Here is a 48,698-nt window from a genome sequence, read left to right on the forward strand (position 1 = left end):
GCGGGGAGTGTCGTGGTGCTGGTCGAGGAGGCGGGGGCGGATGACGTCTTCGGCGGGGTGATCGCGCGGCGGCAGGCGCATCTGGTGGGGGTCTTCGTACGGCCCGAGCACCGGGGTACTGGGGTGCTCGGGGCGCTCTTCGAGGCCGCGGTGGGGTGGGCCTGGTCGTTGGCGGAGCTGGACCGGGTGCGGCTTTACGTACACGAGGACAACGGGCGCGCTCAGGCCGCGTACCGGAAGCTCGGCTTCGTGCGGACCGGAGAGGTGATCCCGATGAAGGGGGATCCTTCGGCGAAGGAGTGGGAGATGGAGCTTCGGAGGCCGGGGTAGCCACGGTCCGGTGGCCTGGTTCCGGGTCCCAGCCTGCATGCCACGTCTCAGGCCACCGCTGTCAGGGGGCGGGTGGCGTGGTGCGCCGGTGGTGTGAGGGTGTGCGCGCAGTCCCGCAGGAGCAGGGGGATCGTGAGGTGGGCGGGGCTCGGTTCGTGGGCGAGGTTGTGGTCGATGAGTGTGTCGAAGAGGCGCTCCACGGCTGAGGGGGCGAGGCCGGTGACGGCGCAGGCCTGCGGGATGTCGTGGGTGGTCGCCGGATGGAGGGCGAGGGCGCGGGCGGGCTTCTCCACGTCGGGGGGCAGTTGGGCGTGCGAGAGGGCCAGGACGGACATCAGGTCGCGGTCCGCCGTGCGCAGGAACGCGGTGCGGCCCGTGCTCGTGCGCAGGCGCGCCGTCGCGTCCGGCACGGTCCACGAAGGGCGGTCGCGCAGCCGGGTCGCCGCGATGCGCAGGGCCAGCGGGTGGTGGCCGCACAGGGCGACCGTCTGTGTCAGGGGCGAGCCCGTGTGGGCGTCGCCCGCGACGCGGCGGAACAGGGTTTCCGCGTCCGCGGGGGCCAGCGCCCCCAGCGGCAGTGAGCGGGCGCCGTCCGGGGCGGTCAGTTTGCGGCGGGTGGTGATCACGGTGAGGCTGTCGCCCGTGCCGGGCAGGAGCGGGGCCACCTGGGCCGCGTCGGCCGCGTTGTCGAGGACCAGCAGGGCGCGGCGGCCCGTGAGACGGGAGCGCCAGACCGCGCTGCGTTCGGCCAGGCCCCTCGGGATGGCCTCGGGCGCCGCACCGTCGGAGCGCAGGAGGACGCCCAGCGCCTCCTCGGGGGCGAGCGGTGCGCGGTCCGGGCTGAAGCCGTGCAGGTCGATGTAGTACTGGCCGTCCGGGTGGTCTGTGGTGCGGCGGTGGGCGAAGTGGACGGCGAGGGCCGTCTTGCCGATGCCGCCCATGCCGTCGATCGTGACCGTACGGGGAGAGCCGGGGTTCTGGTCGTCGACGGCACTGTCCAGCAGGGCGAGTTCGGCGGTGCGGCCGGTGAAGTCGGGCAGGTCGCGCGGGAGGTAGTTGCCACTGCCGGGGCTGACGGTGGAGGGTCGGCTGGGTGTGGTCCCCGCGGGCCGGTCCGGTGTGGTCCCCGCGCGCTGCACCCGCGGGGCGTCCGCGAGGATCTCGGTGTGCAGGCGTCGCAGGCGGGGGCCGGGGTCCAGGCCCAGTTCGTCGGCGAGCAGGCGGCGGCCCTCTTCGTAGACCGCGAGCGCGTCGGCCTGGCGGCCGCTGCGGTACAGGGCAAGCATCAGGCTGCCGCGCAGCGCGTCACGCAGCGGGTGCCTGGCGGACAGCGCGGACAGTTCGGCCACCAGGGAACCGGCCTCGCCCGCCGCGAGGCGCAGCTCCATCAACTCCTCGACCGCGGTGAGCCGTTGCTCGTCCAGGCCCGCCGCCGCTGCGGTCACCGCCGGGCAGTCGATGCCCGCGAAGGCGTCGCCGCGCCACAGATCCAGCGCCGACTGCAGCAGCCGCATCGCCTCGGCGTCGCGGCCCTCGCGCCGGGCGGCGCGGGCGGCGCGGGCCCACTCGGTGAAGCGGTGCGCGTCCACCGCGTCGGGCGGTACGTCCAGGCGGTAGCCGACGTCCACGGTGACCAGGCCGCCACCCTCGGAGGCGGCCAGGGCGGCGCGCAGATCACGGATCGCGTTGTGCACCTGATGGCGGGCGGAGGCGGGCGGGTCCTGCCACAACTCGTCCACCAGCGTGTCCATAGCCACCGCGCGATGGGCGTTCAGCAGCAGCAGGGCCAGCAGCCGTCGGCGGCGCATTCCTCTGAGCCGGACCGGCATCCCTGACTCGCTTACCTCCACCGGCCCCAGAACCAGGAACTCCATGTGCCTCACCCCCGAAGTCGCGCATCGTGCGGCGTACCAGCGATGCCGCGATGCTGGTGACGCTAGGCGCGGGCGCGGTGCGTATTCAATGCGAGTACTTCTGACGGGACATGCCGTACCTCCAAAGACACACGCCCGAACTGCGAATTCCCGCCTTAGGTTTACGGCATGCACCAGGCCCTCTCCGCGCGTACCGTCCGGCTCTGTCTGCGCGAAGCGCGCCCGCTCGTGCAGGTCATGTTCGTGCTGCGGTTCGTCACGGGCGCGCTGCTGACGGCTTCCGCCGCACACCACCGGCCCGACACCGCGCACCTGCTGGTCGGCGCGGTCGCCTGGTGGGCGGTGACGGTAAGCGTTTATGTCTTCAACGGGGTGAGCGACCTGCCCGAGGACCGGGCCAACAGGTCCCGAAGGCCGCTCGCCAGCGGGCAGTTGACCGAGTCGGCGGCCCGATGGGCCGTGGCGGTGACCGCCGTGGCCGGGCTGCTGCTCGGCTGCGCCGCGGGGTGGCAAGTGGCCGAGTCCACCGCCGTCTTCCTCGCCCTGGGATACGCCTACTCCGCGCCGTCGATCGCCGCGAAGTGCCGCTCCTGGTCCGCCTCCGCGGTCACCTGCGCCGCCGCGGGGACGACCTATCTCGCCGGGGTCGCGGCCTCCGGCAGTGCGCTCACCGCCGAGGCCGCCGTCTTCGCCCTGGTGCTCTCGCTCGGCGTGGGGCTGATAGCCGCCGTCGCCAAGGACCTGGGCAGCACACGGGGCGACTCCCTCGCGGGGCGGCGCACCCTGGCCGTCGTCCGCGGCGAGCGTGGCGCCCGGCGGTTCTGTGCCGTGGCCGGAGGGGGACTGGCCCTGGTGCTCACGGCTGGTGCTGTGTGGGTGCGTCAGCTGCCGCTGGAGGCGGCCGCGGCCGTCTTCGTGGTGGGCGCTCTGTGCGTGGCCGGGCGCTGTCTGCCGGTACGGGGGGAGCCGGACAGGCCCCGGGCCCCGTACCGGACCTGGATGGTCACCCAGTACGCCGTCCATCTGGCCGCGCTGGGCGGGCTCGTATGGGCGTGAACGCTCTTTGGCCCCCGATTTTGCCCCCGCTTTGCTGCTGCTTTGCCCCCACTGTCTGTTATGGCCCCTCTTGCTAGCTCTCATTGGCATATTTGACGCTCGTTGTTATGATCACGCCGGGTGGGTGAGTGTGGGGAATCACGCCGACCCGGCCCTGATCTCTCCCCACGTGGGGAGAGCGCGCTGTGGGACTTTCCGCCGATTCGGCAACCGACCGGTCCCGTCTGATCGAAGCCGCTGTCACCCGCTATGCCGACGGCCTGCGCGAGGCCGGTAATCCGCTCGTGCTCCGTCCGGAGCTGTGGGTCTCCTGCGAGAAACAGGCCCGGCAGATCCTCGGAGAGTGCTTCGACACCCTGTACGGCACGCAGGTGCAGGTCGCCGCGGAGGCCGAACTGGCCTCGATGGCGCTGGGCGTGCAGCGCTCCTCCGAGAAGGTCCCGCCGATCGACTCGGTGCACGCGGCCCGGGTGCTGTTCGACGTGGCGGTCCAGGCGATGACCGAGGCCGCCGCGCGTCTTCCCTCCGACGTCGCGCTGGCGCAGTGTCTGACCGCCGTACGGATGCTGCACAAGGCGATCTTCACGCGGGTCAGCGCCGCCGCCATCGGCTACGAGTCGGCGACCCTGCGCGATGTGGGGGAGGCCAGCACCGCCCGCCGTCACCAGATCGCCCGGGATCTGCACGACCACATCGGCAGCAGCATCAGCCTGGCGCTGCGCTGCCTCGACCTCCACGCCATGGAGCAGGCCAACGGGGTCGCCTCGACGCGCGACCGGCTCGGTGACGCGCGGCAGGCGCTGCTCGACGTGTTCGGCTTCACCCGCTCCATGGTCAGCGGACTGCGCGTCAACGAGCTGCACGACGGCCTGAAGGAGGAGATCGACGCCTACAGCGCCGCCGCATCCGACCGGCCCGCGGAGGTCCGCTCCCGTATCGACGGCGACGAGTCGTGGCTGCCGGAACGGGCCCGCCAGGAGTTGTTCCTCGTCGTACGAGAAGGGCTGCGCAACGCGTTCACGCACGCGCGGGCGAACCACATCGACATCCTCGTGAGCATCTTCCCCGACGCCGCGCACGCCACGGTTGCCGACGACGGGGTCGGGCTGACGCGCCACCGCGACGGTGAGGGCACCGGCCTGACCGCCATGCGGCAGCGGGTCTCCGCCCTCGGCGGGACCCTGGAGCTGATCAGCGAGACCGGCCAGGGGACGCGGGTCCAGGTGCGGATACCGCTCGAGGGGACCGAGGCGGGCGGGCGATGAGCGCGGGAGCGGACGCCGACGGCGACATCCGGGTGCTGGCCGTGGACGATCACCGGCTGCTGCGCGAGGCACTGTGCGAGCTCCTGGAGCTGTACGAGGGGCTGACCGTGGTCGCCCAGGCCGACGATGGGCCCAGCGGGGTGCGGATGGCGGGCCTGCACCGGCCGGACGTGGTGCTGCTCGACGTGGAGATGCCGGGGCCGGGTCCGCTCGCCAACCTGCGGGGGGTCCGCCAGGCGGCGCCCGAGGCCCGCGTCATCGTGCTGACGATGCACGACGACCGCCGGCTCATCGACTCGCTGCTGTCCGCGGGCGCGGTGGGCTATCTGCACAAAGAGGCCGACCGGGAGGTCCTCGTCGCCGCGATCCGCAGCGCCATGGCGGGCGGCACGACGATGTTCCTACCGCGTACGTCGAGCAGCTCCCGGCCGGAGCGGGAGCCCGACTCCGCCGACGCCCTCACCCTCCGCGAGCGGGAGCTGATGGAGCAGGTCGCCCAAGGCCTGAGCAACCGCCAGATCGGCAGCCGCCTCGGAATCACCGAAGGTACGGTCAAGCGCCATCTGCGGAACATCTTCGACAAGCTCGGCGCCACGTCCCGGCTCGACGCCGTCAACCGGGTGCGGCCGCAGCGCCGTTACTGAGCCCCCGCCGCGCGGGCGGCCCGCTCGCGGCGGTCGGCGATCAGCAGGGCGAACGCCGGGACGAGAGTGAGCGCGTAGACGGCGAGCAGCCAGCCGAAGGAGTCGGCGAACGCGGCCGGTACGAGCCCGTGGCGGGCCTGTGCGGCCCGGTCGAGGACGACCGTGACCACGGCGAGGGCGAAGGTGCCGCCGATCCGTTGGATCAGGTTGAGCTGCGTCGAGGCGTCCGGAATGGAGCGGGGCTCGATCGACTCGAAGGCCCGGGTCATGGCCGGCACGATGGTCAGGCCCGTACCCAGGCCACGGACGGCGAGTCCCGCGCAGAGCAGCGGATACGGCGTGGTGGACGACAGCGTCGTCAGTGGCACGGTCGCCAGCATGGTGAGCACGATCCCGATGACGACGGTGGTGCCACCGCCGATCTTCTTCATGATCGGGCGGCAGGCGAGGCCCGCGACGACGACGCCGGTGCCGCCGGCCGACATCAGCAGGCCCGTGACGACGGCGCTCTCGCCACGGGCCGACTCGAAGTACAGCGGGATCAGCATCATCGGGGAGAAGAGGACGAAGCCGAGGCAGAAGATGTTGGTCGCGGCCGTGCGGTAGACGCGGTGCGTGAACAGGCGCAGGTCCGACAGCGGTGCGGCGGTGCGGAGCTGGTGCCGTACGAACACCACGCCGCTCACCACGGCCAGCACCAGCGGCACCAGGAACGCGGGGTGCGCGGACAGGCCCGTATCGGCGAAGGCGTGCACGGCGAGTACGACGCAGACCGTGCAGGCGGCGGCGGTGACCAGGCCCAGGACGTCGAGGGGGCGGCCACCGGCAGGCCCGGCCGGGGCGTCCGCGCGGACGTGGCGGACGGCGACCAGGAGGAGCACGGCGCACAGCGGGATGTTGACGGCGTAGACGGCCCACCAGCCCCAGGCGTGGACGAGGAGTCCGCCGACGGTGGGGCCGAGCAGTGGGCTGATCAGCATGACGCTGCCGTTCAGCGCCTGTACCTGACCCAGGCGTTCGCGCGGCATGCCGCTGGTGAGCAGGATCGTGGCGACGGGGGTGAGTACGCCCGCGGCCGCGCCGGACAGGCCGCGGGCGGCGATGAGTTCGGGGAGCGTGCCGCTGAAGGCGCAGGCCGCCGAGCCGACGGTGAACGCGGTGAGTGAGGCGATGAACGTGCGACGCGGCCCGAAGCGGGAGGCCAGCCAGCCCGCGGCCGGCATCAGGGCGACCAGGGCCAGCAGATAGGCCGTGACGACCCACTGGACCTGGGTGAGGGCGCCGAAGCGGGCGGAGGTGTCGGCCAGGGAGACGTTGACGATGGTGGTGTCCAGCTGGGCGAGGAAGGCTCCGCCCACGGACACGGCAATGGTGAAAGCGGCTGTGCGGGTGGATTTGCGGGTGGCTTTCGCCGCCGCGGGGGTGGGGCCTTCCTGTGCTGGGCCTTCCTGCGCTGGGGGCTCCTGCGCTGAGGGCTCCTGGGCCGAGGGTTCGGGTCGCTGGGTCAGGGACATGCGGGGTCGTCCTTCGGGTGGGTGGTGGGTCGGGCGGCGCCGTGGGGGTGCCTGCTGGCCTCGGCCCGACCTAGCGGGGCCCGCAGTGCCTCGGCGATGTCGGTCAGGAGGGACTCGGCCATCTCCCGGGCGCCGGGCCGGTCGCGGCAGGAGAGGGTCAGTTCCGTGGTGTCGCCGAAGCGACAGGCGCTCAGGAACATCTCGGCGTACGGGACCAGCATCGGCAGCGTGGCGAAGGACGTGGCGCGGAAGGCGGGCGTCGAGTACGTCCGCGGATCCACCTCGCCGTGGTCGGAGATGATCGCCGTGCAGGGGAAGCGGGCGCCGTCGAGTTCCCGGGCCTCACTCAGGTTGTTGGCGAAGGGGTTGTCGCGCAGGAAGTCCCGGTCCAGGGCGGCGACTTCGGACTTGGCCAGCAGAGCGCGGACCAGTGTGGAGTGGAGGCGCTTCCAGCTGTCGTCGCGGCGCAGGTCGAGGACCAGCTGGGAGGTGAGGTTGGCGGTGGAGCGCACCGCCGTGTCGTGGCGGCGCAGGTCCACCGGGACGATCAGGCGGCCGGTGTCCGTGGCGAGGTGGCGGGAGAGCGCGGCGGCGGCGCGCGCCGTGACACCGGACGGTCCTGCGGGTATCCGGCGGCGCAGCCACAGGGGCCGTTCGCCCGCGGGGCCGCGGCCGATGATCGCGGGCAGTCCGGTGAGTCGGGTGGCCTCGGGGGCCGGGGAGACGTCGCCCGCCGCCGCGCGGAAGTGACCGACGTCCACCGTGTCCGGGCAGCCGGCCAGGTCCTCGCCGCGTAGCGCCCTGAAGAGGTCCGCGATCCACTGACGCAGGCCGCGCCCGTCGGTGACGATGTGGCTGGCCCGGATGATCAGCTTGGTCGACTCGCCTCGGATCAGGCCCAGTTCGCAGACGGGGCCGGTGACCACCGACAGGCCGCGGTGGAAGAACGGGGCGTCCAGGCCGGTGTCGGCGGGCAGTTCCACGACGTCGGGGACGGTGCCGTCGGCGCGCCACAGGGCGCCGCGGCGGCGTACCGCGAGTCCGGGGTTCGCCAGGGTGGCCGCGCGCACCGCCTGCCGCAACGCGTCCGCGTCGAGCGTGCCCTCGCCCTCGATCACCATCTGGATGAGCTGGGGGGTGCCGGTGGTGGCGGCGTTGAGGTAGCCGCGTTCGATCGGGGAGATACGGCGGGTGTACGGCCGCGCGGCGGTGCGGGTCATTCCTGCTCCAGGTGGTGGAAGCGCACCGGGGCGGGTGCGTCACAGGCGAGGGCGAGGTGCAGGGGCGGAGTGTCATCGGCCCGCAGGACGAGGGAGCGCACCTGGTAGGTGCCGGTGCCGGTGCCGGTGCCGACGCCGGATCCGGTGCCGGTGGCGGCGGCCCGCCAGCCCGGCCGCCATGCGGGCAGCCGGGTTCCGGCGAAGGTGTCCTTCGTCAGGTGCGAGGCCTTGATGAGTGCCTCGCACTCGGTGAAGTCCCTGATGGTCGCGGGCTCGTGACGCCCCAGCAGGTCGCCGAGCCAGCGCAGCGCGTGCGGCCGGTCGCGCTCGTCCTGAAGGTCCACGCCGATCACACGGGCGACGGGCGCGAAGGCCACGGCGCTGAACTCGCCGCAGTGCGCGACCGACGCGGTCAGGTCCAGGGCGGGCACCGACCAGCGGTGGTGCACGTCCCGTTCCAGGTCGCCGGGCGTGACCCGGGCCCCGTACGTCGAGGCGAGCGCCTGAGTGATCAGGGAGCGGCCCGAGGCGCTGAGCCGCTGCCCCATCCGGTCGCGGGGCAGTCGGCGGTGCCGGGAGATCAGGACGTTCACCGTCTCGCCCGGCGCCGCGGGGCCGTCGGGTGCCAGCGTGTACCCGGTCAGGCCCGGGTCGAGGAGCAGTCCCGTGCGGGCGCCCATCACACCTCCGTGTCGAGGACGGCCGCCGCGTAGCTGCCGCCGTACGCGAAGCTGGACAGCAGCACAGGGCCGTGGGTGTCCGCGCCGGTGAGGGCGGCGACCAGGCCGAGGGCGCCCGCGCTGCCGTAGGTCTCGCCAAGCACGGCCTTCGGGGCGAGGACCGGGCGGCCCGCGAGGCCGGACAGGCGCAGGGCCGCCCGCTGCGCCAGGTCGACCAGCGGGTGGCCGGACGCGGCCGAGACGACCGTGGCGATCCGCGCCGGGTCGAGATCCGCGTCGGAGAGCGCGGTACGCAGCGAGCGTCCCCAGGCCGCGCCGTCCCGGGCGATACGGCCGATACCCGCCGCCTCGCCGCTGGCTCCGAAGCCGCGAACCCGCGCCAGGACGTCGGCGCCGCGGGCCCGGGCCGCCTCCCGGCTCTCCAGCAGGATCGCCGCCCCGCCCTCGCTGAGGACGGTGCCCGTGCGCCCGCCGGGCACGACGCGCGCGGACCGGGCGTAGCCGGGCAGCGCCGCCTGGGTGGCGAGGGCCTGTTCGGGGAACTCGTCGGCGACCACGACCATGATCCGCTCGGCGGCGCCGCGGGCGATGACCCGGGCGGCGAGCTGGAGCGCGAGCACGGAGCTGGTGCCGCCGCCCGCGATGGTCGCGGTGTAGCCGCGGTAGCGGTGCAGCATCGCGACGTGACCGGCGGCGGCGTTGACGACGGTGTTGGCGAACACGGACGGATTGGCCCCGGTGCCCGCCGACTTGGATCCGGTGCCCGCCGAATCGGATCCGGTGATCTCCGACCGCACCACACCCTCGTGGAACCGGAGGACCGAGGTGACCGGACCGTACCCGGTGGCGAAGACGATGCCGGTCGACTCGGCCTCGGCCCGCGACGGCTTGCCGTGCCGCGTGTACAGGTCGCCCACGGCGGACGCGGCGAGCAGGCTCAGCGCGTCCATGCGACGGGCCCGGCTGGGGTTCGTACCGCGTGCGGCGGCCTTGATGTCGACCCGGCCGACGGGTACCTCGCCGATGCCCGCGACCTCCTCGAACGTCTCGAAGCAGGGCCGCCCTTCCGCGAGGGCCGCGGCGAGTGCCTCGGTGTCGCCCGCCGCTCCGGCCAGGCCCGCGACTCCGGTGACGACGACCTCCTGGACGGCCTCGCGGCGCGGGGGCCGAGAGCCGGTGAGGCCGGGCCGGTTGAGGACGACGGAGGCGTTGTTGCCGCCGAACGCGAAGGAGTTCGACACCACGACATCGGGGCGCGCCTCGCGGCCGGTGTCCGGGATGACGTCCAGGCCGGACGCCGAGGCGGCACCGCGGGTGTTGATGGTGGGCGGCAGCGTGCCCCGGTCGATGGCGAGGGCGCTCACCACGGCCTCCACCGCGCCGGCCGCGCCGAGTGTGTGGCCGAGGATCGACTTGGTGGAGCTGGCCGGCGGGATCTCCTGGCCGAACAGCAGCTTCAGCGCCTTCGGTTCGGAGGCGTCGTTGGCGGGGGTGCCGGTGCCGTGCAGATTGAGGTAGTCCACGTCGTCCGGCGTGAGCCCCGCCGTGTCGAGGGCCTGGGCCATGGCGGCGCAGGCGCCCTTGCCGCTGGGGTCGGGCGCGGTCTGGTGGTAGCCGTCGCAGGACAGGCCGTATCCGCCCAGTTCCGCGAGGACACGGGCACCGCGCGCGGCGGCCCGCTCCACCGGCTCCAGGACCATGAACCCGGCGCCCTCGCCGAGGGTGAGGCCGGTGGAGGCGGACAGCGGCGAGCACGGCTCGACGTCCAGGGCTCCGAGCGCGCTGAACCCGTACGCGGACAGCTCCGCCAGCGGGTCGACGCCGCCGCACACGACAAGGTCGACGTCGCCCTTCCACAGCAGCTCGGCTGCGTAGCCGAGGGCCACGGCGCTGGCGGCGCAGGCGTTCGAGAGGACCACGCGCGGGCCGCGCAGATCGAACTCGGCCGCGATGTAGTCGCCCACGCACGGCAGTTGGGAGGACGCCGCCCGTTCTGCGTCCAGCCTTCCTTCCCGTACGAGGGTGCGGTGGGTGGCCTCCAGGGTCGGCATGGCGCCGAGGCTGGAGCCCACCACGACGGCCACCCGGTCGCGGTCCACGGTGTCGAGGTCGAGGCCGCTACCGTGCAGGGCCTCGCGTACCGCGGTGGCCGCGAGCGCGTAGCAGCGGTCCAGGTCGGCGGGCTGCTCGGCGGTGACCAGGCCCGCCCAGTCGGTAAGCAACCTGGAGGTGTCGAAGAGGGTGTTGGTGCGGATGCCGGTGGTGCCGGTCGCGATGGACGACCAGCCCTTCTCCACGTCGTCACCTGCTCCGGTGATCAGTCCGAGGCCTGTCAGGGCGATGCTCGGTGGTGTCACGGCCCCTGCCTCTCAGGCGATCTTGGTGGTGAGGGAGCGGGCGATGACGCGGGGCAGGGTCGCGGTGCGCAGCGGGCGCGCGTCGCCCGACTCGTCCGTGGCCGCCAGCTCCAGTCCTGGTGCCCAGAACGGGGCGTCGAGCAGTGCCAGGACCAGCTCCTCCTCCGGGTTGGCGGCGGGCGCCTGGTGCAGGACGGTGCCGACTCGCTGACCGGACGCGGTGATCTGTGTACCGGCGGTGAAGCGGCTGTCGGCCGGGGCGACAAGGGCGGTCAGGCGGGCGTCGGACCCGGTCGGCGCGGTCAGGTCGTCGGAGCCGTGGAACTCGCCGATCCGGCTCCAGTCGATCATCCAGGCCAGGTCGGCCTGACCGACGGCCAGTTCGCCGAACCCGGCGCCGTACACGCCCATCCCGGCCTCGGCCTGCACCCGGGCCAGTCCTGCGTCGCCGACCTCGGCACCGCCCTGCGCGGCGACGGCGGCGAGCACCGCCTCGTGCGTGGCCTGCGGGGCGTCGGACAGCAGCAGGTAGCCGTACTCGCCGGTGGTGCCGACGCGGGCCAGGTGGGCCGTGGCGCCGGGGGCGCTCGGCGCGGACTCGGTGACGGCGTGCAGGGTCAAGCCGGAGATGTCGAAGTCCACGAAACCGGCCGCGACCGACCAGGCGAGGGGGCCCTCGAAGGCGGTGGCGCCCCAGCCCTCGGGGGAGATCTCGACGGTGACACCGGCGGCGGTCTCGAACTGTCCGAGGTAGGCGCTGAGTTCGCCGTCCGTGACGGCGGTACGCGGCAGCAGCCACGTCTCGTCACCGATCTCGAAGTGCAGCAGGATCGCGAACGGTGTCCCGTCGGCGTTCAGCGCCAGCACCTCGCGGGCCGTGTCCGGCTCCACGAAGTCGGCGGACTTGGCGAGGAAGCGGTCGAGGTGGGTCAGCCGGTCGTCACCGGTCAGCCGGACCAGCGGGGCGGTGACGCGGTAGGCGCCGACGGCGGTGCGCAGGGTGGCGTAGTCGTCGGTGGCGGTGTGGGCGGCCGGGGTGACGGTGATGGTGGTCATGATCTGTCGTTGCCTTCCGGGTGAACGATTCAGGAGGAAAGGGATGAAAGGGAGGGAAGAGGGGAAAGGGATGTGTCGTGTACGGAGAGCAGCCAGGAGCTCTCCCTCGCGGCGGAGACTCCGCCGATGAGCAGGCCGGACGGGGTGGCGCGCAGCACGAGTTCGTCGCGCGGGGACGCGGCGGGCGCGCAGTGCAGCCAGCGCCCGTCCGAGAGCCGGACCGAGGCCCGCCGCGCCCACACCTGACGGAAGTCGCCGGAGGTCATCTCCCAGCGCTCCCCGGCCGATTCGAGGACGACGGCCGTCTTGAGGGGGGTGTGCGGGGTGAGCCACAGGACGTTCTCGCGGTCCGTGCCAGGCGCCTGGACGTCGACGCGGAGGCCGCCGTCGGCGGGGGTGATCTCCCAGCCGAGGCCGGTGTCCGGGGCGTACAGGCCGAGTGGGTGCTTCTCCTCCCAGGCGCCGGCGGTCGGCACCCCCCAGCCGAGTCCGGCGGCCCGGTCGTGGCGGCTGTTCTCGCGGGTCACCCACAGGCCCGCGGACCAGTGGGGGTGGTGGCCGTAGGAGCGGATACGGGGGTACGGGCTGCGCAGCACCTTGGTGGCGCCCTCCTGCCAGCCGGTGACGCCGCCCGCACCGGCGCGCACCTCCAGACGGCGCGCGGTGTCCGCACGGTCGGGACGGGTCTCGGTGTCCGCACGGCCGATACGGATCTCGGTGCGCATCCGGGCCACGCCGTCCGTACCGGGTTCCAGACCGCGCTCCAGGAGCGTGCTGTGGACGAGCCGGACCCGTCCGTCGACCGGCAGTGAGACCCGTACATCGCCTCCCCGCCAGGTCAACACGCCGTCGGCCGGGGCGACCTGGGACGCGGCGACGACCTCGGAGGCGTCGCGCACCCCCACCCCGAGCCCGATCGGATACGCCTGTCCTTCGGTGTCGGTGAAGACACCCTGGCGCAGGCCGACGGTCTGGAAGACGCGGCCGGTGGCGGAGCCGGTGCGGGTGAACTCCTGGAGCAGGGCCGTGCCGTCGAGGGTGAAGGTGCCGGTGACCGTGTCCTCGCCATGCCGCTCGGTGACCCGGACCCCACCCGCGACTGGCTCCAGGGTGAGGTCGCGCGGCTCGCCCTCGCGCCAGCCGGCCGGGCGGTCGGCTCGGCAGCTGGGCCACGTCGAGACGAGTACGGGGCCGTGGTGCCCGTCGGCCAGGACGCTTACCGTGCCGTCCTCGCCGTCCACCTCGCAGGTGAGCGGGCCCTCGGTGAACCGGTACGGGGCGACGCCGCGCACGGCCCGCACCCGGTACGGCGGCCGCGTGATCCGCAGCGCGCGCACCGCGCCGCCGGGCTCGGTGAGGCGGGCCTCGCGCACGGCTCCCCGGTCCACGTCCACGGTCGCGTCGAGCCGGAACTCGCCGAGCGCCAGGCAGTAGTCGACGGTGCGGACCCCGTCCACCAGCCGTACGTCGGAACCGAGTTCGTCGTCGCGGGAATCGGTGACGGAGGCGAAGCTGGTCAGGCTGCCGAGGGCCGCCGTGGCTTGCTCGCCCAGGTCGGCGAAGACACTGCGCAGGACGAGCGGGATGTAGTTGTGCAGTTCTACGTTGCCGTCCTCGCCGGGGACGGCCCGGCCCACCGAGACGCAGCCGACGCGCCGGTAGAGCCGGAACGCGACGGTGTTGGCCGGGTTGACGGTCAGCCGCAGCACCAGGCAGCCGGAGCGCATCATCCACTCGACGGCCTCGGTGAACAGCCGCCCGGTGACCATCCCGCCCCGGTGGGCGGGGTGGACGAAGAACATGTCGGCGATGAGTTCGCCGGCCCGGGCCGAGCGCCGGCCGGTGTGGTGGAACAGGCCGAACGTGCCCACGAGCCGCTGGTCGTCCACGGCCACCAGGAAGGTCGCGGTCTCCCGCTCGGCCAGTTCCTGGGCGAGCTCGGCGCCGCTGATGCCTCCGGCGACCGGGTTGGGGTTGTCGCGGTGGCGGTTGTACAGCTCCGCGATGGTGTGCGCGTCGCCGTCCTGGTAGGGGCGGATCGTGAGGGCCATGGCCCCACCTCTTTCTGTGGGAGCTCAGCTCTTGCGGCCGGTGGTGACGACGAGGGTTCCGGCGGCGGCGAGTTCGGAGCCGACGCTCGCCCGCACCTTCACCTGGCGCAGGCCGCCGAGCCGCTGCCCGAGCCTGGCCTCAAGGGTGAGCTGGTCGCCGGGGACGACGAGCCGGGAGAACTTCATGTTGCTGATGGAGCCGAGGTAGCCGACGCTCCGCGAGGCGTCGCTCGCCTCGCTCCCCCCGGTGTCCTCCGCGCCCCCGGTGTTCGCGGTGTTCGCGGTGATCTCCGCGACGTAGACGACGGCGACGAGCTGGGCCATCGCCTCGACGATCATCACGCCCGGCATGATCGAGTGGTCGGGGTAGTGCCCGGCGAAGAACGGCTCGTTCACCGAGACGCTTTTGACACCGCGTCCCGAGACGCCCGGTACGACGTCGTAGGCGCGGTCGATCATCAGCATCGGCCAGCGGTGCGGCAGCATCCGCTTGATGTCGTCGGACGAGTAGCTCAGGGCCTTGCGCGTGGGCGCGTCGGCCGGGGCGCCGATGAGGGCGGCGGGGTTCATGCGGCGGCCTCGCGGTCCTCGATGAAGTCGACCAGGGCGTTGATGGAGCCGAAGGCCTCGAAGTCGTCGTCGCTGATCAGCACGTCGTACTCGTTGTTGACCATGACGACGATCTCCAGAGTGTCCAGCGAGTCCATCTCAAGCCCCCGGCCGAACAGCGGCTGGTTGTCGGACACGACGGCCGGCTCGACATCGAGCCCGAGCCGGTCGATGATCATCGACTTGACCTTCGTGTTCTTGGCGAGACGGGCCTCGGCCCGGGTGCGGATGTCTTCGAACGTGGCAGTGGACATGGTGGGTTCCTCCTGTGAACTGGACGGTTGGTGTGGTCAGTTGGGGATCATTCCGCCGTCGACGGTGAGGACCTTCCCGGTGATGTACGAGGCGGCGGGAGACGCCATGAAGACGGCGGCCCCGGCGACCTCGGCGGGAGTTCCGGTGCGACCGAGCGGGATCACCTGGAGCGCTTCCTTCAGGTGGGCCGGGGAGACCTTCCTGGTCATGTCGGTGTCGATGAACCCGGGGGCGACGACGTTGACCCGGATGCCGCGCGGCGCCACCTCATGCGAGAGGGTCTTGGCCAGCGAGATCACTCCGCCCTTGCTGGCGGCGTAGTTGGCCTGCCCGGCCCGCCCGGCGATGCCGCTGGTGGAGGCGATCAGGACGAGGGATCCGCCGCCCGTGTACATCTGCTTGGTGGCCTCGCGGGCGGTGAGGAAGGCGCCCGTGAGATTGGTGTCGATGACCTCCTGCCACTTGGCGCTGCTCATGGCGGCGAGATGGCCGTCGGCGGTCACTCCGGAGTTGAGGACGGCGACCTGGATCGGCCCCCATTCGGTGCGGATCCGCCTGAACATCGCGGTGACCTGCTCCTCGTCCGCGACATCGGCCTGGACGAGGAGCGCCTCGCGGCCCAGGGCGCGGATCCGCTCCGCGACCTGGTCGGCTTCGGCGGCGCTGGCCCGGTAGTTGAGGGCGACGTCGCAGCCGTGCTCGGCGAGCGCCAGCGCGGTGGCCGCGCCGATGCCGCGCGAGGCACCGGTGACCAGCGCCCGGGTGCCCTCGGGGAACAGGAAGCTCATGCGGCGCCTCCCGCCATGGCGGCGGTGACCCGGTGCTGTCCGGGGTCGAAGCCCTCGGCGTCGCCGCCGATGCCGTCGTGGGTGGCGGCCTTCAGGACCGCCTGGGCGACGGCGAGGTCGAGGATGCCGAGACCGAACGGCGAGAAGACGACGCTCCTTTCGGTCGCCGGAGCCTTGCCCTGGCCGATGACGGTGGCGATCTCGGCGTCCACGAAGCGGCGGTGCCCGGTCTCCTGCTCGGCGCGGTGCAGCGAGGTCTGCTCGCGCAGCACGTGGTCGATGTCGTCGACCACGTTGTACGCGTGCAGCACGGAGGCCGTGGTCAGGTCGCGCAGCGACAGGTGCAGGACCACCTGGTGCCGGGGCCGGTCGGGGTGGGCGGCGAGGTCGAGCCAGTACGTGGAGTCGGTGGTGGCGACGGAGACCGTGTCGGCGCGCAGCGCGTCGTCCAGGTCGCCGGTCGCGTACCTCAGCTCCGGCCGCTCAGCCGCGAGTTGGACGGCGAGGGTCTCGGCGCGGCCGGGCACCGCGTCCCGGAGGATGACGGTCCGCAGCTCGGGGTGGGTCAGCGCGAGGAAGTCGAGGACGCGTCGATTGATGGTGCCGCAGCCGATCAAGCCGAGGGTGCGGACCGGACGGTCGCCGTGCAGTGCCCGGCTGGCGAGCGCGGCCGATGCCGCGGTGCGGGACGCCGATATCTGGCTGGCCTCCAGGACGGCGGTCGGGTAGCCGGTGTCGAGGTCGTTGAGGATCTGCACCGACGAAGCGCGTTGGAGGCCCTTGTCGACGTTGGCGGGGAAGGATGAGATCCACTTCAGGCCCATGACGGGCTCGGGTCCGCCGAGATAGGCGGGCAGGGTGATGGCGCGGGAGCCGGAGTCGCCGGGAGGGCGCAGGAACCCGGAGAACGGCACCTCCGAGTTGCCCTGGCCGTGCAGCGTGTACGCGGTGCGGACCGCGTCGAGCACGGTGGCGTCGAGGCCGGCGAGCGCGGCGGCGACATCCTCGCGACCGAGGATTCTCATGGCTGATCAGTTCCTCTGCAGGGGGTAAGAGTTGTCGGGGTGTGCGGATGGGTGCAGGCGGGCGGCGTCAGCCGAAGCGCGACTCCACCCAGGTGTCGCTGTAGATCGTGTCGAGGTAGCGGTCGCCCCCGTCGGGGAGGATCGCGACGCAGGTGGCGCCCGGTTTGATCCAGGAGGCGGCGTCCAGCAGGGCCGCCGTGACCGCGCCGGACGAGCCGCCCGCGAGGATCGACTCCTTCGCCAGGAGGCGGCGACAGCCGCGCACGCAGTCCAGGTCGGTCACCTTCACCACCCGGTCCGCGAGACCGGTGCGCAGCAGCGGCGGGACCACCGCCGCTCCGTGCCCGGGGATGGTGCGGCGGTGTCCGCGCTCCCAGGGCTCGGGCGGGCCGAAGATCACGCTGCCCACCGCGTCCACCGCCACCACCTGGGTGGGCAGGCCCTCGGCGGCGATGTACTCGGCGCAGCCGCGCAGTGTGCCGGTGGTTCCGGCGGCAACGAAGAGGTAGTCGGGGGCCTTCGGGAGCGCTTCGTGGATCTCGCGCATGGTGTGGTGGTGGGCGCGGGCGTTGTCCTCGTTGCCGTACTGGTTGGGCCAGTAGGCGTCGGGCACCGTGCGCAGAAGCTCACGCACCCGCCTGATCCGGGACGGCAGGTACTCGCCGGTCTCCGGGTCACGGTCCACGACCTCGACCGTCGCCCCGTACGCCCGCATGATCGCGGTGTTCTGGGTGGTGGTCCGCGGGTCGACGACACAGATCAGAGCGAGCCGGTAGAAGTTGCACAACTGGGCGAGGGCGATGCCCAGGTTCCCGGAGGAGGACTCCACGACAGTGGAGACGCCGGGCACCAACTCCCCTGCGGACAGGGCATGTTCGATCATGGACCGGGCGGCGCGGTCCTTGATGGAGCCGCCTGGGTTGAACCGCTCGCACTTGCCGTACGCCTGGAAGCGCGTCGGCGGGAAGAGACGGTCGAGGGCGACCAGCGGGGTAGCGCCGATCGTCGCGATGATGTCCGGATCGCTGGGGCGGACCGGATCGCTGAGAGGGGCCGGATCGCTGGGACGGGCCGCGGCGGCGCGGGGCGCCGCGGCAGAGGAGGCCACGGTCACTCCCGTACCTTTCTGCTGATCTGGAGCCGGAGTTCACTGACGTAGCGCTCACCGTCGGCGTCCGTCAGCCAGGAGTCCTCCGGGTGGGGCAGCGGTTCGCTGAGGATCACGGTGGCGTCCGCGTCGCGGCGCTGGGTGCGGCGGACGAGGTTGGCGAAGGAGAGCACGAGAGTGGGGCTGGTGAACTCGACCAGGGACGGCTTCGTCTCCTGCGGGAACTTCACGAACGCCTGGTCGGGCAACCCGCTGTCGCGCAGCCAGCGCCGCACGGCCAGATAGTCGCCCTCCCGGTCGGGCTTGGCGGCGAGCGGGATCTCCCCGGCCGGCACCCGCCAGGTCTCCCGGAACAGGACGAGCCCGTCGAGGGTGACGCGCGGGGCGTGCTCCCGGTCGAGCCCGATCTTGAAGGCGTCCGCCGCGATGATCGACACCGGGACGGCGAGCAGTTCGGCCACGCTCCACACGCGCCCGTCGGGCGTGGTTGCGGTGACGGTGCCGTGTCGCTCGGCCAGGGTGATCGAGACGGCCGCGTCGATCAGGGAGCGGTTGTCGAAGGGGGCCCGGGTGAACCCGATGAGCCGGTCACCCGCCCCGATGGGCGCGGGCACCATACGGCCGCTGTTGCGCTTCCAGTCGACCGGGAGCAGCGGCACCAGGCGCGGGGCGTCGATCGCGGCGTTCACCTTGTCGCGCAAGGAGCCCGCGTCGCCGGTCCGGTCGCCGCCGGTCCAGTCGCCGGTCCAGTCGAGGAACGGCAGGTCGCAGGTGGCGAGACAGGCATGCAGCTCGCCGAGTACGACGGTCAGGCCCCCGTCCGCCTTCCGGATCACCTGTAGGTCCGGGCTGTGCAGGGCGAGATGGGGCGAGCGGACCGGCCCGGTGCCGAAGGCGGCGCGCGCCCGCTCCTCGATGTCCTCGACCCGCAGATCGACCCGCAGATCGACCCGCAGATCGGCCCGCGGATCGACTCGTGCCGCACCAGCCGGGTCCAGCACCTCCCGCCACCTCTCGGCGAGTTCACGGGTCGCGGTGTGCACCGGTGCGGCGCCGTCGCCCCAGAACAGGCCGAGCACCCGCGGCCATACGTCGGCGAGCGTGACGGGGGAGCGCCGTGCGGCCGCGGCCCGTACGAGAGTGGCGATCTCCGCCTCGACCAGCTCCACGAGACGGTTGCCGAACCAGTCCGCCGCGTCCGCCACCAGGGCGAGCGGGCGGGCGACGGCGTCCAGGAAGTCGGTGCCGAGCTCGACCCGGCAGTCGCGTACCGCGTCCTGGTAGCAGAGGGTGCGGCCCGCGTACGCCTTGCCCTCGTCGCGGGATGCGTCGAGTCCGGTCGTACGGATGAAGAAGGCGTCCAATGCGTCGAGTCGCAGGGCGAGTTCGTCGGCGGAGGCGGCCGTGTCGATGGCATCGCGGTGCCGGTCGAGCTCGGCGAGTACCGCCTCGAAGCGGACGAACAGCTCGGGGTCGGCGACGGCGGCAACCCGCCGCCGTAGGATCCGCTCGGCCCGCACGTCGACCGGGATGTTGGCGTCCCAGGTCAGCACGCGCTGCCCCCGCAGCCGCGTGAGGACCTTCTCGACGCGGACCCGCGCCCCGTCCGCCACCCAGCCCTCCTCGCGTACGAGGGCCTCGGTGATCGCCGCGCCGTTGCGCTCCCCGTCCGCGTACCCGAGGACCTGGCGGTCCTCCGGGCGCAGCCGTATGGCGCGTCCGCCCGGCAGGAGCAGCCGGTCCCCGTCGAGGTGGACATCGGGGCGCGGCAGCGGCGGGAACCACCAGCGGGCGCCCGGCTGGGCGACCATCCAGTCCGCGAGGGCGGCCAGCGCCCAGCGCTCGAAGAACGTACGGCTCTCCGCGATGAGCCGCTCGCCGTGGTCCACCGTGAGCGCCTCGCGTATGCGCCCGACGGAGAGCCAGGCGGCCGGTCCGAAGAAGCCGATCGTCTCGGCCTTGGCGCAGTAGCGCAGCCAGTACATGGCGAGGGTGCGTTCGCGCTGCTTGCGCTTGGACTCCTTGCCGGTGCCCGCGGCGAGCGCGTCGAGGATCCGGTAGACGGTCCGGTTCTGCCAGGCGATGGCCGTCCGGACCTTCTCGTCTCGGGCGAGGACGGCCAGGCGCCGTGACTCGGCCTCGCTGTCGGCGTGGTAGGCGGCGGCGAAGGCGCCTTGGTCCTCGCGGTCGGCAGCGGCGGCGGCGGTCGGTCCGCCGAGCAGGGCGAGACCCGAGGCGGGGAACCCGGCACTGCGCAGCAGCCCGACGCCCCATGTGTGCCACTGGCTGTCGCCGAGGCGACGGGTGGGCCGGAAGTCGGCCCAGTCGTGCGCGCGCGGCGCTTCACGGGTGCTGGTCACGCGGCCCGCCTCTCGACGTCCGAGTCCGCGTCCGGGTTCGCGTCCGGACCTGGACCCGGACCCGGACCCGGGTCGGCGTCGGTTTCCGCGCCGCGCAGTGCGACCGCGAGACGGGAGACGCCCTCGGCGATGCGACCGCGGGGGGCGTTGCTGAAGCAGAGCCGCAGCGCGTCGTCGCACTCCCCGTCCAGCCCGAAGTGGCCGCCGGGTACGAAGGAGACGCCGTGTTCCGCGGCGGCGGCCGCGAGGCGCCGGGTGTCGGCGCCAGCCGTGCCACCACCCGTGCCACCACCCGTGCCACCACCCGTGCCACCACCCGTGCCACCACCCGTGCCACCGGTGCCGCCCGCGTGCCGCAGCCACAGGTAGAAGCCGCCGTCCGGCCGCCGCCACCGCCACGGCCCGTCCGTGCCCAGCTCCCGCTGGAGCGCGTCGGCCATCAGGCCGCACCGCTCCCGGTAGCGCTCCCGGTAGGCGTCGATCAGCGCGTCCCACCCGCTGCGGGCGTGGAACGCGGCGAGCGCGGCCTGGGTGAACGCCGAAGGGGACAGCGCCATCACCTCGGTCGTACGGCGCAGTCGCTCGGCGAGCGGCGCGGGCGCGGCGATCCATCCGCAGCGCAGGCCGGGAGCGAAGACCTTGGAGAAGGTGCCGAGATAGACGACGTTCTCCGGATCGACTCCCTGCAGGGTCTGGGTGGTACGCCCGTCGAAGCCGAGCAGCCCGTACGGGTTGTCCTCGACGATCAGCAGGTCTGATTCCCTCGCGAAGTCGAGGAGTTGGTGTCGGCGCTCGACGGACAGGGTGGCGCCGGTGGGGTTCTGGAAAGTCGGGTTGCAGTACAGCATCCGCACCCGCTGCCCCTCGGCACGCAGCCGTGCCACGGTCGCGCGCAGCGCCTGCGGGTCGAGCCCCTCGGCGTCCTCGGGGGCGCCGTGCAGTCGCAGTCCCGCCGTGCGGAAGGCGGCGGCCGCGCCCGGGTACGCGGGGGTCTGGCAGAGCACGGTCTCACCCGGCGTGGCGAGGCCGAGGCCGAGGGCGAGCAGCCCCATCTGGGAGCCCGTGGTCGGGACCAGGTTCCCGGCGCCGGTGCGGCCGCCCTCACGGGCCATCAGATCGGTGATCGCGGGGACGAGGGCCTTGGCCAGGTGCGGGGTGCTGTACTGGAGGGCGATCCGTCCGCCGAGCCGGGTCAGCCGGGCCAGCTGCTCGGAGAGCTCTTTCAGCGGCAGCAGGTCCAGGTCCGGCAGGCCGCCGGCGAACGAGATCAGGTCCCCGCCGCGCTCAAAAAGCTGCGGCATCTCGGCCGCGGGCCTTATGTCGGTCCACATGGCGGTCAGTTCCCCGAGGGCGCGGGCGTGCTGCCCGACAGCTGCTCGTGTACGACCCTCAGCAGACCGGCCGACGAGGTGAGCGAGAGGTCGGCGAGCGCGTCGGGGTCCAGCTCGATGCCGAACCGGTCCTCGACGGCCATCACCAGAGCGACGGTGTGCAGCGAGTCCACGCCGAGGTCCACGAGCGGTGCTTCGGAGTCGGTGACCTGCACGGCGCAGATCTCCTCGACGAGCTGGTCAAACTGCGGCTGGTTCATGGGAGTTCCTCGTGGGTGCGGTGATGTCGGTGGCTGCGGCGGTGTCGGTGACCGGGGTGGTGTCGGCGGGCCCGGCGGTGTCGGTGACCGGGGCGGTGTCGGTGGCCTGGGCGGTGTCGGCCTCGGCCATGAGCAGCCGGGCGACGGCCGCGCGGTCGGGCTTGCCGTTGGCGGTCAGCGGTACGGCGTCGAGCTGGACGACCCGGTCGGGGAGGCGGGCCGGGTCGAGGTGGCGGGCGAGGGCCGTACGGACCTCGCCCGGGCTGAGTGCCGTCTGCACGGCGAGCAGCAGTGGGGCGTCCTCGTCGGTGGGGCACGGGGCGACGGCGGCGTACACGCCGGGGACGCGCTCGGCGGCGTACTCGATCTCGGACAGGGCCATCCGCACGCCGCGCCGCTTGATCATGTCGTCGTCGCGGCCGACGAAGTACAGCAGCCCGTCGGCGTCGAGCCGCCCCTGGTCGCCGGTATGCAGTTCCAGGGAGCCGTCGGCGCGGCGCACGTACCGGCTCTGCCGATCCAGGGGGACGCCCCAGTACCCGGCCATCACGGTCTCGCCCCACACGACGATCTCGCCGACCTCGCCCGGAGGCAGGGTCCGCTGGTCCGGGCCGACGATCCGTACGTGGTCACCGGGGATGGCCCGGCCCACCGAGTCGGGGTGCTCCGCGTACAGGGCGGGGTCGAGGACCGAGACGCGCTTGCACTCGGTCATCCCGTACATGGAGGCGAAGACGGAGCCCGGGAAGGCGTCGAGCAGTTCGTCCATCACGGCGCGGCTGGGCCGGGCGCCGGTGTTGGTGAACAGCCGGACCTTCGTGGGGCGGCGCGGCTTCTTCCGGAGCAGTACGAGGATCCGCGCGAGCGAGGGTACGAGCGGGATGACGGTGACGCCGTGGCGTTCGACGGTCCGGAGCAGTCCGAGGTCGCCGCCCCGGTCGGCGAGTACCAGGGTGGAGCCGGTGAGTGCGCACAGCAGGGCCTGGTAGAGCCCGTAGTCGAAGGAGAGCGGCAGTCGGCACAGCACCACGTCGTCGGCGCGGTAGCCGAGGCGGTCGTTGACGGCGCGGACGGCGGCGAGGATCTGGCGGTGCGGGCAGACGACGCCCTTGGGGCGGCCGGTGGTGCCGGAGGTGTAGATCAGCAGGGCGACCGCGTCGTCCGCCATCTCGGCGGCGACGGAATCGGCAGGCGCCCGCCGTATCTCCCGCGCGGCCCGCTCCACTTCGACGGTTACCCTGGCGGCCGCGCCCGCGGCGGGCGGGCAGAGCGCGAGGGCGGCCGTGCAGTCCCGCACGATATGCCCTACCTGGTCGTCCGTCAGGCCGGGGTGTACGGGGACGAACACGGCCCCGATACGCAGCGCGGCCCACAACAGGGCGAGGAAGGTGCGGTCGCCCGGGCCCGCGTGGACGATCCGGTCGCCCGCGCACACCCCCTGGCGGCGCAGCCAGCCCGCCGCCTTGTCGGCCTCGGTGCCCAGTTCGGCGTAGGTCAGCGGCCCTTCGGCGTCGATGAGCGCGATGTGTCCGGGTCGCTCGGCGCGGGCCCGGGCGAGCAGGTCAGAGACGGGCATGGGCGAGGTCCTCCTTCCGGGAGACGGCGGCGCTGAGCCGGGCGCGCACCTTGGCCAGGTCGCGGGGGGCGGTGACGCAGACGACGGCGAGCTCGGGCAGTTGGCGCTTGTAGATGCCCGCGAGGGTGCGGGCGGGCGGCAGACAGACCGTCACGTCGGGCGCGATCCGGCCGAGCGTGTCCAGGCACAGGTCCCAGCGCACCGGCTTGACCACCTGCTCGACGAGGCGGCGGCGGATGTCGTCCGGCTCGCTGACGACGGCGCCGTCAGCGTTCGACAGGAGCGTCCCGGTCGGCCGCAGGAACGGTGTCCGCTCGGCCGCCGCCGCGACGGCCTGCCGCGCGGACTCCATGTACGGGGTGTGGAAGGCGCCCGCGACCGGGAGCGGCTTGACCGCGGCAGCGGACGGCGGGGCGGTGGCGAGCCGCCGCAGGTCCGCCACGGCTCCGGCCGCGACGATCTGGCCGGGGCCGTTGAACGTGGCCGTGTACAGACCCAGTTCGGCGATGCGGCCGAGAACGGCTGCCTCGTCGCCGCCGACCACGGCCGCCATCGAGGTGGGGGTCTCGGCGCAGGCGGCGGCCATCGCCCGGCCCCGCACCGCGGCGAGGCGCACGGCGTCGGCGGGGGCGAGCGCTCCGGCGTACACCGCCGCGGTCAGCTCTCCGACCGAGTGCCCGGCGGCCACCGGGGCAGGAGGGGCTTCCGGCGCACGCCCCAGCGGCGACTCGGGCTCGGCCGAGCTGAGCGCCTCGTGGGCGAGGAGTCCGGCGGCGGTCAGCAGCGGCTGGGCGTGCTCGGTACGGGTGATCTCGGCGGCCGTCGCCTTGCTGCCGAGGTGTACGAGGTCCACGTCGGCGGCCTCGGACCAGGCACGCAGCCGCTCGGCGTACACCGGATCGCGCAGCCAGCCGGCCAGCATGCCCGGAGTCTGGGAGCCCTGCCCCGGCGCAACAAATGCGTACATGCGTTCGAATCTCCTTTCGTGGGGGTGCCGTCGACCGGTGCGGGGGGGAGCTAGTTGCGGCCGGTGCTCTTGCGGAACCGGCGTACGGCCATGAAGGAGAAGGCCGCGAACCAGGCGACGGTGTTGACCACCGCCATCGCGAGGCTGGAGTGCTCGCCGCTGAAGGAGTAGCCGTCCGTCAGGCTGTAGCGGGCCAGCGTGGAGACGCCGAACATCGGCGAGTAGCGGGAGATCTCCAACATGGTGCCGGACAGCGGGATGAAGAGATTGCCGAGGAACGCGAGCGCCGTCATGGTCAGACCCGGCATGTGCATCACGGTGTCCGGCTTGAGGGCGAGCCCCAGCGTGATGCCGAGCGCGGCGAAGACGGCGGAGCCGAGCCACGCCACCAGCAGCGATGTCACCCACACCGAGGTGGTGGCCTGCACGCCGGTGAACGTGCCGAGCACGCCGACGATGACCACGGGCACCGCCGCCATCAGCACGGAGGACAGCACCTTGACGAAGAGGTAGCCCGGCGGCGCGAGCGGGCTGAGCGCCATGGTGCGCATCCAGCCGGACGCCTTCTCCATGGAGATGGTGGCCGCGGAGCTGACGGCCGCGGTGGCCGCTCCGTACACGGCGATGCCGGTCATCATCCAGGCCGCGAAGTTGCCGTGCGGGAGCGTGGCGTCGTCGGGCGCGGTGCGGAACAGCGCCAGGTACAGCACGGTCGGCAGCAGCAGCGTGAAGATCGTGGTCTGCCGGTTGAAGCGGCGGCGCAGTTCGTAGCCGATGAAGACGGGGTTGACGCCGCTGAACGGCGAGGTCCGTACCGCGCGGGCGGAGGCGGAGGAGGTGCTCATCAGGTGCCCTCCTCGACGGTACGGCTGTGGTGGGTGAGGGTCATGAAGGCCTCTTCGAGGCTGCGCGGGGTGACCTCGATCTCGGTGGCGGAGGTCTGCTCGACCAGCAGGCGCAGCAGCGCGTCGGAGTCGGTGGTGTCGAAGTGGTACCGGCCGCCGCGCAGTGCGTACGACCGCACCAGCGGGGACCGGGCGACGGCGGCGGCGGTCTGCTCGCCGGTCAGCGCCGACACGGTGCGCCCACTGAGCGCGGACCGCACATCGGACACCGATCCGTCGGCGACGACGCGACCGCGGTCGATCATCACCACCCGGTCCGCGAACCGGTCCGCCTCCTCCATGTAGTGCGTGGCGAACATGACCGTCATCCCGGCTTCAGCGTCCTCGCGGACCGTGGCCCAGAACTCCCGGCGGGCGACGACGTCCATCCCAGCGGTCGGCTCGTCGAGGACCAGCAGCTCAGGCCCGGAAAGCAGGGCGAGGGCGAACCGCAGCCGCTGCTGCTCGCCGCCGGAGCACTCCGCGACGCGGCGGCCCCGCAGCCCGTCGAGTCCGGCCCGCGCCAGCACCGCGTCCACGTCGGAGCCCGGGTGCAGCGAGCCGAGCATCCGCACGGTGGCCTCGACGGTCAGATCGGGCAGCAGCCCGCCGGTCTGGAGCACCGCCGCGACCTGCCCGGAGCGCACCGCCTGCTGCGGCTCGCGTCCGAACAGCTCCACCGAGCCCTCGTCGGGCCGGGTCAGCCCGAGCAGCATGTCGATGGTGGTGGTCTTGCCGGCGCCGTTCGGCCCGAGGAATGCCAGGATCTCGCCCCGCCGGATGCGCAGGTCGATGCCGTCGACGGCGCTGAAACGCTCTCCCCTGGCATCGGTGAACCGCTTCACGACCGAGCTGAGCTGAACGGCATCCGGGGACGTCACCTCCTCGGACACCGGGCGCGGTCGGGATTTGATCATTTTCGGGTCCTCACCATCTCCACGGGGCTGCCTGGCGAGAACCACTCTTCCCGGGCTGTCTATCGGCTGCTGCCCGACCGGCTATCCGGTGACTATCCGGGACTACGGGACTATCCGGGCGGCGGCGAACCCACAGAGTCGGTTCAGCCGCTGAGGAACTCCGGCCAGCGGGAGCGGCCCTGTTCGCGGGAGCGGAGCAGGGCCAGGGTCGGGAGGCCCTGGTCGGCGCCGGTCGCGAGGAGGGCAGGGAGTTGCGGGAGCGGGGCCACCGCGGCGATGTCGTCCAGGACAAGCGTCAGTGGTGGGTCGAGCCGACCGGAGGATGACCCTGCGGCCATGCGCCGGCCGTGCTCGACCACGTTTGACGTGAGCGCGGTGAGCAAAGGCATGGCCCCCGGGCCGGACTTGGGGTCCTCGATGGCTTCACCCACCACATAAAGGGTGCCCCCTTCGTCCACGAAGGAATCCAAGGTGAGTGCATCTGTTCGGTTCGGGGTGCAGGCCTCGCGGATGTGGATCGAGAAGAGGGCGGACAGGGCTCGGGCCGTCAGTTCCTGGGCCATGTCGCGGCGTTCGGTGTGTGCGGTGAGTTCGCTCTCCAGCTCGCCCGCTGCGCCGGACGCTGCCTTGGGGTGGGTGCGGAGGATGCGTACGGCGTCCTGGACCTGGGTGCCCTGGCACCAGCGGTGTACGTGCTTGAACTCGCGGCCGTCCACGGCGGCGGCGTGCAGGTAGCTGCGGAGCAGGGTCTCGGCGGTGTTCGCCACGGCGGCGTCGAGCTTGGCGGTCGGGCGGACCGGGGCGAGCAGGGCCTGCGCCCTGGATCTGGCCGTCTCCTTGTCCTGGCAGCCCGCGCCGGGGTTCCAGTGCATCCTGGCCGGGGTGTCGCACAGGTGCGAGGGGTCGTAGAGCAGTACGGGGCCGAGTTTCGCCCTCGCGTCCTTGGTCTCCTCCCACACGGTGGGGTCGGAGGTGACGACGAGGGCGGCGCCCTCGGCGTCCCGTACGGCCTGCACGGCGGCGGGGCGTCGGGTCTCGGCTCCGCCGAGGACGAGGGGGGTTCTTGGGCTTGGTACGGCCGGACTCGGCTCGGCCGTGGGGGCGGTTGCCCGTGGGGGCGGGCTCGTGTCCGGCTCACCCGCCGTGGGTGGGCTCGCGGCTTCGCCGTGATGCGTCTCCCACCCGCTCACCCGTTGCTCGGTGTTGGGAAGGGTGGGGTGGGAGGGGATGCCCTGCGCCGAGGACGCCGCCGCAGGCTCCGCCGCGGCGGGGCGGTCGGCGTACCCCGTGCCCGCGCCACCCTGTGCCGCGTCGCGCTCCGCGCCGCCGGGCGCGAAGCGCGGGTCGCCCTGCGCGGCAGGGCCGCCCGCCGCGTCGCGGCCCCGGCCGCCAGGGGCCCGGTCGGCCTCGGCCGCGGTCGCCGACCCCGCGTTGCCCGGCCGCCCCGCGGCCCTGCGCCTCGCGCGCTGCGCGCGCCAGCGCGTGACCGTGCCCATGACGAAGATCGTCAGCACGATCAGGATCAGCACCTGGCCGATGAACAGGCCCCAGAACAGCCCGTACCCCGAGAGCTGTTCCGCAGGTGTGGACGGCCACGCGCCCGCCACGTCGTGCGGCTCCGACACCAGGTGCCGTACCGCCACCGCCGTATGCGAGAACGTCACGCCCTGTGGCCAGGAGCCGTGCGCGAACAGGCCCGCGAGGCCCGTGGACGACCAGGCCAGGACCGTCAGGCCGACGATGAAGGCCAGGACGCCGATCAGCAGTCCGTCCGGGACGCCGCGCTCCGGAGAGTGCCTGGGCTCGTACGACTCCCTCATTCCCACCTCACGTCTCACGCCCCACGCCTCACGTCTCACGCCACCGTGGACTCGGACGAGTCGCCCAGCTGCTGCTCCATGTACGCGGCCGCGCGCTCCTCCGCCTCCTGCTCGGCGGCCAGCAGGTCGTCGGACAGGGAATGGGAGTCGTCGGACGCGGTCGAGGACTCCGTCATCGCGCGGTCCGTGTAGACCAGCGGCCGTTCGGTGTCCGTGATCAGGTGTTTGACCACCTGGACGTTGCCGTTGACGTCCCACACCGCGATACCGGGCGTGAGCGTCGGGATGATCTCCACCGCCCAGCGCGGCAGGCCCAACACCCGGCCCGTGGCCCGCGCCTCGTCCGCCTTCTGCGCGTACACCGTCCTGGTCGAGGCCATCTTCAGGATCGCGGCCGCCTCCTTGGCCGCCGATCCGTCCACGACGTCCGACAGGTGGTGGACCACCGCCACGAACGACAGACCGAGCCGCCGCCCGAACTTCAGCAGGCGCTGGAACAGCTGCGCCACGAACGGCGAGTTGATGATGTGCCAGGCCTCCTCGACCAGGAAGATGCGCTTCTTCCGGTCGGGGCGGATCCAGGTGTGCTCCAGCCAGACCCCCACGATCGCCATCAGGATCGGCATCGCGATCGAGTTGCGGTCGATGTGCGAGAGGTCGAAGACGATGAGCGGGGCGTCCAGGTCGATGCCCACCGTCGTCGGGCCGTCGAACATGCCACGCAGGTCACCGTCGACCAGACGGTCCAGGACCAGCGCGACATCCAGGCCCCAGGCCCGTACGTCGTCTATCGCGACGTTCATCGCCTCCGCGGACTCCGGTTCGGGGTGCCGGAGTTGCTCCACGATGTCGGTCAGGACCGGCTGGCGCTCGACGATGGTCTCGTTGACGTACGCGTGCGCCACCTTCAGCGCGAACCCGGAACGCTCGTCCAGGCCATGGCCCATCGCCACCTCGATGATGGTGCGCAGCAGCGCCAGCTGGCCGGTCGTGGTGATCGACGGGTCCAGGGGGTTGAGGCGGATGCCGTGGTCCAGGGCGGCGGTCGGGTCGAGCCGGATCGGCGTTATGCCCAGCTCCTGGGCGATGAGGTTCCACTCGCCGACGCCGTCCTCGCCCTGCGCGTCGAGGACGACGACCTGCCGGTCCCGGAAGCGGAGTTGGCGCAGTACGTACGTCTTCTCCAGAGCCGACTTGCCGTTGCCGGACTCGCCGAGCACCAGCCAGTGCGGGGCGGGCAGCTGCTGTCCGTACAGCTGGAAGGGGTCGTAGATATAGCCCTTGCCGCTGTAGACCTCGCGGCCGATGATCACGCCCGAGTCGCCGAGCCCCGGCGCCGCGGTCGGCAGATAGACGGCCTGCGCCTGGCCGGTGGAGGTCCGTACGGGCAGCCGGGTGGTCTCCACCTTGCCGAACAGGAAGGCGGTGAAGGCGTCGGTCAGCATGGACAGCGGGTCTCGCATCAGCGCTACGCCCTTACCTTCGGATGCCGGTGGCGAACGGGAGCGTGTTGACGAAGGCCCGGTGGTGCTCGCGGTCGCACCACTCCAGCTTCAGATACGACTTTCCGGCGGAGGCCCGGATGGTGCGCTTGTCGCGGGCCAGCGCCTCCGGGGAGCGCGCGGAGACCGTGATGTAGCCGACCAGGTTCACTCCGGCCGCGCCGCTGGCCAGGTCCTCGCCGCGCTGGTCCAGGCGGGAGTGGGCGGCCATGTCGCGTGGGTCGACGGTGCGGTTCATCTTGGCCTGACGGGAGGCCTCGGCCTCGTCGTTGGTCTTCTCGGTCAGCATCCGCTCGATGGCGACCTCGGTGGGTTCGAGGTCCATCGTGACGGCGACCGTACGGATCACATCCGGGGTGTGGACGAGCAGCGGGGCCAGGAAGTTCACGCCCACCGGCGTCATCGGCCACTCCTTCACCCAGGCGGTGGCGTGGCACCAGGGCTCGCGGGTCGAGGACTCGCGGGTCTTCGCCTGGAGGTAGGTGGGCTCCATCGCGTCCAGCTCGGCGGGCCAGGCGTTGCGCCTGGTCATGGCCTGGATGTGGTCTATGGGGTGGTCCGGGTCGTACATCGAGTGCACGAGCGAGGACAGCCGCCCCTGGCCGAGCGGCTGGCGGACCCTGATGTCCGCCTCCTGGAGGCGGGAACAGATGTCGGTGAGCTCGCGGGCGAGGACGATGGCGAGCCCGGCGTCCTTGTCCAGCTTGCGGGAGCCCCCTGGCGCCGAACCGGGGACCGACTGGGTACGGGACGCGCGGGCCAGGGCGTTGGCCTCGGCGGCCAGGTCGCGCGTGTAGTGCATACAGGCGACCAGGTAGGCGCGGTGCTGCTCGCTGCTGGTGGACACCATGGACTGGAGCTGGTCGTACGAGCCCTGCAGCCAGCTGGGCGCGCGCTCGTTGCCACGCGCCGCGACGTCCTTGGCGTGCGCGTCCGGGTCGGCGGGCAGCGTACGGGCCAGCATCTGCAGGCGGGTGACGAACCCGTCGCCGTTCGCGACATGCTTGAGCAGCGTCCCGAAGCGGTCGACCAGGGCCTCTTGGTCCTCGGAGTCGCGGAGCCCGACGCCAGGACCTTCGATCTCGATGGCGGCGGTGACGGTACGGCGGTCCGCGTGCAGGAGGACCGCGATCTCGTCGGGCCCGAAGGGCGCGGCGAGCCAGGTGATCCGCCCGATCCCCGGCGGCGGCCCGACCTCGACCTCCCTGCCGTCCAGGCGTACACCGGCCTCGGCGGCCCCGGAGCGGTAGGTGGCCGCTCTGCCGCTGCCGCGCAGACTGCGCTTGTAACTGCGGTTGATCTCAAACCACTTGTAGAAGGTGCGGCCGTTGTACGGGACGTAGACCGCGGCGAGGGCGACCAGCGGGAAGCCCATCAGCAGGACGATCCGCAGCGACAGGACGGGGACGAGCAGCCCGCACATCATGCCCAGGAAGGCGCCCGCGATGATCAGCGCGATCTCACCGGTCTCGCGGTTCTTGCCGACGATCGCGTTCGGCCGGGCGCGGCCGATGAGATATGTGCGGCGGGGTGCGACCGGATGGGACTGGTAGGACTGGTGAGACTCGTGGGAGTGAGTCTGGGTCGTCAACGCCCGTCACCTCCTGTGCGGTTGTTCGATGTGCGGCTAGGGGCAGGGGCGGCTTTACGGGAACCGTGCGGGCCGCTGGTGGGGCTCGTACGGGGTGCGGGGGCGGCGGANNNTACGGGGTGCGGGGGCGGCGGAGGGGACAGTTCCGCCGCCGTTCGGGGAGGCGGCGGGGGCGGGCGCTGGGCCGCGCTGGCTGTGCGCGGCGACTCCGCCGGTCGCGGGGTTGGCGGGGCGGGCCTGTGCCTGGCCCTGGGACCCGCCGCCTTCGCCGCCGCGGCCGCTGTGGGTCTTGATGCCCTGCGAGACCATCGACGCCGGGGAGCTGATCACGGCCGCGGCCTTGCCTTCGGCGCCCTGCATGATGCGGTTGTTGCGCCCGGCCGCGATCTCGTCGCCGAACCCGGGCACGAAGCGGTAGATCATCGCCGACGCGAAGATGGCCAGCAGGATGATCGCCAGACCGGAGACGACCGCGGAGAAGGAGTTGGGACCGTCGTCGGAGGAGAGCGCCCCGGCCAGTCCGAGCACGATCACGATGACCGGCTTGACGAGGATCACCGCGATCATGATCCCGGCCCAGCGGCGCACATGGCCCCAGAGGTTCTTGTCCACCAGGCCCGCGTAGACGACGGTGCCGAGGAGCGCGCCGACGTAGAGCAGGGCGGCCCGGAGGACGAGTTCCAGCCAGAGCACGCCTGCGGCCAGGATCGACACGAGCGACACGACGATCAGCATGATCGGGCCGCCGCCGATGTCCTCACCCTTCTCCAGGGCCTCGGAGAACCCGCCGAAGAACGCGTCGGTCTGGCCGCCGGTGGCCTTGGCGATGACCTCGCTGACGGCGTCGGTCGCCGAGACGACGGTGTAGAGGATGAGCGGGGTGAACGCGGAGGCGAGCACGGTCAGCCAGAGGAACCCGATGGCTTCGCTGATGGCGGTGGTGAGCGGCACGCCGCGGACGGCTCGCTTGGCCACGGCGAGGAGCCAGAGAAGCAGGGTGAGGATGGTGGCCGCGGCGAAGACGACGGCGTACTGCTGGAGGAAGGTCGTGTTGGTGAAGTCGACGTTGGCGGTCTCGTCTACGGCTTTGCTGAGCTTGGTGACGGTCCAGGAGGCGGCTTCGGCGCAGCCCTTGGCGAGGGAGGAGAGGGGGTCTAGGACGTCTAGGCCGCCTTCGGTGGGGGTTTTCTTGGAGCCGCCACCGCCGTCTTTTTCGCAGTACTCCTTGGCGGGGCCGACGATGAGGTCGCAGTTGTCCTTCGGCGGGTCGGGAGCCGCGTACGCCCGGGTGGCGAGCAGCACGCCAGCCGACTGGGCTGCGGCAACGGTTGCGGTCAGGGAGAGTGCACGACGGCAGCTTTTACCGGGCATAGGTGAACCCTCCGTACTGCTCAACGGCCTGGGCCATCTCATCGGCCGGAGAGACCTGGTTGTCGCCGTTGACCGGAGCGGGGCCCTCTTCCTGGGAGAAGCTCTCGACCTTCCAGTCGTCCTCAGCCCACCGGAGTTTGAGCGTCAGTGTGAACCAGTCGCTGGTGACCGGGTTGGTCGAGCCCTCCCCAGCGGTGCCGAACACGCCGGTGCACCACACCTCCACCGTCGCGGTGCTGTCCGAATAGGCCGTGGCCTTGGTGCCGACCGGGGCAGTTCGTGAGATGTACGTCTGCCCCTTGGCTGCGTTGCCGTTCTTGTCCAGACCGAGCTTGTCGAGGAACTCCCTGGAGTACGCCTTGTCGAACTTGGCCTCCAGCTCGGGCCGCTTGTCGGCGAAGAACACCTGGCCGACGATGCCTGAGCGGCGGTCTGGCTTAAGGATGTCGGCCGAGACGAGCGCCACCGCATAGTTCGCCGCAGCCGACTGCGCCCCCTCCCGATCACGCCCGTACCCCGTAGGGATGCCGCCCTGCTTCCCCGTGACGGGGTTCTGGCCGGACGCAGCCGTCGGGGCCGCGCCCGGCTTGCCCCCGTTGCCGTCACCGGAGCCGCCGTCGCCACCCCCGCCGTCCCCACGGTTCGCGAACGCGATCGCGGCGATGAGGAGGACCACCACGCCGACCACCGTGACGAGGCTGCGCGAGGAGCGCGCGGGGCGGCGCGCGCCGCCGTAGACGTCTCTGCCCTCGGGGAGGCGGGTACGGGTCTGCCCGGTGCCGCCGTAGCCGTCATCGGGGTGCGCGAACCCGTCGCCGTGGCCGCTACGACCACCCCGGTCGCCGTCCTCCGGTCGGCCTCGCTCGTCGCCGAGACTCATGCCGCGTACGCCCCCTCAACCTTTTGCTTGAACCGCGTAGTAAGACGGTAGCCCTGCTGGTTCCCGCGCGGACGCGGTGTGGTGACTCGACATCAGGGTGACGCAACCTCAGCCGGTGGCACGACAGGCGGACAGGGACACGGGGAAGCAGGGACGACGGGAGGGGCGCCGGCCCGCGTGGAGGCGGGCCCGGCGGGGCTGGCGGTGCGCTAGACAGCCATCCCGTACACGATGGTGAAGAGCGTGCCGAGTGAGCCGATGATGAAGACACCGGTCAGTCCGGCGATGATCAGGCCCTTGCCCTGCTCCGCGCTGAAGGTGTCGCGCAGTGCTGTGGCGCCGATGCGTTGCTTGGCCGCGCCCCAGATTGCGATACCGAGACAGAGCAGGATGGCGATCGCCATCACTACCTCGATCATCACCTTCGCTTCGGTGCCCAGGCTCCCGAAGGGCCCCCAGTCAGGGGCAATCCCACCGATGATGGTGGTGATGTCGCCCTCTTCGGCTGCCATAAGCATGTGTAACTCACCGCCCCTATTGGGTAGTTATGCACCCTCTGCTGGTGCGCAGAGGTCAGGCCTATTCTCGCTGAGAATTCCTCGCGGTATGTCGACTTGGGGTCATCCGTCGAGTTGTGCGTCGAGTCGTTCGTCGGCGGAGCGCGTACGGATCTCTGTCAGCCGCCCGGCGGGAGGGTGCCGGGCGGTATCCGAAGACCTGTACGGTCACTCTGTGTATCACGAGGGGTGACGCCGGGCAATGAACGGACCGTAACCATCACGCTGTGTGGTGTGGAGTGCGGGGTTCCGGGGCGCGCTGATTGGCTGGTTCCTTTCGGCGGGATGTGGCCGTGCCCCTTGCCGCTGCCGCCCCTGCCTCGCCAGAGGCTACGAGATCGGTGACGCGGCGAGTCGGCTGGGCTGTCAGTGCCGGTCGCTAGGTTGCGGGCATGGGAAATTCGGGTGGGGTACTGGTGACCAGGGGGACGGCGGCTGCGGAGTTGCGCGGCCTGATGGGGGCGGCTGGCTTTGTCGGCGTCGACGGCATGGACGGGCTCGCGGAGGGGTGGCAGGTGTGGGAGTTCGCCGATGTCAGGCAGCGCGGCCTGGCGACGCTCGTAGAGAAGTCTGGGACGCCGGCGGTCATGGTGTCCTACCTGGACAGTGACGTGGGGTTTGTCGAGGCCGTCATGCCGGGCGGCAGCGGTAGCTGGTCGGGTCTCCTCAACCGCGAGGTGGCCGAGGGCTATGAGATACCGCTGGAGGAGTTTCCCGTGGAGCCCGCCGTGACGGGTGCTCTGGCGTGGTCGGCCGCGGCCGGGCTGGCGCCGGACGAGGCACTCATCCGCCGGGCGCTCACCGGGTCCGCCGTGTTCGCGGAAGAACTCGCCGGGCTCCTTTTCGCGGCCCTGGGCATACCGGGGAGTCGAGCGTCCGTCGGCTGAGCCGAAGCGACTCAGGGAAGTCGGCGCCCCATCTTCGCCGACCGCCGGTTGTGTTCCTTGGTGTCCCACCACTCTTCCAACAGGCTGCGGACCAGGTGCACGAGCTGCCCGAGCCGATCCGGGTCAGGGGCGGGTGAGGTGAACACGTCCACGAAGGACTTGTCCTCCCAGGGCAGGGTGACCACCCAACGCTCCTCGCCCCGGTGGCCTCGGCGGGCCACGCTGAGCGAGTACGTCAGGGTCAGGCTGCGGTCCGCGTGATGATCGACCGACAGGCCGGAGACGGTGAAGGCGACCTGCCCGTCACCCGTGGTGTAGGAGCGGCTCAGCGCACGCTCGGCCGGAGTCTGTGACTGCACCCGCCCCACTCTCTCTCACCTCGCCCCCTCTCACCTCGCACTGGCCGCACTGTCAGTGGTGGCCAGTAGCGTCGTGAGGCATGAGCGATCAGCGATGTGAGGTATCCGCGGGTGAAGTCGTGGTCCGGCGCGCGGGGTTGGCGGACGCGGAGGGGTTTGTCGCCTCCAGCAGTGCGTTGTTCGCCGAGGACGCGGGGACGCGGGACCCGACCGTCGACGTGGGGTGGCCGCGCGAGTACGGGCCGCAGCGTTTCGCGGCGGGGCTGGATGATCCGGATCGGCTGCTGCTCGTGGCCGATCGTGACGGTGAGGTGGTCGGGCATCTCGCGGGCGCGGTGGCGGACGGGTCCGCGATGCGGCCGGTGAAGGTCGCGACACTGGTGGGGATGTATGTGCGGCCCGCGTACCGCCGGGATCAGATAGGCGGGCGGCTGGTCGACGAGTTCCTGCGCTGGGCGGAGAGCGTCGGGGCCGGGTTGGCGGAGGTGACGGCGTACGCGAGCAACGGCCAGGCCATCCAGTTCTACGAGCGCAACGGCTTCGGGCCGCAGGCGGTGACCTTGCGGACGCCTCTGGGCGCGAGAATTTCGCCATGAGCAACAGCAGATACGACGACGACTCAGACCGCGTGTTCATTCGCAGCAAGTGGGGCACCAGCCGCTACGTCTACAACCCCCGCAACCCCGTCGGACTCACCCTCATCATCAGCTCGCTGCTGTTCGCCGTCGGCGGCATGTACCTGGTCCACCACCCCGATCTCCTCAAGGCCTCCGATCGCTGGAGCGAGAGCGAACTGCGGGAGGCCGTGAGCGCGGCGACGGACGAACTGGCGAGTGAGGCGCTGTTCGGGCCCGGGGGTGTTGCCAGTAACTACGGCGAGATCCTTCGGGCCCGCATAGCGGAGCAGGGCGACCACTCCGAGGACGGGCTGACCGTCACGCTCGCCTCGGAGCGTCCGGAGTCCGCGCTGTTCGACGGGGGTGCGGAGTGGGCCTACTACACCGTCAGGGCGGACGGTACGGACGCTGCCTTCTGCCTCAGCGTCGACGCGATGAAGCGCAAGCGGGAGATGGGCTACGAGTTCGTGACCATCGACGTCGACTACGGCGCGTGCCCCGCCTCCTGAAACCGGCACACGAGTGGGGACGTGTGAAGGTGTGTGGTGGTTGGTGTTAGCAGAGTTGCGGGGGAGACGGCACATGAGCCGAGTGATTTATGGGGAGCAGTCGTGGAATCCGTTCGCGCAGAAGGTGGAGTTGACCGAGGACTGGCTGCGCGTAGGACTGCGGATGACGGCCTTCGGCGAGCTCAACCTCGGGGCCATGGCTGAGGCGTACCTGCGGGGGTGCTGGCTCGGTGGTGGGGGAGCCGAGCGGGCGTTGGGGGAGTTGGCGGACGGGCCGGGGGTGGTGCCGGTCACGCGGGTCACGGGCACCACCAGGCCCGTGAAGGTGCGGCGGGCCGCCGAGTTCGCGCGGGAGCTCGGGGAGTTGNGACCTACACCCTCCACCTCCCTCACGACCCCCGCGCCCCCGGAATCGCCCGCACCACCCTCCGAGCCGTACTCGACTCGCACAGCCTCTCCCATCTCGCCGACACCGCAGAGCTGTTGGCCAGCGAGCTCGTCACCAACGCTCATCTGCACTCCGGCGGAGGGCCGTACGCCCTCCGTCTGCGGCAGATGGCGCGGCGCAGGGTGCGGGTCGGGGCGTGGGACACCAACCCCGATATCCCGCCGCCCTTCCAAGGCGTGGCGCAAACCCCCGACGAGCGCGCCGAATCCGGGCGCGGGCTCTTCCTCGTGCAACTGTGCGCCGACAACTGGGGGGCGTACAGCCTCGCGGGCGACGAGTTCGGGTGGCGGTGGCCCGGGAAGCTGCTGTGGGTCGAGTGCGGCAGCGGCGGGGGGACTGTCCACAGCCTGTGGGCGGACGGGCCGGGGTGACGCCACGCCGGGGTGACCCCCACCCCGAGGGTGTACCCAGCAACACCCCGCACTCGGGGCGTACGCCCAATGTGCGCGGCCGTCGCCGTCCGTAACTTCGTAGGCATGGCGCAGGGAGCGCCAGCGAAGCCAAGACGAAGACGGAGAGGCCGACATGTTTCGTCGTACGGGAACGAGCCGCAAGGGGACCGCCGGACCCGGCCGGAACGCCGCCGAGGCCCTGCGTCTGGTGAGCGTCAGCAAGACCTACGGGTCGTCGGACGAGAACGCCGTCACCGCGCTCGACCGGGTCAGCCTGGGGCTGCGGGCGGGCACCTTCACCGCCGTCATGGGGCCCTCCGGGTCCGGCAAGTCCACCCTCCTCCAGTGCGCGGCCGGGCTCGACCGGCCCGACGGCGGGATGGTCGTGGTGGATGGAGAGGAGATGACCGGGGGGAGTGAGGCCGCGCTCACGAAGTTTCGGCGGCGGCGGATCGGGTTCGTGTTCCAGCAGTACAACCTGCTGCCGACCCTCACCGTCGAGCAGAACACCACCCTCCCGCTGAAGCTCGCCCGGCGGCGGATCGACAAGGAGCGGGCGCGCGAGATCCTCACCCAGGTGGGCCTCGGCGACCGGCTGAACCACCGGCCCGACGAGCTCTCCGGCGGACAGCGCCAGCGCGTCGCCATCGCACGAGCCCTCGTCACCGAGCCCAGCGTGATCTTCGCGGACGAGCCGACCGGCGCGCTGGACACCCGCAGCGCGCGGGATGTGCTCCGGCTGCTCCAGGAGGCCGTACGTACGCACGGCAGGACCGTCGTCATGGTCACCCACGACCCGGTCGCCGCCTCGTACGCCGACTCCGTCGTCTTCCTCGCGGACGGTCGCCTCGCCGGTGAGCTGCACGCGCCGACCGTGGACGCGGTCGCCGAGCGGATGGCCCACCTCGGGGACGACACCGCAGCCGCTCCCGCCGCCGCGCCCGGCACGCCCGCCGCGCCCGCCGCCCCGCACTCCTTCGACACCATGCCCCTGGGGGTCTGAGCCATGTTCTCGCTCGCCATGCGATCCATCCGGCAGCGCCCCGGGCGCTTCGTCGCGACGCTGCTGTCCGCCTTCCTGGGCGCGGCGATCATCATGACCTTCAACTCGATGCACGACACGGCGGCCGGGTCCGGCGTCGACTCCGTCAGCTCCGACACGCTGACCACATCGGCCGCGGTCGTCGGCGGCTACGGCTCGCTGCTCGTGTTCTTCGCCGTCGCCTCGACGCTGACCGTCAACGTTCGGCAGCGGTACGACGAGATCACGCTGCTGCGGAACACCGGAGCCACTCCGGCGCAGATCAAGCGCATGGTCGTCGGGGAGGCCGCGGTGGTCGGCCTGGTGGCCTCACTGCTCGCTGTCGGGCCCGCGATGCTCGGCGGGCGGGCGCTGCTGTCCGTCTTCCAGGACAGCGGGCAGGTCGCGTCCGGTGTGGAGTACGCCTTCGGGCCGATCGCCCTGATGTCCGGCATCTACATCACGCTGCTGGCGTCGGTCGGCGCCGCGTTCCTCGCGGTGCGGCGGGCCACGAAGGCCGCGGCGGGGGAGCGTGCCCCCCGAACCCGGCTGCGCGGCTTCTTCGCGTACGCCGCACTCGTCGCCGGAGCGGCGGCGGTCAGCGCCACCTTCGCGATCGACGCGACGGAGCCCGCGCTGATGGCGGCACCCGCGTACGGCGCGATCCTGCTCTCGGTCGGCTTCGCGCTGCTGTCGCCGCGGTTGCTGCGCGGGGTGCTGGGGGCGCTGGAGCGGCCGCTCGAGGCGGTTGCCGGGGCCAGTGGGTATCTGACCGTGCACAACATGCGGCAGCGGGCCGCGCAGCTGTCCGGCGTGCTGATGCCACTGGTGCTGTTCACCGGGATGGCCACCGCGACGCTGTACATGCAGGCCATCGAGAACGACGCGATCAAGGCGTCCGGTGTCGCCAAGTCGGTGGACGACAAGAACCTGGAGACGCTGAACCTGGTCGTGGTCGGAATCATCGTGGTCTTCGCCTGCGTGATGCTGATCAACAGCCTGTACGCGGCGACGTCCTACCGGGGCAAGGAGTTCGGGCAGCAGCGGCTGGCCGGGGCGACACCCGCCCAGGTGCTCGGGATGGTGGGAGTCGAGGGGCTCGTGCTGACCGTGACCGGCGTGTTCTTCGGGACGCTGTCCGGGCTGGCCGGAATCGTGGCCTTCAGCTCGGTGCGGGTGGACGAGGCGCTGCCTTCGGGGCAGGGCCTCGGGATCTGGCTGGCAGTCGTGTCGGTGGCCGCCGCGGCGACGATGGCGACCAGCCTGGGGACGGCACGGCGGACGGTGCGGACGCCGGCGGTGGAGGCGGTGGCGCTGGCCGCGTGACCCCCACGACTGTCCTCGATCGCCGGACGGGCTGGAAATATCCAGCCCGTCCGGCGATTTCCTGCTGGTCCGGGCCTGGTTGCCTAAACTGGGTGCGGCGGACTCCCGGTGCCTAAGGGGTGGTTGACGGTGCGTAAGGCTTGGCTGGTGGCCGGGGCCTGCGTCGCGGGCATGCTCAGCTTCGTCCTGCTGCTCGTCGTCGGGACCGTCATCGTCGCCGGGAACCTCGTCAACGGCGCCGGGAAGGGCGCCGTCGGGCTCGCCAAGGGCGCCGTGCCCGCCGAGTACCAGCCGGTGGTGCAGAAGTGGGGGAACCTCTGCCCGGCGATCAACCCGGCACTGCTGGCCGCGCAGTTGTACCAGGAGAGCGGGTGGAACCCGAAGGCGCAGAGCCCGGCGCAGGCGCAGGGCATCGCCCAGTTCATCCCCGGGACCTGGGCGACGCACGGCGTCGACGGGGACGGAGACGGGGTCAAGGACGTGTGGAACCCCGCCGACGCCATTCCCTCGGCCGCCTCGTACGACTGCAAGCTGGCCGAATACGTGAAGGACGCGCCCGGCGATCCGACGCACAACATGCTCGCGGCGTACAACGCGGGGGCGTACGCGGTCATCAAGTACAAGGGCGTGCCGCCGTACAGCGAGACGCGCAACTATGTGAAGAACATCCGGGAGCTGGAGAAGAGCTTCGCCCGGCCGGTCGGGCGGGTCGAACCGTCCCGGCAGGCGGCCGGGGCGATCTCCTTCGCGCAGGAGCAGCTCGGCACGGAGTACCTGTGGGGCGGGAACGGCACCCCCGAGCACGACGGCCGGTTCGACTGCTCCGGGCTGACGAAGGCGGCGTACGAAACCGTGGGCGTCGAACTGCCGCGTGTCGCCAATGACCAGTACAACGCCGGGCCGCACCCCAAGCGGGACGAACTACTCCCCGGTGATCTCGTGTTCTTCTCGGATGACCTCACCAATTCCCGGGCCATTCGGCATGTCGGGATCTATGTGGGTGGGGGGTACATGATCGACGCTCCCCGGCCGGGTGCGGTGATTCGGTTCGCGCCGGTCGACACACCCGACTACTTCGGCGCCACGCGCGTAACGGAATCCGGCGCGAAGGCGCTGCCCAAGGGCGAGGTGGCTTGAACCCTCCGTTATGCCTTGCCCCTGAGCTGCGGCGATGTGTCTCTCTTCGATAACGTCGCGGTGATCTTTCGGTGGAGAGTGGAACGTAGACAGGGGGAAGGGACGTTCCCTTGGAGGATGGGGATGTTTCCTTGACGGAGCATCACACGGAGCGTCACACGGCATCACCCCGGCAACGAGGACAAGGGGCCACGGCACCATGGCTGTACTGGAGACCTCCGGGTCCAACCCCGACGTCGAGCTGCTGCACGACATCAACGGCCTGAGCGACAGCACTCCGCGCTGGCTCGATCAGGCGCTGGGATTCGTCGGTGAGTACGGGCTGTTGGCCGCGATGGTGCTGCTCGTGCTGTGGTGCTGGGTCAGCGTACGGCGCTCGGCCGACCCCGAGGGATCCGTCGCCGCGGCCATCTGGGCGCCGCTCGCCGCGGTGGGTGCGGTACTGGTGAACATGCCGATCCGCGGCTTCGTGGAACGGCCGCGGCCGTCCGCCGACCAGGAGGGCGTCACCGTACTGGTCGACGGGGCGTCGTCCGGCTACTCGTTCGTGAGCGACCACGCGACGCTGGCCATGGCGCTGGGCGTCGGCCTGTTCGTCGCCCACCGGAAGTTCGGCCTGGTGGCGATCGGGCTTGCGCTGGTGGAGGGCTTCCTGCGGGTGTTCATCGGCGCGCACTACCCGACCGATGTCGTGGGCGGATTCGCCCTTGGTACGGCGGTGACGCTGCTGCTCGCTCCGCTGGCGATGGCCGTACTCACGCGGCTGACCCGGGTGGTCTCGCGGTCGCGACGGCTGGCGTGGCTGGTGCGGGCGCGGCGGGTCGCGGGCGCGGTGGAGCTGCCTGAGCCCCGGTCCGCGGCGGCGGGGGCGTCGGGGCCGGACGAGAAGGACCTCGCGGCCTAGCAGACCTCGCGGCCCTGACGGGACCTCGCGGCCCTGGCAGGCCTCGCCGCCTGCGGAACGCTGGGTTCAGCGCAGGGCGGGGGCCAGGTGCAGGAGTATCGCGGCCAGGGCGCAGAGGGCCGAAGCGCCGAACGTCAGCCTGACCGCCGTACGGCCCGCTCGGCGTGTGTGGCGGGGGTTCACTCCTCCAGGGCAGCGCGCTTGGGCGCCGTGGGCCAGTCGGGGCGGGCTGGATTGGGCCGTATGGGGGATGGCGGGGGGCTGGACGGGTGAGGCGTGAGGGATGAGGGTTAGGGGCATGGGTTAGGGGCGTGGGGTTACAGCGCCTGTGGGAAGTCGAAGAGGCGGGTCGGNTGGGCAACCGTCGTCGCCTACCTGTTGTGGGCAATCGTTCCGCAGGGCGAGGGGGCACCTCCCGCTCGAGCGAAGTCGAGAGCGGGGGAGGGTGGGCACAACCCCTCGCCACGGGGCACCGTGCGTACAAGCCCGAGGGCGCACCCTCACAGACACGGGGCGCCCCGCGGCGGGGCTCAGGTGCGGAGGAGGCGGGCGATGGCCTTGGTTGCTTCTTCTACCTTCGCGTCGATCTCGTCGCCGCCCTTCACCGACGCGTCCGCCACACAGTGGCGCAGGTGCTCCTCAAGGAGTTGCAGCGCGAAGGACTGCAGGGCCTTCGTGCTGGCCGAGACCTGGGTGAGTATGTCGATGCAGTAGACGTCCTCGTCGACCATCCGCTGCAGGCCACGGACCTGGCCCTCGATACGCCGCAGGCGCTTGAGGTGCTCGTCCTTCTGGTGGTGGTAGCCGTGCACACCACGGTCGTGCGGGGTCTCCGTGGAGGGCGCTGTGGTCGCCGCGCCGGCCTCGGTGGTCGTCATCGCGTCCTCCTGGTGTGGACTGTCGTGAATTTCATAGCTTGAATACCCCCGGTGGGTATAGCTTAGCGGATTTCCCGGGGTTGGGTCGGGGGTCGATCCAGGGGCCGTGCTCTTCACTGTGCCTGATGGGCGACACTGGAGGACGGCCGGTTAGCCGTGGCCGGATGATGCGCCTAGCATCAGCCTGACCGAATCCAGAGCACCCCGAGGACCCCACGTGCGCTTTCGTCTGACCCCCAGGGAGACGAGCTTCTATGACATGTTCGCCGCATCCGCGGACAACATCGTCACGGGCTCCAAGCTCCTGATGGAACTGCTTGGGGCGGACCCCTCCGCCCGGGCCGAGATCGCAGAGCGGATGCGGGCAGCGGAACACGCCGGTGACGATGCGACTCACGCGATCTTCCACCAGCTGAACTCCTCTTTCATCACACCGTTCGACCGTGAGGACATCTATTCCCTCGCGTCGTCCCTCGACGACATCATGGACTTTATGGAGGAGGCCGTCGACCTGGTCGTCCTCTACAACGTCGAAGAGCTCCCCAAGGGTGTCGAACAGCAGGTGGAGGTGCTGGCCAGGGCGGCCGAACTGACCGCCGAGGCCATGCCGCATCTGCGGACCATGGACAACCTCACCGAGTACTGGATCGAGATCAACCGGCTTGAGAACCAGGCTGACCAGGTGCACCGCAAGCTGCTCGCTCATCTCTTCAACGGCAAGTACGACGCCATCGAGGTGCTGAAGCTCAAGCAGATCGTGGATGTGCTGGAAGAGGCGGCCGACGCGTTTGAGCACGTCGCCAACACGGTGGAGACCATCGCGGTCAAGGAGTCCTGAACCTCGTGGACACCTTTGCCCTTGTCGTGACCATTGGTGTCGCGCTCGGATTCACGTACACCAACGGCTTCCACGACTCCGCGAACGCCATCGCGACCTCTGTCTCCACCCGGGCCCTGACCCCGCGCGCGGCGCTGGCCATGGCCGCCGTGATGAACCTCGCCGGTGCCTTCCTCGGCAGCGGGATCGCCAAGACGGTGAGTGAGGGGCTGATCCAGACGCCCGAGGGCCGTAAGGGGATGTGGATCCTCTTCGCGGCGCTCGTCGGGGCGATCGTCTGGAACATGGTGACCTGGTATTTCGGGCTGCCTTCGTCGTCCTCGCACGCGCTGTTCGGCGGCATGGTCGGCGCCGCGCTCGCCGGGGGGATCGATGTCATCTGGTCCGGGGTGCTTCAGAAGATCGTCATCCCGATGTTCTTGTCGCCCCTGGTGGGATTGCTTGTCGGCTATCTGGTGATGGTCGCGATTATGTGGATCTTTCGGGGGGCCAATCCGCACAAGGCCAAGCGGGGTTTTCGGATTGCCCAGACCGTGTCGGCGGCCGGGATGGCGCTTGGTCATGGTCTCCAGGACGCCCAGAAGACCATGGGCATTGTGGTGATGGCTCTGGTCATCGCCGATATCGAGAACCCGAGCGACCCGATTCCGGTCTGGGTCAAGTTCGCCTGCGCGATCATGCTCTCGCTCGGTACCTACGCGGGTGGCTGGCGGATCATGCGGACGCTCGGGCGGAAGATCATCGAACTGGACCCGCCGCAGGGTTTCGCGGCCGAGACCACCGGCGCGGGCATCATGTTCACCACTGCGTTCATGTTCCACGCTCCGATCTCCACCACCCATGTGATCACCTCGGCGATCATGGGTGTGGGGTCGACCAAGGGCTCGCGCGCGGTGCGCTGGGGTGTCGCCAAGAACATCGTCATGGGCTGGTTCATCACCATGCCTGCGGCTGCGTTCGTTGCCGCCCTCAGCTTCTGGGCCGTGAACCTCGCCTTCCTGTAGGTGCCGAGTTCGTACAGTGAAATGGGTCCGCCCCCTCTCGATCGAGAGGGGGCGGACCCTTTCGCCTTCACGGTGGCACCGCCATGCAGCACCGTGAGGCAGTCCGTGGCGATTCCGGTTTAGCCGAAGCGGCCCGAGATGTAGTCCTCGGTCGCCTGGACCGACGGGTTGGAGAAGATCCGCTCCGTCTCGTCGATCTCGATGAGCTTGCCGGGCTGGCCGATCGCCGCCAGGTTGAAGAACGCGGTGCGGTCCGAGACACGGGCCGCCTGCTGCATGTTGTGCGTCACGATGACGATCGTGAAGCGCTCCTTGAGCTCGCCGATCAGGTCCTCGATCGCGAGGGTCGAGATCGGGTCGAGGGCCGAGCAGGGCTCGTCCATGAGGAGGACCTGGGGCTCGACCGCGATCGCGCGGGCGATGCACAGACGCTGCTGCTGGCCACCGGAGAGCCCGGAGCCGGGCTTGTTCAGGCGGTCCTTGACCTCGTTCCAGAGGTTGGCGCCCTTGAGGGACTTCTCGACGATGTCGCTCAGTTCGCTCTTCTTGTACGAGCCGTTCAGGCGCAGGCCCGCCGCCACGTTGTCGAAGATCGACATCGTGGGGAACGGGTTCGGGCGCTGGAACACCATGCCGACGGTGCGGCGTACGTTCACCGGGTCGACCCCGGAGCCGTACAGGTCCTCGCCGTCGAGCAGGACCTTGCCCTCGACGCGGCCCGAGGGGGTGACCTCGTGCATGCGGTTGAGGGTGCGCAGGAAGGTGGACTTGCCGCAGCCGGAGGGGCCGATGAAGGCGGTCACGGAGCGGGGCTCCACGGTCATCGAGATGTCCTCGATCGCCTTGTGGGAGCCGTAGTAGGCGGTGAGGCCGCTGACGTCGATTCGCTTGGCCATGTGGATCACTGCTTCTTTCTGAGTGCCGCGGTCAGCGGCCGGTCTTCGGGGCCTTCCAGCGGGCTATGCCGCGGGCCACCAGGTTGAGGATCATGACGAAGCCGATGAGGGTCAGTGCCGCTGCCCAGGCACGGTCGTACGAGGCCGAGTTGCCGGCCGCGTACTGCTGGTAGATGTACAGGGGCAGCGAGGACTGGGCGCCCTCGAACGGGTTCGTGTTGATGAAGTTCGTACCCCACACGACGAGCAGTACCGGCGCGGTCTCACCCGTGATGCGGGCGACCGCGAGCATGACGCCGGTCGTGATGCCGCCGATGGAGGTCGGCAGGACCACCTTGAGGATGGTCCGCCACTTCGGCACACCGAGGGCGAGCGATGCCTCGCGCAGCTCGTTCGGGACGAGCTTGAGCATCTCCTCGGTGGAGCGGACGACCACCGGCATCATCAGGATCGACAGCGCCATGGCGCCGGCCCAGCCGGAGAAGTCGAAGCCCAGGATCAGGATCCAGAAGGTGAGGACGAACAGACCCGCGACGATCGACGGGATACCCGTCATCACGTCGACGAAGAAGGTGACCACCTTGGCGAGCTTCCCGCGTCCGTACTCGACGAGGTAGATCGCGGTCAGCAGCCCGATCGGCACGGCGATCAGCGAGGCCAGTGCGACCTGCTGCAGGGTGCCGAGGAGGGCGTGGTAGATACCGCCGCCGACCTCACGGTCACCGAGGACACCCATGGAGTGGGTGAGGAAGTAGCCGTCGAAGACCTTGGAGCCGCGTGCGACGGTCTCCCAGAGCAGGGACGCCAGCGGGATGATGGCCAGCAGGAAGGCGACCCACACCAGTGAGGTGACCAGTCGGTCCTTGGCCTGGCGCTTGCCCTCGACGCCGGCCGCGATGAAGTACGAGGCGACCACGAAGATCAGGGCGGCGATCATGCCCCACTGCAGGCGGCTGTGCAGATCGGCCGCCATGCCGAGGGCGACGGCGGTCGCGGCGGAGCCGAGGGCGACCACGAGCGGCGTCCAGCGGGGGAGGCGGGCCGCGCGGAGCGTGCTGGGGGCGATCTTGATGTCGGTGCTCATGCGTTGGCCCCCGAGTACTCCTTGCGGCGGGCGATGACCAGGCGGGCCGCGCCGTTGACCAGCAGGGTGATGACGAAGAGCACCAGGCCGGAGGCGATCAGGGCGTCCCGGCCGAACTCGTCCGCCTCGTTGAACTTGCTGGCGATGTTCTGGGCGAAGGTGCCGCCGCCCGGGTCGAGCAGCGAGGTGTTGATCAGGAAGCTCGGGGAGAGCACGGTGGCGACGGCGATCGTCTCGCCGAGCGCGCGGCCCAGGCCCAGCATCGAGGCGGAGATGACGCCCGAGCGGCCGAAGGGCAGCACCGACATGCGGATGACCTCCCAGCGCGTCGCGCCGAGCGCGAGTGCGGCCTCCTCGTGCATCTTCGGGGACTGCAGGAAGACCTCGCGGCTCACGTTGGTGATGATCGGGAGGATCATGATCGCGAGCAGGATGCCGACGGTCATGAGGGAGCGTGGGGCGCCGCCCGCGTACTCGAAGATGCCGGTCCAGCCGAAGTAGTCGTCCAGCCAGCTGTAGAAGCCGACCAGGTGGGGAGCGACGACGAGGGCGCCCCAGAGGCCGTAGACGATGGAGGGCACCGCGGCCAGCAGGTCGATCACGTAGGCGATCGGCCCGGCGAGCTTGCGCGGTGCGTAGTGGGAGATGAACAGCGCGATGGCGACGGCGATCGGAACGGCGATCACCAGGGCGATGACCGAGCTCACGATGGTGCCGAAGACCAGCACCGGGATGCCGAACTTGGGCGGCGTCGCGGCGGTGTCCCACTCGAAGGTGGTGAAGAAGTTGCCCGAGTTGTCGGACAGCGCGAGCACCGTGCGGTAGGTCAGGAAGGCCGCGATGGCGGCCATGACCGTGAGCAGCGCGATGCCGGAGCCTCGGGAGAGTCCCAGGAAGACTCGGTCACCGGGGCGGGTGGCGCTGTTGTTCTTGCGACGGTGCTCGGCCGTGGGCCGGGGAGCGTCGGTGGGTTCCGTGGGGGGAGGTGCTGCTTTGGTCGTGGATATATCCATGGGGTTCTCCGGTCTGCGGAGGTCTCCGGTGGGAGAGCTCCTGGCGCTGGCGGTGCACCGGATGGTGCGGCCGGCCCGGGTGTGGGCCGGCCGCACTCAGGGTCAGCTCAGGTTCGCGACAGACTCGCGGACCTTGGTGATGATCTCGGTCGGGATCGGGGCGTAGTCGTTGTCCTTGAGGACCTTCTGGCCGTCCTCGCTGGCGAGGTAGGTCAGGAAGGACTTGGTGGCACCGAGGGTCTCGGCCTTGTTGCCCTTCTCGCAGGCGATCTCGTACGTGACCAGGACGATCGGGTAGGCGCCGTCGGCCTTGGTCGCGTAGTCCAGCTCCATGGCGAGGTCGCTGCCCTTGCCGACGATCTTGCCGGCGCCGATGGCGGCGGAGGCGTTGTCGACGGTGGCCTCGACGGGCTCAGCGGCGCCGGTGTCCAGCTTCACCGTGGGGATGTCGTCGGAGGTGGCGTACGACAGCTCGAAGTACGTGATCGCGCCCTCGGTCTGCTTGACCTGGCCGGCCAGACCGGAGGAGCCCTGAGCGGACTGGCCGCCCTTGCCCGCCCAGGCCTTCGCGGGCTCGTAGGGCCAGGCCTTCGGGGCGGCGGTGTTCAGGTACTCGGTGAAGTTGTCCGTGGTGCCGGAGTCGTCCGAGCGGTGGAAGGACTGGACCTTGGTGCTCGGGAGCTTGGCGTCCGGGTTCAGCTTCTTGATCGCCGGGTCGTCCCAGGTCTTGATCTTGTCGTTGAAGATGTTGGCCAGGGTCTCGGCGTCCAGGACGAGGTCGTCCACACCCGGCAGGTTGTAGCCGACCGCGACCGGGCCGCCGACCATCGGCAGGTTGATGGCCTGGCTGTCCTTGCAGACCTTCTTCGAGGCCGTGATCTCCTCGGCGTCGAGCGCCGAGTCGGAGCCCGCGAAGGCCGTCTGGCCCTGGAGGAAGGCGGTGATGCCGGCGCCGGAGCCCGTCGGGTTGTAGTCGATCCGGGCGTCCTTGCAGGAGGCCACGTACTGCTTGACCCAGGCGTCGATCGCGTTCTTCTGGGCGGAGGACCCGGAGGCCTTGATGTCGCCCTTGGCGTCGTCGCACTTGATGTTGGAGTTCGCCGCGGTCTTCGTGCCGCCTTCGCCGCCGCCGCTCGTGTCGTCCGAGCCGCACGCCGTGAGGGCCAGGGCGCTGGAGACGGCGAGAGCACCGAGGGTGAGGGCCCGCCGGTTCATGCGCTGAAGCTTCACTTTCGGGTGTTCCTTCCAGGAGCCGCCGTCGGTGGCGGCGTGCGTAGAGGTTCGACCGTGTGGCCGTTGTCTATCTCGGGGTGCTGTGCGGGTCGCTTTGGCCGCGACACGCACCGCGTAAGTCCGAAATTAGGCAGGAGAGGTGAAGTGGCCGACGGTCGAGAGTGAACGGAAGGTGAACCTACGCAGTCGGTGTGGTTAGGTCACGAGAAGATTACGTTCCGTCGGGGCGTGCGGGCATACGGAAGCGGGGGGGGGGGGGGGGCGCCGCCCCCCCCCCCCCCCCCCCGGGGGGGATGGGCGCGCC

44 protein-coding genes and 1 pseudogene are annotated in these 48,698 nt (G+C 71.2%); 14 read left to right on the forward strand and 31 right to left on the reverse strand.

Features of this window, described 5'->3' with window-relative positions; all coding sequences use genetic code 11:
* The coding region (locus U9R90_RS29535; RefSeq protein WP_411059849.1) for a GNAT family N-acetyltransferase at positions 1–330 on the forward strand (330 nt) is incomplete at its 5' end.
* A gap of 47 nt (positions 331–377) precedes the next feature.
* Here the strand turns inward: U9R90_RS29535 and U9R90_RS29540 are convergent.
* Positions 378–2,204, reverse strand: a complete 1,827-nt coding sequence (locus U9R90_RS29540; RefSeq protein WP_411059850.1) for a BTAD domain-containing putative transcriptional regulator — start codon at positions 2,202–2,204, stop codon at positions 378–380.
* Positions 2,205–2,372: 168 nt separating this feature from the next.
* On the opposite strand from U9R90_RS29540, the gene U9R90_RS29545 reads away from it, so the two are divergent.
* From U9R90_RS29545 to U9R90_RS29555, 3 genes are all read left to right on the forward strand, one after another.
* Positions 2,373–3,260, forward strand: a complete 888-nt coding sequence (locus U9R90_RS29545) for a UbiA prenyltransferase family protein (protein ID WP_411059851.1) — start codon at positions 2,373–2,375, stop codon at positions 3,258–3,260.
* 185 nt (positions 3,261–3,445) lie between these two features.
* Positions 3,446–4,525, forward strand: a complete 1,080-nt coding sequence (locus U9R90_RS29550) for a sensor histidine kinase (protein ID WP_411059852.1) — start codon at positions 3,446–3,448, stop codon at positions 4,523–4,525.
* On the forward strand, positions 4,522–5,169 hold the full coding sequence (locus U9R90_RS29555; RefSeq protein WP_411059853.1) for a response regulator: 648 nt from the start codon (positions 4,522–4,524) through the stop codon (positions 5,167–5,169). The genes U9R90_RS29550 and U9R90_RS29555 overlap by 4 nt, the downstream gene beginning before the upstream one ends.
* Here the strand turns inward: U9R90_RS29555 and U9R90_RS29560 are convergent.
* From U9R90_RS29560 to U9R90_RS29675, 24 genes and pseudogenes are all read right to left on the reverse strand, one after another.
* The gene (locus U9R90_RS29560; protein ID WP_411059854.1) at positions 5,163–6,683 is read right to left on the reverse strand and encodes a DHA2 family efflux MFS transporter permease subunit; all 1,521 of its coding nucleotides are present in this window, start codon (positions 6,681–6,683) and stop codon (positions 5,163–5,165) included. The genes U9R90_RS29555 and U9R90_RS29560 overlap by 7 nt on opposite strands.
* A complete protein-coding gene (locus U9R90_RS29565) occupies positions 6,674–7,903 on the reverse strand; it encodes a hypothetical protein (RefSeq protein WP_411059855.1) in 1,230 nt (409 codons plus the stop codon). Before U9R90_RS29565 ends, U9R90_RS29560 begins: the two co-directional genes overlap by 10 nt.
* Positions 7,900–8,583, reverse strand: a complete 684-nt coding sequence (locus tag U9R90_RS29570) for a hypothetical protein (protein ID WP_411059856.1) — start codon at positions 8,581–8,583, stop codon at positions 7,900–7,902. The genes U9R90_RS29565 and U9R90_RS29570 overlap by 4 nt, the downstream gene beginning before the upstream one ends.
* Positions 8,583–10,940, reverse strand: coding sequence for a beta-ketoacyl synthase N-terminal-like domain-containing protein (locus U9R90_RS29575; RefSeq protein ID WP_411059857.1), 2,358 nt, complete (start codon positions 10,938–10,940; stop codon positions 8,583–8,585). Before U9R90_RS29575 ends, U9R90_RS29570 begins: the two co-directional genes overlap by 1 nt.
* A 12-nt stretch (positions 10,941–10,952) precedes the next feature.
* Positions 10,953–11,996, reverse strand: a complete 1,044-nt coding sequence (locus U9R90_RS29580; protein ID WP_411059858.1) for an aminomethyl transferase family protein — start codon at positions 11,994–11,996, stop codon at positions 10,953–10,955.
* 29 nt (positions 11,997–12,025) lie between these two features.
* Entirely contained in the window at positions 12,026–14,047 is a 2,022-nt protein-coding gene (locus U9R90_RS29585; RefSeq protein WP_411059859.1) for a GNAT family N-acetyltransferase, read from the reverse strand.
* Positions 14,048–14,071: 24 nt separating this feature from the next.
* Positions 14,072–14,617, reverse strand: a complete 546-nt coding sequence (fabZ, locus tag U9R90_RS29590) for a 3-hydroxyacyl-ACP dehydratase FabZ (protein ID WP_411059860.1) — start codon at positions 14,615–14,617, stop codon at positions 14,072–14,074.
* Positions 14,614–14,910 carry an acyl carrier protein gene (locus U9R90_RS29595; RefSeq protein WP_411059861.1) on the reverse strand — a complete coding sequence of 99 codons (297 nt, stop codon included), beginning with the start codon at positions 14,908–14,910 and terminating at the stop codon, positions 14,614–14,616. The genes fabZ and U9R90_RS29595 overlap by 4 nt, the downstream gene beginning before the upstream one ends.
* A gap of 36 nt (positions 14,911–14,946) precedes the next feature.
* Complete coding sequence (gene fabG, locus U9R90_RS29600) at positions 14,947–15,699, reverse strand: 3-oxoacyl-ACP reductase FabG (RefSeq protein WP_411059862.1); 753 nt, start codon at positions 15,697–15,699, stop codon at positions 14,947–14,949.
* A complete protein-coding gene (gene sbnB / locus U9R90_RS29605) occupies positions 15,696–16,724 on the reverse strand; it encodes a 2,3-diaminopropionate biosynthesis protein SbnB (protein ID WP_411059863.1) in 1,029 nt (342 codons plus the stop codon). The genes fabG and sbnB overlap by 4 nt, the downstream gene beginning before the upstream one ends.
* Positions 16,725–16,791: 67 nt before the next feature.
* Positions 16,792–17,838, reverse strand: a complete 1,047-nt coding sequence (gene sbnA / locus U9R90_RS29610) for a 2,3-diaminopropionate biosynthesis protein SbnA (protein ID WP_411059864.1) — start codon at positions 17,836–17,838, stop codon at positions 16,792–16,794.
* Positions 17,835–20,192 carry a lantibiotic dehydratase gene (locus U9R90_RS29615; protein WP_411059865.1) on the reverse strand — a complete coding sequence of 786 codons (2,358 nt, stop codon included), beginning with the start codon at positions 20,190–20,192 and terminating at the stop codon, positions 17,835–17,837. The genes sbnA and U9R90_RS29615 overlap by 4 nt, the downstream gene beginning before the upstream one ends.
* Positions 20,189–21,523 (reverse strand): PLP-dependent aminotransferase family protein, encoded by a 1,335-nt coding sequence (locus tag U9R90_RS29620; RefSeq protein WP_411059866.1) that lies wholly within the window; start codon positions 21,521–21,523, stop codon positions 20,189–20,191. The genes U9R90_RS29615 and U9R90_RS29620 overlap by 4 nt, the downstream gene beginning before the upstream one ends.
* Before the next feature lie 5 nt (positions 21,524–21,528).
* Positions 21,529–21,783, reverse strand: a complete 255-nt coding sequence (locus U9R90_RS29625) for an acyl carrier protein (RefSeq protein WP_411059867.1) — start codon at positions 21,781–21,783, stop codon at positions 21,529–21,531.
* Positions 21,764–23,359 carry a class I adenylate-forming enzyme family protein gene (locus U9R90_RS29630; protein WP_411059868.1) on the reverse strand — a complete coding sequence of 532 codons (1,596 nt, stop codon included), beginning with the start codon at positions 23,357–23,359 and terminating at the stop codon, positions 21,764–21,766. Before U9R90_RS29630 ends, U9R90_RS29625 begins: the two co-directional genes overlap by 20 nt.
* Positions 23,346–24,326 carry an ACP S-malonyltransferase gene (locus U9R90_RS29635; protein ID WP_411059869.1) on the reverse strand — a complete coding sequence of 327 codons (981 nt, stop codon included), beginning with the start codon at positions 24,324–24,326 and terminating at the stop codon, positions 23,346–23,348. Before U9R90_RS29635 ends, U9R90_RS29630 begins: the two co-directional genes overlap by 14 nt.
* Positions 24,327–24,376: 50 nt before the next feature.
* Complete coding sequence (locus tag U9R90_RS29640; protein ID WP_411059870.1) at positions 24,377–25,171, reverse strand: ABC transporter permease; 795 nt, start codon at positions 25,169–25,171, stop codon at positions 24,377–24,379.
* Positions 25,171–26,127: an ATP-binding cassette domain-containing protein gene (locus U9R90_RS29645; protein WP_411059871.1), complete on the reverse strand. Its 957-nt coding sequence runs from the start codon at positions 26,125–26,127 to the stop codon at positions 25,171–25,173. The genes U9R90_RS29640 and U9R90_RS29645 overlap by 1 nt, the downstream gene beginning before the upstream one ends.
* Before the next feature lie 143 nt (positions 26,128–26,270).
* Complete coding sequence (locus tag U9R90_RS29650; RefSeq protein WP_411060946.1) at positions 26,271–27,947, reverse strand: type VI secretion protein; 1,677 nt, start codon at positions 27,945–27,947, stop codon at positions 26,271–26,273.
* Positions 27,948–27,982: 35 nt separating this feature from the next.
* Positions 27,983–29,410: an ATP-binding protein gene (locus U9R90_RS29655; RefSeq protein ID WP_411059872.1), complete on the reverse strand. Its 1,428-nt coding sequence runs from the start codon at positions 29,408–29,410 to the stop codon at positions 27,983–27,985.
* A gap of 13 nt (positions 29,411–29,423) precedes the next feature.
* Positions 29,424–31,040, reverse strand: coding sequence for an SCO6880 family protein (locus tag U9R90_RS29660; protein WP_411059873.1), 1,617 nt, complete (start codon positions 31,038–31,040; stop codon positions 29,424–29,426).
* A pseudogene (locus U9R90_RS29665) lies at positions 31,037–32,411 on the reverse strand (hypothetical protein). The gene U9R90_RS29660 and the pseudogene U9R90_RS29665 overlap by 4 nt, the downstream one beginning before the upstream one ends.
* Complete coding sequence (locus U9R90_RS29670; RefSeq protein ID WP_411059874.1) at positions 32,401–33,291, reverse strand: hypothetical protein; 891 nt, start codon at positions 33,289–33,291, stop codon at positions 32,401–32,403. Before U9R90_RS29670 ends, U9R90_RS29665 begins: the two are co-directional and overlap by 11 nt.
* A 209-nt stretch (positions 33,292–33,500) precedes the next feature.
* Positions 33,501–33,809: a hypothetical protein gene (locus U9R90_RS29675; protein WP_156725728.1), complete on the reverse strand. Its 309-nt coding sequence runs from the start codon at positions 33,807–33,809 to the stop codon at positions 33,501–33,503.
* Between the two features lie 431 nt (positions 33,810–34,240).
* Between U9R90_RS29675 and U9R90_RS29680 the strand changes: the two genes are divergently transcribed.
* Positions 34,241–34,735 (forward strand): hypothetical protein, encoded by a 495-nt coding sequence (locus U9R90_RS29680; protein ID WP_411059875.1) that lies wholly within the window; start codon positions 34,241–34,243, stop codon positions 34,733–34,735.
* 11 nt (positions 34,736–34,746) lie between these two features.
* Here U9R90_RS29680 and U9R90_RS29685 read toward each other — a convergent pair whose 3' ends face one another.
* A complete protein-coding gene (locus tag U9R90_RS29685; protein ID WP_411059876.1) occupies positions 34,747–35,094 on the reverse strand; it encodes a hypothetical protein in 348 nt (115 codons plus the stop codon).
* An 80-nt stretch (positions 35,095–35,174) separates the two neighbouring features.
* Between U9R90_RS29685 and U9R90_RS29690 the strand changes: the two genes are divergently transcribed.
* From U9R90_RS29690 to U9R90_RS29720, 7 genes are all read left to right on the forward strand, one after another.
* On the forward strand, positions 35,175–35,690 hold the full coding sequence (locus tag U9R90_RS29690; protein WP_411059877.1) for a GNAT family N-acetyltransferase: 516 nt from the start codon (positions 35,175–35,177) through the stop codon (positions 35,688–35,690).
* Positions 35,687–36,220, forward strand: coding sequence for a hypothetical protein (locus U9R90_RS29695; RefSeq protein WP_411059878.1), 534 nt, complete (start codon positions 35,687–35,689; stop codon positions 36,218–36,220). Before U9R90_RS29690 ends, U9R90_RS29695 begins: the two co-directional genes overlap by 4 nt.
* Before the next feature lie 219 nt (positions 36,221–36,439).
* Positions 36,440–37,039 (forward strand): ATP-binding protein, encoded by a 600-nt coding sequence (locus U9R90_RS29700; RefSeq protein ID WP_411059879.1) that lies wholly within the window; start codon positions 36,440–36,442, stop codon positions 37,037–37,039.
* 154 nt (positions 37,040–37,193) lie between these two features.
* Positions 37,194–38,063, forward strand: a complete 870-nt coding sequence (locus U9R90_RS29705) for an ABC transporter ATP-binding protein (RefSeq protein ID WP_411059880.1) — start codon at positions 37,194–37,196, stop codon at positions 38,061–38,063.
* Between the two features lie 3 nt (positions 38,064–38,066).
* Entirely contained in the window at positions 38,067–39,407 is a 1,341-nt protein-coding gene (locus tag U9R90_RS29710; RefSeq protein WP_411059881.1) for an FtsX-like permease family protein, read from the forward strand.
* Positions 39,408–39,536: 129 nt separating this feature from the next.
* The gene (locus U9R90_RS29715; protein ID WP_411059882.1) at positions 39,537–40,544 is read left to right on the forward strand and encodes an NlpC/P60 family protein; all 1,008 of its coding nucleotides are present in this window, start codon (positions 39,537–39,539) and stop codon (positions 40,542–40,544) included.
* Positions 40,545–40,743: 199 nt separating this feature from the next.
* On the forward strand, positions 40,744–41,448 hold the full coding sequence (locus U9R90_RS29720; RefSeq protein ID WP_411059883.1) for a phosphatase PAP2 family protein: 705 nt from the start codon (positions 40,744–40,746) through the stop codon (positions 41,446–41,448).
* A gap of 530 nt (positions 41,449–41,978) precedes the next feature.
* Here the strand turns inward: U9R90_RS29720 and U9R90_RS29725 are convergent.
* Positions 41,979–42,326: a metal-sensitive transcriptional regulator gene (locus U9R90_RS29725; RefSeq protein WP_411059884.1), complete on the reverse strand. Its 348-nt coding sequence runs from the start codon at positions 42,324–42,326 to the stop codon at positions 41,979–41,981.
* Between the two features lie 217 nt (positions 42,327–42,543).
* On the opposite strand from U9R90_RS29725, the gene U9R90_RS29730 reads away from it, so the two are divergent.
* Positions 42,544–43,164 carry a DUF47 domain-containing protein gene (locus tag U9R90_RS29730; protein ID WP_411059885.1) on the forward strand — a complete coding sequence of 207 codons (621 nt, stop codon included), beginning with the start codon at positions 42,544–42,546 and terminating at the stop codon, positions 43,162–43,164.
* Between the two features lie 5 nt (positions 43,165–43,169).
* Entirely contained in the window at positions 43,170–44,168 is a 999-nt protein-coding gene (locus U9R90_RS29735) for an anion permease (protein WP_411059886.1), read from the forward strand.
* Between the two features lie 119 nt (positions 44,169–44,287).
* Here the strand turns inward: U9R90_RS29735 and pstB are convergent, their stop codons facing one another.
* From pstB to pstS, 4 genes are all read right to left on the reverse strand, one after another.
* Complete coding sequence (pstB, locus tag U9R90_RS29740) at positions 44,288–45,064, reverse strand: phosphate ABC transporter ATP-binding protein PstB (RefSeq protein WP_411059887.1); 777 nt, start codon at positions 45,062–45,064, stop codon at positions 44,288–44,290.
* Positions 45,065–45,095: 31 nt separating this feature from the next.
* On the reverse strand, positions 45,096–46,148 hold the full coding sequence (gene pstA, locus U9R90_RS29745; RefSeq protein ID WP_411059888.1) for a phosphate ABC transporter permease PstA: 1,053 nt from the start codon (positions 46,146–46,148) through the stop codon (positions 45,096–45,098).
* Positions 46,145–47,161: a phosphate ABC transporter permease subunit PstC gene (pstC, locus tag U9R90_RS29750; RefSeq protein ID WP_411059889.1), complete on the reverse strand. Its 1,017-nt coding sequence runs from the start codon at positions 47,159–47,161 to the stop codon at positions 46,145–46,147. The genes pstA and pstC overlap by 4 nt, the downstream gene beginning before the upstream one ends.
* A gap of 102 nt (positions 47,162–47,263) precedes the next feature.
* Complete coding sequence (pstS, locus tag U9R90_RS29755) at positions 47,264–48,391, reverse strand: phosphate ABC transporter substrate-binding protein PstS (protein ID WP_411059890.1); 1,128 nt, start codon at positions 48,389–48,391, stop codon at positions 47,264–47,266.
* Positions 48,392–48,698: the final 307 nt, after the last annotated feature.

Source organism: Streptomyces sp. E11-3 (assembly GCF_046540415.1).
GTDB lineage: Bacteria > Actinomycetota > Actinomycetes > Streptomycetales > Streptomycetaceae > Streptomyces.

Coding starts and splice junctions, on each gene's coding strand:
- U9R90_RS29540 (WP_411059850.1), bottom strand. CDS start 2,204: ATGGAGTTCCTGGTTCTGGGGCCGGTGGAGGTAAGCGAGTCAGGGATG.
- U9R90_RS29545 (WP_411059851.1), top strand. CDS start 2,373: ATGCACCAGGCCCTCTCCGCGCGTACCGTCCGGCTCTGTCTGCGCGAA.
- U9R90_RS29555 (WP_411059853.1), top strand. CDS start 4,522: ATGAGCGCGGGAGCGGACGCCGACGGCGACATCCGGGTGCTGGCCGTG.
- U9R90_RS29560 (WP_411059854.1), bottom strand. CDS start 6,683: ATGTCCCTGACCCAGCGACCCGAACCCTCGGCCCAGGAGCCCTCAGCG.
- U9R90_RS29565 (WP_411059855.1), bottom strand. CDS start 7,903: ATGACCCGCACCGCCGCGCGGCCGTACACCCGCCGTATCTCCCCGATC.
- U9R90_RS29570 (WP_411059856.1), bottom strand. CDS start 8,583: ATGGGCGCCCGCACGGGACTGCTCCTCGACCCGGGCCTGACCGGGTAC.
- U9R90_RS29580 (WP_411059858.1), bottom strand. CDS start 11,996: ATGACCACCATCACCGTCACCCCGGCCGCCCACACCGCCACCGACGAC.
- U9R90_RS29585 (WP_411059859.1), bottom strand. CDS start 14,047: ATGGCCCTCACGATCCGCCCCTACCAGGACGGCGACGCGCACACCATC.
- fabZ (WP_411059860.1), bottom strand. CDS start 14,617: ATGAACCCCGCCGCCCTCATCGGCGCCCCGGCCGACGCGCCCACGCGC.
- U9R90_RS29595 (WP_411059861.1), bottom strand. CDS start 14,910: ATGTCCACTGCCACGTTCGAAGACATCCGCACCCGGGCCGAGGCCCGT.
- fabG (WP_411059862.1), bottom strand. CDS start 15,699: ATGAGCTTCCTGTTCCCCGAGGGCACCCGGGCGCTGGTCACCGGTGCC.
- sbnB (WP_411059863.1), bottom strand. CDS start 16,724: ATGAGAATCCTCGGTCGCGAGGATGTCGCCGCCGCGCTCGCCGGCCTC.
- U9R90_RS29620 (WP_411059866.1), bottom strand. CDS start 21,523: ATGTGGACCGACATAAGGCCCGCGGCCGAGATGCCGCAGCTTTTTGAG.
- U9R90_RS29625 (WP_411059867.1), bottom strand. CDS start 21,783: ATGAACCAGCCGCAGTTTGACCAGCTCGTCGAGGAGATCTGCGCCGTG.
- U9R90_RS29630 (WP_411059868.1), bottom strand. CDS start 23,359: ATGCCCGTCTCTGACCTGCTCGCCCGGGCCCGCGCCGAGCGACCCGGA.
- U9R90_RS29635 (WP_411059869.1), bottom strand. CDS start 24,326: ATGTACGCATTTGTTGCGCCGGGGCAGGGCTCCCAGACTCCGGGCATG.
- U9R90_RS29640 (WP_411059870.1), bottom strand. CDS start 25,171: ATGAGCACCTCCTCCGCCTCCGCCCGCGCGGTACGGACCTCGCCGTTC.
- U9R90_RS29645 (WP_411059871.1), bottom strand. CDS start 26,127: ATGATCAAATCCCGACCGCGCCCGGTGTCCGAGGAGGTGACGTCCCCG.
- U9R90_RS29650 (WP_411060946.1), bottom strand. CDS start 27,947: ATGAGGGAGTCGTACGAGCCCAGGCACTCTCCGGAGCGCGGCGTCCCG.
- U9R90_RS29655 (WP_411059872.1), bottom strand. CDS start 29,410: ATGCGAGACCCGCTGTCCATGCTGACCGACGCCTTCACCGCCTTCCTG.
- U9R90_RS29670 (WP_411059874.1), bottom strand. CDS start 33,291: ATGAGTCTCGGCGACGAGCGAGGCCGACCGGAGGACGGCGACCGGGGT.
- U9R90_RS29675 (WP_156725728.1), bottom strand. CDS start 33,809: ATGCTTATGGCAGCCGAAGAGGGCGACATCACCACCATCATCGGTGGG.
- U9R90_RS29680 (WP_411059875.1), top strand. CDS start 34,241: ATGGGAAATTCGGGTGGGGTACTGGTGACCAGGGGGACGGCGGCTGCG.
- U9R90_RS29690 (WP_411059877.1), top strand. CDS start 35,175: ATGAGCGATCAGCGATGTGAGGTATCCGCGGGTGAAGTCGTGGTCCGG.
- U9R90_RS29695 (WP_411059878.1), top strand. CDS start 35,687: ATGAGCAACAGCAGATACGACGACGACTCAGACCGCGTGTTCATTCGC.
- U9R90_RS29705 (WP_411059880.1), top strand. CDS start 37,194: ATGTTTCGTCGTACGGGAACGAGCCGCAAGGGGACCGCCGGACCCGGC.
- U9R90_RS29710 (WP_411059881.1), top strand. CDS start 38,067: ATGTTCTCGCTCGCCATGCGATCCATCCGGCAGCGCCCCGGGCGCTTC.
- U9R90_RS29720 (WP_411059883.1), top strand. CDS start 40,744: ATGGCTGTACTGGAGACCTCCGGGTCCAACCCCGACGTCGAGCTGCTG.
- U9R90_RS29725 (WP_411059884.1), bottom strand. CDS start 42,326: ATGACGACCACCGAGGCCGGCGCGGCGACCACAGCGCCCTCCACGGAG.
- pstB (WP_411059887.1), bottom strand. CDS start 45,064: ATGGCCAAGCGAATCGACGTCAGCGGCCTCACCGCCTACTACGGCTCC.
- pstA (WP_411059888.1), bottom strand. CDS start 46,148: ATGAGCACCGACATCAAGATCGCCCCCAGCACGCTCCGCGCGGCCCGC.
- pstC (WP_411059889.1), bottom strand. CDS start 47,161: ATGGATATATCCACGACCAAAGCAGCACCTCCCCCCACGGAACCCACC.